Here is a 41,368-nt window from a genome sequence, read left to right on the forward strand (position 1 = left end):
CGCGGGGGCGGGCTTGACAGGAGTGGACGGGGCGGCGGGGGCCTGGGCCGCGGGCGCCCCGGCGGCCGCGGTCGGTGACTCGGCTGGCGTGGTGTCGATGACCGCGCGAGCGCTCTCCGGGTCCGTGTTGTCGGTCGCGGTGGGTGCGCTCGGGTGATAGTCGGAGAGGAACTCACGCCATTCGGGTGACACGCTGTCCGGATCCGCGAGGTACTGCTGGTAGATCTCGAACACCAGCCACTCGTTGGTTCCGAAGTCAGGTCCTGACGCGGGTACCGTCGGTGCTGTCACGGGGCCAATCGCCTCTATCCAGGTGGAGACTTCACTTCTGTCGAAAGGGGCCTTCGAAAGGCCCTTCCGCTACCGCCTGTCTAGGCTACTCGCCGGGCCGAAGGCCCCTGGCGCTGCCCTTTGCGGCATATCAGCATGACGCCGCTCGCGGCGGCGTCACCGCGCCCGCCGGGGTGGTCGATGGTGGCGAGGCGTGGTCGCGGGGCTGCCCTGAGGCATCCGTCGGGGCATCGACGGCGCGGCATTCTGGTTGTCTCCCCCATCGGTGGCGTACGGCATCGCCTGTCGTGGTTGAGTGGCTACCCGCTGGCTCGCGGGCGCCGCCGATGTGAGTTTCCCAGCATCACGACCCGCCCGCCGGCCCGTCGCCCGGCTCGACGGAAGTGTCGGACCTCCCCGCGTCCGGTGCCGGTGGCGGCGTGCGACGCTGCCCGGCGTGGTGGCGCAGCGACGGGACGGTACGGGAGCCGCCGCGGCGGCTGGGCTGCTGGGCGAGCCGGGCGCGGCGGAGCCGCCGGGCTTCCGGGTGGGGATCGACGTCGGCGGCACCTTCACCGACCTCGCCGCCGTCGCGCCGGACGGGCGGACGCTGTTCGCGAAGGTGCCCTCCGTGCCGGCCGACCCGTCGGTAGCCGTCCTGGCCGCGCTCGCCGCGGCGGCGCTCGGCGGCCAGCCGGACCCGTCGGGCGCCGGGGAGCGGGCCGGGTGGGTCGAGCGGTTCGCCCACGGCACGACGGTCGCGACCAACGCGCTGCTGGAACGGGCGGGTGCCCGGACGGCGCTGGTCACCACCCACGGCTTCCGGGACGTCATAGAGATCGGCCGCCAGAACCGGCCGTCGCTCTACGACCTGACCAGGGACCGGCCCGCCTCGCTGGTCCCGCGCGAGCTGCGGTTCACGGTGCGCGAGCGCTGCGGACCGGACGGGGTGCTGGAGGCCCTCACCGCCGGCGAGACCGCCCGGGTGGTCGAGCGGGTCGCGGCGGTCGACGGGCTCGAGGCGGTCGCCGTCTGCCTGCTGTTCTCGTTCGCCTGGCCGGAGCACGAGCGGCGGCTGGCCGAGAGCCTGCGGGCCCGGCTACCCGGGGTGACGGTCGTCGCCTCCAGCGAGGTGCTGCCCGCCTTCCGTGAGTACGAGCGGTTCGCCACCGCCACCGCGGACGCCTATCTGACGCCGAAGCTCTCCGCCTACCTCACCCGGCTGCGCGGCCGGCTGGCGGCGGTGGGAATCGGCGAGCCACTCGTGATGCAGTCCTCGGGCGGGGTGGCGCGGCTCGCCGAGGCCGCCGCGCACGCGGCCACGTGCGTGCTGTCCGGCCCGGCGGGCGGGGTGGTGGGCGCGGCCTACGTCGCCGGTCTGTCCGGGGTGCGTGACCTGCTGACGTTCGACATGGGGGGCACCTCGACCGACGTCGCGCCGGTGCTCGGTGGCCGGGCGCTGACCACCTCCGAGTCGGTGCTGGCCGGAGTTCCGATCATGCTGCCGGCGGTGGACGTGCACTCCGTCAGCGCGGGCGGCGGCTCGATCGCCTGGGTCGACTCGGGCGGCGCGCTGCGGGTCGGGCCCGCCTCCGCCGGCGCCGATCCCGGGCCGGCGTGCTACCAGCGAGGCGGGCGCGAGGCGACGGTGACCGACGCCGACCTCGTCCTCGGCTACCTCGGCGACGGGGCCAGCCTCGGCGGCACGGTCACCCTGTCCGCGCCGGCCGCGGCGGCGGCGCTGGAGCGCCTCGGCGCGCGCCTCGGCCTCTCGGCGCTCGCCGCCGCCGCCGGGGTGGTCGCCGTCGCGGACGCCGAGATGACCAGGGCGTTGCGGGTGGTCTCCATCGAGCGTGGCCTCGACCCACGCACGTTGGCGCTGGTCGCGTTCGGCGGCGCGGGCGGGACACACGCCTGCGCGCTCGCGGAGGCGCTCGGGATGACGACGGTGCTGGTGCCCAGGGCCGCGGGCGTGCTGTCCGCGCTGGGGCTCGCGCTGGGGGACGTGCGCCGTGACCACACGGCGCCGCTGCGCGGGCGGCTCGGCGACGTGGACCTCGCCGGCGCCTTCGGCCGGCTCGCCGGCCAGGCGGCGGCCACGGCCCAGGGCTCCGGCGGTGGGGACGAGAGGGACGGCGACGAGAGGGACGGCGACGAGGCGGGCGAGGACGAGGGGGGCGGTGAGGACGGCCTGCTGTTGGAACGGCAGGTGGACTGCCGCTACGCGGGGCAGGCGCACGAGCTGACCGTCTCCGCCGGGTCACCCACGCCCGGCGACGCTGACGATCCGGCCGGCGCGAACGTGGCCCTGGCGACCGCCGTGCGTGCCGCCTTCGAGGAGACCCACGTCCGCCGCTACGGCCATGCGGCGCCCGACCGGGACGTCGAGGTCGTCGCCGTCCGGCTGGTGGCCACCGTCCCCGGTCTGCGCCCCGCCCTCGCCGCCGAGCCGGCGGACCCGGCCGCCGCGCGGACCCGTCGCGGCGTCTGGCTGGGCGGCCACGAGGCTGGTCCCGGCCGGCTGGCGGGGGAGCCCGGCCGCGAGACCGCCGCCGCGGGCTGGCGCGAGGTCGACGTGGTCGCGCGGGCCGCGCTCGGCCCCGGCGACACGGTGGTCGGCCCGGCCGTCGTCGAGTTCGCCGAGGCCACCTGCCTGGTCCGCCCCGGCTGGACCGCGCGCGTCGACTCCGTCGGCACGCTCTGCCTCACCCGTCCCGCCGACTGACGGTGTCCCGACGCCGGGCCGTCTCCACGCTGTGCGTTCTCGATGCCGGGCGGCGTGGCGGAGTGACGCTGTGCGACAGACATTGCGCACAGTAGGGACTTTCGCCCCGTCGTCCGGCGCCGGGAACAGTCTCGTGGCCTGCGTCGTTAGCATGACCGTGCCGGTCCGCATCATGGCCCCCGGACCTAAAACACGTCGCTACGAGCGACATTGCCCCGTGAGGCGACCTGGCGGGCCGGTGCTTTTCGTCAAGATCGCGCCCCTTCGGGGGCGCGATCTTGTTTTTTTGGGACACTGGTCTTCTAGGGACGTCGGTAGTGGTCCCAGCCCTGCGCCCCCCGGTAGGGGCTGCCGTCGACCAGGACTCCGGAGCCCTCGGACACCTCGCCGATCAGGGTGACGCCGGCCGGCAGCGGAACGGTCGGCGGGAGACACGCGACGAAGGCGTTGTCGTCGCCACCGGTCAGGATCCAGCGCAGCGGGTCGGCGGCCAGGCGGGTGGCGGCCGTGCGCAGCGGCTCGGCGACGTCGAAGGCGCCCGAACGCAGCTCGACGCGGACGCCCGACGCGGTGGCGATGTGGCCGACGTCGGCCAGCAGGCCGTCGCTGACGTCGCACATCGCGCTCGCGCCCGCGGCCGCCAGCGCCAGGCCGGCGGCGTAGGGCGGCGCGGGACGGCGGTGGGCGTCCAGGAGCTCGACGGGGTCGCCCGCGCTCGTGTCCAGCAGCTCCAGGCCGGCCTGAGCCCAGCCCAGGCGGCCGGCGAGCACGACCCGGTCACCCGGGCGCGCCCCGGAGCGCTGGACGGGCTCGGCGCCGCCCAGGTCGCCCAGCGCGGTGATGGCGAGGATCACCCGGTCGGCCGAGCTCACGTCCCCGCCGGCGACGACGGCTCCGAGCTCGGCGCACTCGTCGCGCAGCCCGTCGGCGAGCCGCAGCACCCAGGCGACCGGGAGGTCGCCCGGCGCGGCCAGGCCGACCAGCAGACCGGTCGGCCGGGCTCCCATCGCCACGACATCGCTGAGGTTCTGCGCCGCGGCCTTGCGGCCCACGTCGTACCCGGACGAGTAGTCGCGGCGGAAGTGCCGGCCCTCCAACAGCAGGTCGGTGGTGGCCACGACGCGGCCGTCCGGGGCGGCGAGCAGCGCCGCGTCGTCACCCGGGCCGATCAGCAACCCGTCGCCGCCGGGAAAGCGGGCCGTGATCGCCCTGATCAGGCCGAACTCGCCGAGATCGGCCACGACGCCCGTCATCGGAAGTGGGCGGGTGGGGAGGGGAGCACGCCCGGCACTCTAGCCGCGCGGTCCGTCGCCGGTCCTGCGCCAATCGCGTACATCACTCGCGCCGAATGCGGCGTTCTTCGTGAATCCGCGCGCGGAGGTACGCGGATGTACGCGGACCAGCCCGCTCGCGGCCAAGCCGGCTGGCTGGTCCGGCGCCGGACGCGGGCGTCGTCTATCGGGACGACGAATAGCGCCGGTTTCCGCGGTATCGGGCCGCCGTTTTTCTTTGTGTGCGACGTCCGGCCGGAATCCTTTGACGTGTGTGCGCCGAATCCGGGCGGGAAACGGTGGCGTCGCGCCGGAGCGGCCGTCCGTGGTCGGCCACACGGTCGACCACGGACGGCTCGCGGGTCCGGCGTCGCGGCGCGGTCGCCACGGCCGGTAGCGCGATTCAGCCGCCGCCGGGTCGTCGCCGGGCCGTCGCCGGGCCGCCACCACGCCGTCGGCGGGCGGGGCGTGTGCGGCGTCACGATCGGCGAGGCGGCTGGCCGAGGAAGGCGCGGCCGGCGGCCGGATGGCCGGGCAAGCGGTCCCGCTGGCGCGGGATCGGCACTGCTCCGGCGGGTACCGAGCGGCGTCCGTGGGCTGGGCGCCGACGGCTCCCGATGTTCCGTCCCGGCGGCACCTTGGACGTTCGACGGGCAGGGCCATGATGGGATGCCGTCGATGGCAACATCGCTGACATCTGACCGTCATATCCCGCTGGGACTCTGACGGCCGTGCCGCTCGTCATCCCCTGCCGCCCGTATCGCCCGGCGGTGCCGGCCGCGTACGCCTCGACGCCGAGGCCGCGGACGCACCCCGGGCAGGTACCCGGCGCCTCGCCGGACACCGGCGGGCAGGCCGGGACCAGGCGACGGTAGGGCGCCGGTGGCACTGCAGCCAGGGAAGGGAAAGGTCGAGGGCAAGCACTACCTGCCGTCCACCCCGGAGACGGTCCGCTGGGGGGAGCTGCCGACGGCGCGTACCAGGCCGGTGCTGACCGTGGACACGGGCTCGACCGTCACCATCGACACGGTCAGCCAGGAGGGCATCCTGGAGGACCAGGGCCGCGACCCCGACGCGTTCTTCGGCCGCCACGGCGTCACTTCGGCCGAGGTCCTCGAGGACGCCAGGGCGATCGCGGCGTCCGGGATACCCCACCGCTTCGGCATCGACGGCCCGCACATCGTCACCGGCCCCGTGCACGTCCGCGGCGCCGAGCCCGGTGACGTGCTGCGGATCGAGGTGGTGTCGCTGCTGCCCAGAGCCCGGTACGGCGTCATCTCCAACCGCCACGGGCAGGGCCTGCTCGCCGGCGAGTTTCCCGAGGGACCGCCGCCGGACGAGGACGCCGACTCCCGGCACTGGCACGGCTTCCGGACCGTCAGCAGCTTCTGCGCGGTCGAGCGCCGGCGCGGCAAGCTGTTCGGCGCGCTCGACGCGGCGACGGTCGGCGGCGCGCGGGTACGGTTCCCGCTCACGCCGTTCATGGGAATCATGGCGGTGGCCGTGGACACCGGCGCGGAGTCCGGCGCCGAGGGTGACGGCGAGGCGGCGGTCACGGTCCCGTCGACGTCGGTCGGGCTGCACGGCGGGGCGCTGGACTGCCGGGAGCTGGGAATCGGCGCCCGGCTCTACCTGCCGGTCCAGGTGCCCGGGGCGCTGTTCGCGGTCGGGGACCCGCACTACGCGGCCGGAGACGGCAAGGTCGGGCTGACCGCGCTGGAGGGACCGCTGCGGGCGACCTTCCGGCTCACCACCCTGCGGGAGCCGGCCGCGCGGGCGGCGCTCGGCGCGCTGCGGGAGCCGTTCGTCGAGACGGAGACGTCCTGGCTCACGCTGGGGCTGGACGTCGACGTCACCGAGGCGGTCAGGCGGGCCGCCCGTTCGGCGGTGCTGTTCATCTCCAGCCGGCTGGGGCTGGAGCGCGCCGCCGCGCTCGCCTACCTGACGGCGGCGGCCGACTTCGGGATCAGCCAGGTCGTCAACGGCGTGCACACCGCCTACTGCCGGCTGCGGCGGGCCGACTTCAGCGAGACGCCGCCCCGGCCGCGGCTGCCCCGTGCCGCGCTCGGCCGGCTGGTCGGCAGCGGTGACGAGGAGGACGACGGGCTCGACCTGGACACCGCGATCGACGCCGAGATCCCGGACAACGGGTCCCGCGACACCATCACCCGTCATGGCGGCGGCCGCGGCCGGCCGTCCACGGGCGCCGGGACCGCCAAGGCACCCGCCACCGGAGCCAACCCCGCGGACGCGGATGGAGACGGGCAGGAGGTGGCGGCCTCCGAGGGCTCGGCCGACGGGCCCGTCGTGGACGGACCCGCCGCCGGCGGTGCCGCCATCGACGGGTCCGCTGCCGACGGCGCGGCTGTCGACGGGTCCGCTCCCGACGGGTCCGCTGACGACGGCCGCATTGCCGACGAGTCAGCTGTCGACGGGCACGTCGTCCCCGCACCTGGTGGCGACAGGCTCGACCCGGAGCCCGCCGGCGTGACCCCGGATGCCCTGAGCGGGGACGGGGACGAGGACGGCGACGTGCCGGCGATCCCGGTCCAGCAGGAGGCCACCACCGGCTCGTCCCGCCCGTCCCCGCGTGCCGGCCAACGGTCGCGCGATCATGACGAAGCCCGCGCGGCCGGCGGCCAGCCCGCGGGTGTCATCGGCCAGCGGTCGCGCGATCATGGCGAGGCCCGTGCCGCCGGAGTCCGGCAGCCAGGTCGCGAGCCCGCGCCGCGCGGCGCGGGCAAGGCGACCGGTCGCCCGGCCCCCGACAGCCCGTCCACCGCCGGCCGCTGACCGCCCGGGCCCGCCGCCGGGCGAGGAGTGTCCGGTGGGCGCGCTCAGGCCGGGTCGTCGTCCAGGCCGTCGAGCTCGGACAGCGTGATCGGGGACCACCGCCGAGCGAGCTCGCTCGGCGCGGCGCCGGCCGGGCCGGCCAGCTGGTCGGCGAAGGCCGCTTCGGGTGTTCCCGTCCGTCCGCCGGCGGGGCCGATGCCGGCGGCGGACAGACGCGGCCACAGGCTGGCCAGCGCCGCCGCCTGGTCGCTTTCGAAGTCGGACTGGCGGACGCGCCAGAACGGCCAGCCGGCCCGGCGCAACTGCCGCTCCCTGGCGAAGTCGTGGGCGACCTGCGTCGGCGTGCCGGCCTCGTCGCCGTCGCACTCGACCGCGAGCCTCGCCCGGCCGCCCGCGACGACCAGGTCGATGCGCCGGCCGTTCACCTCGACCTGCGGCAGGACGCGGTAGCCGGCGGCGGTGAGCTCGCGGAAGACACGCTGCTCGAACAGCGAGTCGAAGCGGGGATGCGGGATGTCCGGCGGCACCTGGTCGAGCCGTGGTGGCTCGTCGACGTCCGCCCACTGGGCACGGCCGCGGTCCAGCACGTAGCCGAGCTGGCTGTGCCGAAGGTCGTCGGGCCGCAGGTCCTCGAGGCCGACCGAGTGGAACAGCCACATCTGGTCGCGGGCGCGTGAGGCGGCCACGTTGAACCGCCGCTGGTACTCCTGCCGCCTCAGCGCCGGGGTGGCGGTGTCCGGTGTGACCACCATCGAGAGGAACACCACGTCGCGCTCGTCGCCCTGGAAGTCCGGGGGCGTGCCGACCCGCAGCCGGCGGCGCTGCTGCTCGGCGGCCGACATCCGCGCGGCGAGCAGCGAGCGCAGGAGCTCCGCCTGCCCGGTGCCCTGCAGGACGACGACGCCGAACGAGGCCCCGTCGTAGCGTGGGTCGGCCGCGCAGCTCAGCACCTCCGAGACCAGCGCCTCCGCCTCCGCCGGGTTGCGCAGCGCGGCGCCGGCACCGGTGGTGTAGGCGTGCGGCACGTGGCGGGCGCGCAGCGGCGGCAGCCGGTCGGCGCCGAACTGCCGCAGCGGCACCAGCGGTGCGTCCCGGTAGAACATCGCCGACGACCACTCGATGATCTCCGGCATGCAGCGGAAATGCTCGCGCAGGCGGATGACCTCACCGAACCGGGTCCGCAGCAGGCTGAACAGGCTCGACCGGGGAGTGAAGGAGACGCGCAGCCAGCCGGGCAGGTCGGGCAGCAACGCGTCGAGGCGGCGGAACATCGGGTCCAGGTCATCGTCGTCGATGACCGGGCCCTCCGCGCCGGCGCCGGCGCGCGCCGCGCTCACCGGCGCGGGCGCCGGGGCGCACTGCCGGTCGTCCCCGACGATGATCACTCGGGGGGCCAGCCACAGGAGGAACAGGCTGTCCAGACCGGCCTGGCTGCCCTCGTCCACGATCACCACGTCGAAGCTGTCGCGGACGGCCGGGATCGTGGCGAGCACGTCGGCGATCGGCATGACCCAGGCGGGCACGGCTGTCTGGGCGATCGCCATCGCCTCCCTGGCGGCCTGCCGGTAGCGGTCGGCGTGCCGGCCGGTGAACCGGCCGCCGCCGGCGACGGCGTCCGCGTAGGCCCGCAGCGCGGCCGACTCCCGGGTGCCCATCCGCTCCAGGCAGTGCTTCCAGGCCTTGGCGCCGGCGAGCTCGGCCGTGGTGGCGGCGACGGCGTCCTCGGCGGCGTCGAGCTGGGCGTCGAGGTCAGGCGCGCCGGCGGTGGTCGCCCGGCCGGTCCGGGAGGCCGTGAGCCAGCCGGCGGCCAGCCCCCAGGACCAGGCGGCCTCGAACCGCGCCAGGCGATGGCGCCACTCGTCGTCATCCACGGGCTCGGAGGCGCCACGCCGGTCGGCCGTGCCGACGGCGGCCGCGGCGGAGAGCAGCTGTTCCGCCAGCGCCGGGTGGGCGCTGGTCAGTCGCTCGAGCAGGACGGTGCGGCGGGCGGCCTCCCGCCGGGCACCGACCGCGGCCAGCAGCCCGGCGCGCGCCAGCTGGTACTCGGCGAGATCACGGGCCGCCAGCGCGCCCGCGAGCCGGTGCAGCTGCGCGGGGAATCCGCTCCTGGTCGCGGCCGCCTCGACCTCGGCCCGCGGCCGCTCGATCTCCGCCCGGGCCTCGGCCGCGGCCAGGCGCAGCCGGGCGAGCGCCAGAGCCCCGGTCAGGGCTCGCAACGCGTCGGTCGATCCAAGGTCGACCAGGCCGCTGCCGAGACCGGGGCCGGCCAGGTGCACACCGGTCTCCGCGCCCAGCGACGCCAGCAGGGAGTGGACCTGGTCACGGGCGGTGAGGACGGCGACGACGACGGCCAGCGCGTCCTGCGCCTCGGTGAGCCGGGCGAGCCGGATCTCGGGGGCCACGATCTCGCCCCCTGGCTCGCCGGGCGCGCCCTGCCCCGCGGGCTGGCCGGGACGGCCCCCGGCGCCGGTCGGAGCGGGTGAGCCAGCCGTCTCGCCCGGCCCGCGGGCGTCGCCGGACCCGAAGCCGACGGCGACCCCCGCCAGTGCCCAGGCCCTGGCGGCGGCGTCGATCGCGACCTCGGCGCGCAACCGGGCGAGTACCAGGTCCAACAGCTCGGGCGTGCTGGGCGCGCGACCGTCGACCGTGGCCTCGGCGAGCAGGTCGGCCGCGTCCTTCTGGACCCGGGAACGGAACATCCGGCGCAGGCTGCCGCCCTGGTCCAGGTGCCCGCGCAACGCCTCGGCGGCGGCGAGCATGCGCGCGGCCGGTGTCCCCGTCGGGTCGGTCGTGCCCGCCGGGGCCTGGGACGCGGCGGCCGGCAGGGTGACGGCATGCAGGCCGAGCGTGGCGAGCGCCTCGGTCGCCTCGGCGAGCGCCGGCGCCGCCGAGGTGACCTTCCCCCACACGGCGCCGTCGCGGCCGGCGAGCGCGTCGTCGAGCGCGCGCGGAATCCAGGGTGCGCGCCGGGTGGTCCGGCGGGCCTCCTCCAGCGCCCGGGTGACGGCCTGTACGGCGGCGGTGAGCCGGTCCAGGCCCGCGGTGTCGAGCACACCGAGCGCGGCGGCCACCTCGCCAGCCGCGGACCCGGCGGCGGCCCTGGTGGCGGCGTCCGCCTCCGCGGCCGCGGCCCGCTCCCGCTCCAGCAGCCGGCCGAGGGCCTCGGGACTCGGCAGGGAGACCGGGCCCAGGCCGATGTCGTCGTCCTCCAGCGCGTCGTCCTTCAGCGCGTCGTCGGCCAGCGCGCCGCCGCCCGGCGTGGCGGACTTCCCTGGGGTACCTGTGCCGGGCGCGCTCGGGCGCCGGCGGTCGACCGCCGTCTCGTCACCGGGTGCCGCCGCGGCGGGGGCGCTCAGCAGCGCCCAGAGCTCCGTGGCCTCCTCGGCGGCCAGCGGCGCGGGCGGCGGCTCGCCGGCGGGGCCGCGGGGGACCGGGAGTGGGAGCCAGCCGTGCTCGGCGCGCTCGCCGCGAAGCCGGGCGGCGATGGCCCCGCGCGTCCCCGACCAGCCGGGAGCGACCTCGCCCTCCGGGTGCCCCACCGCCTCGGCGGCGCGTACCTCCTGGATGGCCGCCACGAGCTCGTCGCGGCGGGCGATCGCGGCGTCGCGGCGAGCGCGGGCCTCGTCGATCCGGCGTGCCTGGCCGTCCGGATGGTAGGCGGCCTTCTCAGCGGCGAGCGCGCTCACGCTCGCCGCCAGGTCGGCGGCGCCCGGGTCCTCCGCCTCGGCGAGCGAGACGCACAGCCGCCGCAGCGACTCCGGGAGCTTGTCGCGCAGCACCCGCAGCGCCTGCGCCTTCTGGCTGGTCACCAGCACCCGCTGCCCCTCGGCCAGCAGCGCCGCGACCAGGTTGGCGATGGTGTGCGTCTTGCCGGTGCCCGGTGGGCCTTCGACGATCACGCCGCTGTCGTGCCGCAGCCGCTCCATGACGTGCGCCTGCTCGGGGTTGGCCGGCAGCGGGAACAGTGGGTCTTCGGAGAGACGGCCGGGGGGAGTCGCGCCCTCGGCGGCGAGCCAGGCCAGCCGCTCGTCGGCCTCCAGCGTCTCCACCAGCTGGACGAGCCCGAGCGGCGGGCGGCCCTCGCCGCGCAGCGCGTCCAGCATCTGCTCGTAGTAGGTGAGCAGCGTCGCGCTGCCGCGGGCGCGCAGCACCAGCGCGGGGGCGAGGTCGACGCGTGGCCGGTCGGTCGGCGGGCCGGGCGGCGGCCAGGCGGCCGAGTACCCGTCATGGCCGACATCGAGGGCGAGCGTCAGCCAGTCGCGCAGCAGCCGCTCGTCCTCGCCGCCGAACGGCGCGGCCGGGCGGGCGCGCAGCCGCTCGTGCAACGCGTTCGTGCGCTCGCCGTGGAAGACGGGCAGCCCGTTCAGCAGGCCGTCCTCGAGCCTGGTGGCGACGCCGTCCGGCACGCGCAGCCGGATCGCCGAGGTGACCGGGTCGACCTCGGCCGCGAGCCTCGTGGTCAGCAGATGGCGGCGCAGCGTCCGGCCGTCGGGCGCGCGCCAGGAGAGCAGGCCGGTGGCGAGCACCAGCTCCAGCCCGTCGCCTTCCTGCGCGAGCCGGCCGGCCACGCTGTGCAGCACGCCGTGCAGGGCGCGGCGGTCCGCGTCGGCCCGCGCCCGGGCGGCCCAGATCTGCCAGGTGGGCAGCCAGTCCTGGTAGGCCTGCGGCACCTCGGGACGGTCGACGAGCCGGACCGGCTCACCGAAGCCCTCGACCACCGGCTGGCCGCCCGGCCGCAGCGGGATCCCGTCCGGCCAGCCGGCCCGGGAGCGCAGGCTGGTCTCGCGCAGCGGCGGCGAGTCCGATGGCACGTCGCCCGGCTCGGGCAGCACCACCCAGCCGGCCAGCGCGTCCGGCAGCGGCGGCGGCGAGGGCAGCACGGCCGCGGCCGGCGCCTCCAGCGCGACCTCGCCCGCGGTCGCGTGCTCGAACAGCGACAGGCCGCCCGGCAGCTGCGCGAGCCACACCACCAGAGGGTTGTCCTCGACCGCTGTCACCTGGTCGGACTGGGACAGCGCCACCTCGTGCAGGAACCGCACCAGCCGGTGGCACCGGTTGGTGAGCATGGCGAACCGCTCCTGATCCCCCGACGGTCCCGTCGTCATCACCCCTCCGCGCCCGAACGCTCCGAATAATCCCCTACGCTTCCGCGCGGGCTACCGCGCGGCTCACCCATCGCCCCCGGGCGACGTGATCGCGGCGACCGCGCGGCGGGCTGCCGGTGGGGGGACGGTGGGCAAGACGGCCGGACCGGCTCGGCGAACGCGTCGCGCCCCGTCGTCCCCGGGTGGCTCAGGCCGAGGGGGCACCGCCGCCGTCACGGCGGCGCGGGAGAATGTCCGCCGCCTGGCTGGTCTGGGGTGGCCCGGGACCGGAGTCCCGCCGGATCGGCGATCTGGGAGGTCGGCGAGCCGAGACCGGCGGTCGGGGAGGTAGGCGGGCGGGGAGGTCTGGAGCGACGTGGCGGGAGCAGGGGTGACGGACGCGGCGGGTGACACGGGTGACATGGGTGACATGGACGGGCCGCCCGATGGTGACACGGGCGGGCCGCCGGACATGGACGGGCCGGGCGCGGGACCCCGCGGTGGGCAGACGCGGCTCCCGTTCTACGCGGATCTGCATGTGCACTCCCGGTACTCACGGGCGTGCAGCCGGGACTGCGACCTGGAGCATCTCGCCTGGTGGGCGGCCCGCAAGGGCATCGGCGTCGTCGGCACGGGGGACTTCACGCACCCGGCCTGGGCGCGGGAGCTCGAGGAGAAGCTGGTGCCGGCCGAGCCAGGGCTGTTTCGCCTCACGCCCGATCTGGAGCGGGACGTGCTGCGGCGGCTGCCGGCGTCGTGCCGAACCGCGACCCGGTTCATGCTCTCCACCGAGATCTCCACGATCTACAAGAAGGGCGACAAGACCCGCAAGGTCCACCACCTGCTCTACGCCCCGGACCGGGAGTCGGCCGGGCGGATCACCGGCGCGCTCGCCAAGATCGGGAATCTCGCCGCGGACGGGCGCCCGATCCTCGGCCTCGACTCCCGGCACCTGCTGGAGATCACTCTGCAGTCCCACCCCGCCAGCTACCTGGTGCCGGCGCACGTGTGGACGCCGTGGTTCGCGGTCCTCGGCTCCAAGTCCGGTTTCGACGCCGTCGACGACTGCTACGGCGACCTAGCGCACGAGGTCTTCGCGCTGGAGACCGGCCTGTCCGCCGACCCGGAGATGTTCTGGCGGATCTCCGGCCTCGACCGCTACCGCCTCGTCAGCAACTCCGACGCGCACTCGCCGCCCATGCTCGGCCGCGAGGCGACGGCGCTGTCCTGCGAGCTCGACTACTTCGCCGTCCGGGACGCGCTGCGCACCGGCGACGGCTACGCCGGCACCGTCGAGTTCTTCCCCGAGGAGGGCAAGTACCACCACGATGGTCACCGTGCCTGCGGGGTGCGGTTCACCCCCGAGGAGACGAAGGCCACCGGAGGCGCCTGCCCCGCCTGTGGCAAGCCGCTGACCGTCGGCGTGCTGCACCGTGTCGACGCGCTCGCGGACCGCGAGCGCAGCACGGCTCCCACCACGGCGGGGCGGTTCCGCTCGTTCGTCGCGCTGCCGGAGATCGTCGGCGAGATCCTTGGTGTCGGGCCGAAGAGCAAGGCGGTCGCCGCCCAGGTCGGCGCGCTCGTCGAGCGGCTCGGCCCGGAGCTGGGCATCCTCGGCGACGTCGAGCTGGCCGCGATCGGCGAGGTCGGCTCCGCCGAGCTGGTCGAGGCCGTCGGCCGCCTTCGCCGCGGCGAGGTGGTGCGCGAGGCCGGGTTCGACGGCGAGTACGGCGTCATCCGGATGTTCGGCCCGGGTGAGCTGGCGGGCGACGCGGCGACGCTGTTCGACCTGGACTCGCCGGCGGCCGCCGCGAAGCCGAAGCGCCAGCGGCGGTCCGCCGTGGCGCCGCCCGGCCAGGAACGGTCGCCGGAGGCGGATACCCGGACCGACCTCGTGGGGCCCGAGACGTCACCCACCGAGCGAGGCTCGTCGGTGCTCGACGGGCTGGACCCCGACCAGCGGGCGGCGGCGGCCGTCCCGGACGGCCCGCTGGTCATCCTGGCGGGCCCGGGCACCGGCAAGACGCGGACGCTGGTGCACGCCGTCGCGTACCGGGTGCTGGAGCGAGGCGTCCCGGCGGGCGAGTGCCTGGCCGTGACGTTCACCCGGCGGGCGGCCGGGGAGCTGGCCGAGCGGCTCGCGGGCATGCTCGGCCCCGACGCCGAGCGCGTCACCGCCACCACGTTCCACGGGCTGGGGCTGCTCGTCATCCGTGAGCAGCACGCCCGGCTCGCGCGCGGCCCCGGCGTGCAGGTGGCCGACGAGGCGGTCCGTGCCGAGCTGCTCGCGGAGGCCCTGGGGGACGCGACGGTGGCGGTCCGCGCGGCCGCCGCGCGCCGGATCGGTGATCTCAAGCGCCGCCGCGCGCTCGGCGAGCCGGTGCGCGGGGATGAGCTGGCCGGCGCCCTGGCGCGCTACGACGCCGCCCTGCGTGAGCACGGCCTCGTCGACCTCGACGATCTGCTGGCGCTGCCGCTCGCCTTGCTGACGGCCGAGCCTGAGCTGGCGGCGCACTACCAGCAGCGGTTCCGCCACGTCTGGGTCGACGAGTACCAGGACGTGGACGAGACGCAGTACCGGCTGCTGCGGATCCTCTGCCCGCCAGACGGCAACCTGTGCGTCATCGGCGACCCGGACCAGGCCATCTACTCGTTCCGCGGCGCCGACGTCGGCTTCTTCCTGCGCTTCGAGCGGGACTTCCCCACGGCACGGCGGGCGTCGCTGACCCGCAACTACCGCTCGACCGCCACCATCGTCGCCGCCGCGCGCTCGGCGATCGCGCCGGCGACGTTCGTGCCCGACCGGTCGCTGGTCGCGGTCCACCCCGACGGGCCGGACGCGGCGTCGGCGCGGGCGAAGAACGCGGGCAGCCGGCCGGAACCGCGCCGGCGGGCCGGCCCCGGCGGCGAGCCCGTACTCGTGCGGGCGTGCGCGACGGAGGCCGAGGAGGCGCTCGCCGTCGTCGACACCATCGAGGAAGCGCTCGGCGGAACGTCGTTCCACGCTCTCGACTCCGGGCTCGACGGCTCGGCGGGCAGCCTGCTGTCGTTCGCCGACATCGCTGTGCTCTACCGGACGTCGCGCCAGGCCGAGCCGGTGATGGCGGCCCTGGCGAAGCGTGGCTTCCCGTTCCAGCGTCGTTCTCATGGCCCGCTTGCCGACGCCCCCGGCGTCGCCGCGCTGCTGGCCGAGCTGCGTGGGCACGGCGATGGCCCGGCCCGCTCCGTCTCGGCCGCCCTTCGCGACGCCGCCGCCCGGGCGGCCGAGCGGGCCGCGGGCCGCGGCACGGCGCTCACCGCGGTGCTCGCGGCCGAAGCCGCCGAAGCCGCCGAAGAGACCGCGCTGGCCGAAGCAACCGCGGCAGTCGAAGGAACCGCGCTGGCCGAAGGGACCATGCTGGCCGTGGGAACCGCGGCGGTCCGGCCGGCCGCGGCCGCGTCCGAGGCGGAGGTCCGGCTCGGCGTCGAGCTGCTGGCGCCGGCGGCCGCGGCTGCCGGCGACGATTTGGCCGGGTTCCTGACCACGGTCTCGCTCGCGACCGAGGCCGATACCCTGGACCCGCGTGCCGACCGGATCTCGCTGCTGACGCTGCACGCGGCCAAGGGCCTCGAGTTCGGGCTCGTCTTCATCGTCGGTTGCGAGGACGGCCTGCTCCCGCTCACCTGGGGCGGTCCGGGCCGCGCCACGGCCGGGAGCAAGGGAACAGGAGTCAAGGGCGCGGCGGACGGCACGACCAGCGACCCGGCGTACGGGCCGCTGGCTGAGGAGCGGCGGCTGTTCTTCGTCGGTGTCACCAGGGCGCGCGGCCGGCTGGTGCTCAGCCATGTCACCGGCGCAGGCTCCGGCGCCCGCCGGACGGCCGCCCGCGCGCCGTCGCCGTTCCTGGCCGACCTGGACGCGGTTTTGCTGGACCGCCGCTCCGGCCGCCCCGGGCAGCGCGAGCCCCGGCCCCGTCCCGCCGGCCAGCAGCTTCGCCTGCTGTGACGAGGTTTCCGTGCCTGTCGACGCCGGCTTGGGCGTGGATGGCGGACGATACCGGCGGACCGGGCGAGCCTGCCGGCGTCCGGGGCCGCGGCGACGTCGACGGCCGGCGGCGGCCGCCGATGCCGCGCGAGGTATGAAGAAAAGAAGGGCATGACTGGCGCATGTCCCCCCAATGTGACGGAGCGCGCGATCCCGAACCGACCGACTGAGCTGTTGTCGCTCGATCAGCTTGAGATCCCCGAGCCGGACGTGGCCGAGGGACCGGCGCCCGACGCTGCCGTGAGCGCGCCTGGGAAGCGGGAACGGACGCCCCGGCTGACGCTGCTGTTCGTCACGGCTGGCTTCGTCGTGCTGAGCCTTTTGCAGGAGCCCGGGCGGATCGTGGCCGACACCAAGATGGATGTCGCGCTCGATCCGTTGCGGTTCATGGAGCGTGCGACCCATCTGTGGAACTCGTCCGCCGACTTCGGGTTCCTGCCGAACCAGTACGTCGGCTACCTGTTCCCCATGGGGCCGTTCTTCCTGCTCGGGAAGGTCCTGCACCTCCCCCCGTGGATGACCCAGCGGCTGTGGCTCGCCCTGATCCTGACGGTGGCGGCCTGGGGAGCGGTGCGGCTCGCCGACGCGCTCCGGATCGGCCGGCCGACGACCAGGGTGATCGCCGGAGTCGGGTACGCGCTGTCACCGATGTTCATCGGGAAGATCGGCGCCGCGTCGGTCGCGCTGACCGGGGCGGCGATGCTGCCCTGGATCACGTTGCCGCTCGTGCTGGCGCTGCGACCGGACGGGGCCGGCGGCGCCGACACCGGGTCGGCCGGGCCGCCGCCCGGCGCGGCCTCCGGGGGTGCGCCCGCCGCCGACGGCGTCGATGCGCGCGATCGCCGGCTGTCGCCGCGCCGCGCCGCGGCGCTGTCCGGCCTGGCCGTCTTCTGCACCGGCGGCATCAACGCCAGCGTCACACTGTGCGTCCTGCTCTTCCCCGGCGTCCTGCTCGTCTTCGCCGGCGGGACCCGGCGGGCCTGGGCGCTGCGGGCGTGGTGGACCCTCTCGGTCGTTCTCGCGACCCTCTGGTGGCTGCTCACGCTGGTGATCCAGAGCCGGTACGGGCTGAACTTCCTGCCGTTCACCGAGACCGCGGCGACCACCACGTCGACCTCCTCGGTCGCCGAGGCGTTGCGCGGGACCACGGACTGGCTCGCCTACCTGCGGATCCCGCGCCCCTGGCTGCCGGCGGCCTCGGCGACCGTCACCGACCCGGTGCCGGTCATCGGGTCGGCGGTCGCGGCCGGCATCGGGCTGTGGGGGCTCGCCCGGCGGGACCTGCCCGCGCGGCGGTTCCTGCTGGTCAGCCTCGCGGTCGGCGTCGTCGCCGTGTCCGCGGCCTACCCGGGGCAGCCGGGCAGCCCGCTCTCGGGCGGGCTGCGTGTGCTGCTCGCCGACCAGCTGGCCTTCCTGCGCAACATCTACAAGTTCCAGCCGGTCGTGCACCTGCCGCTGGCCCTGGGGATGGCCCATGCCCTGGACGTCGCGGTCACCGGCCGCCGCCGGGAACGCGGGGCCGACGAACCGGCGCCGGATCGCCGACGCCGACGGCTGCGTCCGCTGTCGGTGGGTGCCGTCGTGGTCACTGTCGCCGCCCTGGTGACGGGAATGACGCCGGCCTACACAGGCCAGATGTTCCAGGCCGGCACCTTCAAGGAGGTTCCCGGCTACTGGCGGCAGGCGGCGGACTGGCTCGCGGACAACCCCACCGGGGGACGCACCCTGGTGCTCCCGGCCGCGCCGTTCGGCGAGTACGGCTGGGGGCGGCCCCTCGACGAGCCGATGTCGTGGCTGGCCAGCACGCCCTGGGCGTCCCGTGCCCTCGTCCCGCTGGGCAACACCGGGATGACCAGGTGGATGGACGGCATCGAGCGGCAGCTGGAGCTGGGCGACGCGCCGGGGCTCGCGGTCGCCCTCGCGCGCGCCGGGGTCGGCCAGGTGCTGATCCGCAACGACCTCGACGACCAGAACTGGGACATCCCGCCGTCCACCGAGCAGGTGTACCGGGCCCTGGACAGCTCGGGACTGCGCAAGGCGGCCTCGTTCGGCCCACAGGTCCGGGCGAGGGCAAGCGCCAAGGACCGGCTGGTCCCGGCCCTGGCCAAGCCGACCGAGCGGGTGCCGGCGCTGGACGTCTGGGTCGTGCCCGGCGGCGCGTCCGAGGTCGCCGCGTATCCCGCGGACACCGCCATGGTGGTGTCGGGCGGCGCCGAGTCCACCGTCCAGCTGGCCGCGCACGGAGTCCTGGGCACCGACCGGGCCGTCGTGCTCGCGAGCGATCTCACCGGGCTGCCCGGCGAGGCGGCCAGTAACGGCGGCGGGGGCACGGCGGCGCCGTCGGCCGCCCAGGCGCTGGCGCCGTCCGTGGACGAGATCGTCGGGCCCACCACGGCGCTGGTGGTGACCGACACCTTCCAACGCCGCGACACCGACTACGGCGTCATCCACGGCGGGACGTCCTACCTGCTCGGGCCGGACGAGGACGCCGCGGGCCGGACCACCACGCCCAAACAGTGGATCGACGTACCGGGTGCCGACCACCAGACGGTCGCCGGCTACGCGGACGGGATACAGGTCCGGGCGTCCTCCTACGGGTCGAGCCTGGTGGCCCTGCCGGACACCGCGCCGGCCGCGGCCTTCGACGGCGTCCCCTTCACCTCCTGGATCTCGGACCCCAAGAAGGGGTCCGTGGGCGCCTGGCTCGAGGTGACCCTTCCGCGGGCGACCACCCTGCCCTACCTCGAGGTGCAACTGCTGGAGGAAGGCACCTGGCGTCCCGCGGTGGGGGCGATCCGGGTGACCACCCAGGCGGGCTCGGTGGTCACGAAGGTCGATCCCGTCGAAACGGCGCAGCGGCTCGCCGTCCCCGCCGGCCCGAGCACCTGGTTCCGGGTCACGTTCGACCAGGTGACCAGGCCGGGGACCGGGGCCTACGGGGCGGGCATCCGCGAGCTGACCCTGCCAGGGGTGCGGGTCCAGCACTATGCCCAGACCCCCTCGGACGCCGCCGGGCTGTTCACCGCGGCCGAGGGCCAGGTCGCATACACCTTCGACCGGATGGGTGTGGACGTCACCCAGCTGTTCGGTGGCTCCGAGGAGGTCGCCCTTTCCCGGCGGTTCGACGTGCCGCGGCCGATGAGCTTCACGGTGCTGGGGCAGGTGACGGCGGTGACGTCGTCGGCCGCCGCGGTGCCGGACTCCGACACGCCGTTCGCGCTGCCCTGCGGAAACGGCCCGGGAGTGATCGTCGACGGGACCCGCTATGAGACCCGGGTCGACGGCAGGTTCTCCGACGTGGCCAAGGGCCGGCCCATGCGTATGAGCGTGTGCACCGCGGACGGGACGATCCCGTTCCAGGCCGGCCAGCACCTGGTCTCGATCGACAGCGCGGGGATGCCGTTGCTGGTGGGGGCGCTGACGCTCGTCGGAACCGGAGCGAAGACCAGCGCGGACAAGGCTCGTTCGACGACGGTCGCCGACTGGACGCCCGAGCGCCGCAGCGTCGAGATCGGTGCCGGGACGCGGGCGCTGCTGGCCGTGCGCGAGAACGCGAACTCCTCGTGGACCGCGACGCTGAACGGTCAGACCCTGGTCCCCGTGCGTCTCGACGGCTGGCAGCAGGGCTGGATCGTGCCGGCGGGCGCCGGCGGCACGGTCCTGATCGAGAACAACCCCGGGCAGACCTACCGCAAGAGCCTCGTCGCCGGCGGCGGCCTGCTGCTGGTCCTGCTCGCGCTGGTGCTGGTCCCCGCCCGATGGCGGCTTCGGCGGTCCGTGGACCCCGACGGTTACCCGCTCGGCCTCGACCCGGCGAAGGTTCCGCTGGTGTCGCGTCTCGGGCGCCTCCCCGGCGTGGTCGCCGGCGGCGCGCTCGCCACCGTCGCCGTGTTCCTCGTCGCCGGGCCGGTGGCCCTCCTCGTCCCGGTCCTGGTCCTGATCGGCCGTCGCCTCCCGGCCGTGCTGGGCTGGGCCGCCCTGGTATTCATGATCGCTGCCGGGGTGGGCGTCTCCGCCTGGCCGAACGCCGTGCCGGGCTCCGGCCAGGGCGCGTTCAGCTGGTACGTGCAGGCCGCCGGCGTGGTGGCGTTCGCCGCGACCGTGGCCGCGCTGGCGTCGCGTGCCCAGGCTCCGGCCGGGCCGGGACCGGCGGCGGACGGCGGAGCCGGCGACCTGCCAGCCGGCGACGCGGGGGCGTCCGGTCCACCGGACGACCTGGACCAGGACGGTGAGCCCCGCTCGGAGACGGGACCATCGCCGGTGGCCGATAGCTCGTTCAGCTGGTTCCCGGAGCGGGCGCGGTCAAGGGCGGTGGGCGCGGAGCACGAGCCGCCCGCCGAGACCGACGGCGCGGAGTTCGACCGCCGCGGCCGGGACCCGCGGTGAGCCGGGTCTCGGGCCGGTCGTCCCGGCCCGTCTCGGCGGTGGCGCCGGCGGTGGCCCGGCCGTCGGTCGGCGCCCGCCCGCTCACCTTCGCCGAGAAGATGATCATTGCGTCCGATCGGCGATCGGCCCCGCTGCTGATCGGGGTCGTGGCCGAGACGGACGGGGCGCTGGACGCCGAGTCGCTGCGGGCGGCGGCGGCCGTCGTGTACGCCCGGCACCCGGAGCTCGGTGCGCCCCTCGCGGACCCCGTCGGGGCGCACGGCTGGTCGCGCCCGGACGGCCCGCATCCCGTCCTGCTCGACGAGGAGACGCCGGCGGGCGGCGAGATCTGGCCGAGGGTCGAATGGCTGTTCTCGCTGCCCTTCGACCTGCTCGCGCCGTCGACGATGCGGTTCCTCCTGCTGCACCGGCAGGAGGGTGATGTGGTCGCGATGGTTGCCCATCACCTGGTGCTGGACGGACGCAGCGCGCTGGCGCTGTTCACCGAGATCCTCGGCGCCGTGTCGCCGTCCACCCCGCCGCCCTCGGACCCGCCGCCGGTGCCACGGAGCACCAGCGGAACCACAGCCATCGCGAGGACCACAGCCACCGGGCCGAGGAGTCCCACCAAACGGCGCGGCGCGGCGCGGCGGTCGCGTGGGCTGGCCCGCGCCGCCCGGCGGTGGGTGAGTGACCGGCTGGGCCTCCGGGCGCGGCACCTGGTGCCGACGGGCGCGGCCGGCGCGGTTGGATACGGCCAGTATCCGTTGATCATGCCCGTGCCGGTGGTGTCCGTGCCAGCCGGTCCGCGGCCGACCGTAAACGACCTGCTGCTCGCGGCGTCGCATCTCGCGGTCGAGCGCTGGAATACCCGGCACGGCCGGCGTACCGGGGCGCTCCGGGCGCGGATGCCGGCCTCGGTGCCACCGCCCGGCCCCGGCGCCGTCGAGGCGCTCGGGAACCACACCGGCCAGGCGATCATCGCCTCGTCCCCGGGTGACCGGGCCGATCCGGCGTCGCTCGCGTACCGGGTTCTCGAGCAGAGCGCGCGGGTGAAGGCCGAGGGCGCGAAGACCGCGGCGGGTCGGTCCGGAGCGATCGCCGCGGCGATGGCCGCCGTCGTTCCCGCCCGCGTCCTGACGACGGTGCTGCGGGCCGCGGTCGGCGCGGTGCGGGTCGTGCTCGCGCCGGCCGTGACGGTCAGCAACCTGGGTTGGGTGCCGGCGGGCCTCGCCGTCGGTCCGGACGGCCCGCGGATCGTCACGGTGTACTTTCTCGGGACCGCGGGACCGCCGCAGGGGCTGATGATCTGTGTGACCCGCGGGGAGAAGTCGCTGCACATCACCTTCGCGTACCACCTGGCCGTGTTCGACCATGCCGGAATCGTGGCGTTTGCGCAGGTTTTCCGGGACGCTGTGGACGATGTCCTATCCGGCCTGTTGTCGGGCCGCGGCCCCACTTCATGATGGAAGTCGCGACGGGCCACCCGTCACTGGCGGACAACGATCGGCTCTGGGCGCGCGCGGCGGCGTTCTCGGCCAGCGGCTGTCTCATCGCTTGAAACGGAGCTGTCCATGGAACTGAAAAGTGCCCTTGCCGAGCGCATCCCGGACCGGGTCTTCGCGACCACTGTCGCCTACGCGCACCGACGGTTCGAACCCGTTCTCGGCCTGGTCAAGATGTTCGTTGGACCGAACCAGACCGCGCTCGACGTCGGCGCCTGGTACGGGCCGTGGACGCACTGGCTGGCCCGCGCCGCGAAGTCGGTGGTGACGGTCGAGGCCAACCCGGAGCTCGCCGACTTCGTGCGGCGGACGGCGCCCCCCAACGTGACCGTGGTTGGTGCCGCGGCCTCCGACGAGGCGGGGACGGCCACCCTCTGGCTGCCACCGGGCGGCAAGGGCACCGAGGGCCGGGCTTCGCTGCACCAGCAGGGAGACTTCGGCCGGTCGACCGAGGTGGAGACGATCCGGCTGGACAGTCTCGACGTGTCCGACGTCGGTCTCGTCAAGATCGACGTGGAGGGGCATGAGCTGGCGGCGCTGCGCGGCGCGGAGGGCATCGTCCGGCGCTGGAAGCCGAATCTCATCGTCGAGGTCGAGGAGCGGCACTCGCCGGCCGCCGACACCCTGAGCCTGATCGACAGCTGGGGCTATGAGGGCATTTATCTGAAGGACGGCCTCTGGCAGCCGCTGGCGGACTTCGACCTCGTCGGGCACCAACGCGCGATGGCGGACGTCGCTGGGCAGAGCTACCTGCGCGCAATCATCAGCAAGACCGGTGACCGTTATGTGAACACGCTGGTCTTCCGTCCCCGCACCGGCAAGAACTGAGCCGGTCGAGCCGGTCGAGAAGAGCAGGGCGTGAATCCGGTTCGGCGATCAGACGGCGTTCAACCGCGCCCGGCCGCGCGGCAGGCGACGACGTCCGCCGCGCCGGGATCCAGCGGTGGGCGGCCGCCCCGGCGCGGCCCCAGCCGCCGGCTGCTCGTCGGTGCCGCCGGTCTCGGAGCCGCGATCGCCGGCGCCGGCACGGCGGCGGTGCGCGTGCTGGGCCCCGAGAGGCAGACGGCGGCCGGGTCGGGGCCGCTGACCGTCTACGGGGCGCCGGGGACGTTCGGCCAGCTGGCCGATCACGCACCGGCGGTCACGATCGACGTGCCCGGATTCGGGTTCGGCCCCGGCCAGGCCGCCTACATGACCACGGTGGCCGCCGATGGCACGGTCTTCATGAGCACCACCCCGTTCACGGACGACCAGACCCGGCCGACCGGGTCGACCATGGAGCTGGCGGTCTTCGACCAGGCCGGGCTCCGGTTCAGTCGGCTGGTGATCCCCTCGACCGCGGGGCGTACCGCGATCTCCAGCCCGGACCCGGCGAAGCGGGGCATCGGCGGCGCCGACGTCAGCGACGTGCTCGTCGTTCCGGATCCCGAGGGCGGCGAGCGGTTGGTCTTCGTCTCGGCCGTGCCGTTCCACGGCTGGAACGTCCTGACCGAGGGGGAGTACCCGACCTTCGGACAGCTGCGCCCGGGACCCAGCAGGACCTGGCGGTACGACCGGTCGCTGTCCCTGACGGCCGGCGAGCTGGCGACGCGGACCGGGAGCCCCACGGCCGCCCAGGCCTTTCCCATGGCGGGTGCCCTCGCGCCGCGGTCCGCGCGCGGGCCGGCTTCCGTCGCCCGGCTGCCGCGCTCGGGTCACCTCGTGGTCGCGCAGTACTTCGGAGACCCGCTGACCGGCACCCAGTCCGGCGCCCTCGCCGTCCTCGACCTGACGGGGCGGCTGCGCGCGTGGTGGCAGTATCCGCCGACGTCGCCGGTGGGCATCCGGGTCGTGGTCAACCCGCGCGAGGTCGTCGCCGACCCGTCCAGCGAGCCCGACGACGAGCGGTTCGTGCTCATCAGCGACTGCCGGGATGAGGGCGGGACGTTCCAGCCCTTCCCCATCCAGGAGTTCTCCTACTCGGCCACCGCCGGGCGGATCGTCCCGAAGAGCACCGCGGTGCGCGCCGTGCAGGACTGGTCCCGGATGGAGTCAGCCTGTTTCGACTCGGCCGGGAACCTCTACGTGGCACGCACGAAGGCGGACGGGCTGCGCGCGGACCCCATGGCCGTGTACCCGAAGCTGGGCCGGGAGCGAAGCCTGGTGCTACGGGCGCCCGCCACCGGTGACTGGACCCAGTCCTTCGGCATCGAGTGCCGGCCCGAGTATCTGGTGGCGGGAACCGGCCGCGGCGGCCTGGTACGCAGCCTGACGACCGATCCGGCGACCGACACCATCCTGCTGGTCGGGCTGGACGGGCTGCTTCAGGCGGTTCGGCCCGAGGGCGCCGGCAAACAGATGACGTTCTCGATCAAGGCCACGGTCGACACGGGCTTGACGAAGCTGCGGGGGCCGACGACCAGGTACGTCGGGGTGCGGCGCGGCGGCGTCGACGCGAAACGCCGCATCCTGTGGCTGCCCGTGAACCAGATGGTGCTGGACGGCCTCACGTGGCCCTATCCGCCGTTCAAGCTGGACCAGTGGCTGATGCGGGTGGACCTACGGGTGCTGCTGGGATCCTGACCCGGTGCTTCGGTTCCGGTTCCGGTTCCGGCCCGCCGCCCGCCGTAGCGGCGGGCCACCGCCTCGTCCGGGCGGGCCACCGCCTGGTCCGGGGGGTCAGCCCGTCCGGTGTCAGATCTTGCGGAGCACCAGGAGCAGGTTCCAGGTGACGAGCTCGCGCAGGCCGGGCACCTTCAGGATCGGCTTGGACCAGTCGGGCAGATACCGCGGCAGGGCGTCGATGACGACGACGTCCTGCCGGGAGCGAGCCCACGCGAGGGTGTCACCGACGTACGCGGCGAACATGGTCTCGCCGAAGATGTTCTTGGGTGGCTCGCCGTTGACCCGCTCGTAGCGGGCGAGCGCGCGGTTGCCGCCGAGGTAGTGCCACGGCGAGGTCTCGTGGCCGCCCCACGGGGACAGCCAGGTGCAGTAGCTGAGGTAGATGAGCCCGCCGGGGCGGGTCACCCGGACCAGCTCCGAGCACATCTGCGCGGCGTCCGGGACGTGCTCCAGCACGTTCGACGTGTAGCAGATGTCCAACGAGTCGGTCCGGACCGGCAACGCGAGCGCGCTGCCCCGGATCCGGCCCGGGACGTCGGTGACCGCGAGCTCCGAGACGTCCGGCTCGACCCAGCAGTAGCGGGCGCCGGCCTCGAGGAACGCGTCCCGGAAGTAGCCAGGGCCGCCACCGACGTCGAGGACGTCCTGGCCGGCGACCGAGGTGTACCGGGACAGCTGGCGCACCGAGTCCGCGGCGATGAGCCGGTAGAAGCTGGGCGGCGGGTCCACGGGCTTCTTGCGGTGCTCGGAGAAGAGCGTCCAGGAACGACGCAGACCCCAGCCGTTGTACGGCACGGAGGGCAGCGCCGCCGCCCGCGGCCGGGCCGCTCCCGGCGCCGCCGACTCGGCTGTCTGCGCCGTCGGGGCCGGTAGCGGATCTGGGGCCAAGTCAACCATAGGCGGACCCTAACACCCGTCCGGCGCGCCGAATGCGGTGGGCAGGGTCACCGCGGAGGCGGTCCGCCGGAGGTTCTCGCCGCCGCCCTGACAGCCTCAGCCCGGACTGTCGCGGCGTGAGATCGAACTCAGCGTAGGCCCTCCTTCGCCGAACCGTTCGAATGTCTTTCCCGGCGGTCGGCCGTCGGCGGCCGGCCGCCCACCTTGGCCCACCTCGGCGTTCGCGCGGTCGCGGCATCGTCGACATCGGACGGACTGTCGTTGATCAGACTGCGGACGGATATCTATAGACGTAATTGGTACCCTTCGCTATCGTTGAAATACGTAAAGCCTGATTTGCCACAAGATTCGTATCGCCCGTATTGCCCGGACCCGCGAGACGATCTATGCCCGCGCCGGGGCCATGCCGGTGGTCACGCAGGGGGTGATCGTGTTCGTGTCCGCGCGCACAGTCGAGGGCCCGGCATCGGTGGCGGTCCCGACCATGAGGAGATCGCTCGCACCGGCCTTCGGCCGGGTGCTGGCCCAGCCGCCGGGCGGCCTCGCCGAGATGCACCGGCTGCGTGGCCGCGTCCCGTTCTGGGACCCGGTCGTGGACGAGATCGACGGCCGCCGCATCCGGGTGGGCGACCACTGGCTGATCGACTTCGCCTCCTGCAACTACCTCGGCTTCGACCTCGAACCCGAGATCAGCGCGGTCGTCCCCGAATACATCGCCCGGTGGGGAACCCATCCCAGCTGGTGCCGGCTGGTCGGTAACCCGCGGCTGTTCGGGGAGATCGAGACGGAGCTCGCCGAGCTCCTCGGCGCCGAGGACACCCTGCTGCTGCCGACCATCAGCCACATCCACATCTCCGTGCTGCCAGCGCTCGCCGGGACCGGCGCGGTGTTCCTGGAGCTCCGGGCTCACCAGACGATCCACGAGGGCGCCCGGATGGCCGCGGCCCGCGGGGCCCGGGTCATACGCTTCCGGGAGGAGAACCTGGCTGGCCTCGCCCGCAAGCTCGCGGCGAGCGACCGCTACCCCCGCGTCATCTGCGTCGACGGGGTGAACAGCATGACCGGCAACGGTCCGCCGCTCGCGGAGCTGGTCGAGCTCGCCCGCCGGTACGACGCGGTGCTCTACATCGACGACGCCCACGGCTTCGGCGTGCTGGGGGAGCGGTCGGCCGACGAGCTCTCGCCCTACGGATCGCGGGGCAACGGCATCGTCCGACACCTCGGCGGCGACTACGACGGGGTGGTGCTCGTCGGCGGTTTCTCCAAGGCCTACTCGTCGCTGTTGGCCTTCGTCGCCTGTCCACCCGAGATCAGGCATTTCCTGCGGATCACCGCGGGGCCATATACATATTCAGGCCCGCCGCCGGTGGCCTCGCTCGCGACCGCGCAGGCGGGTCTGCGCTTCAATGCCGCCCACGGCGACGAACGGCGAGCCGAGCTGTACCGGCGGACGGCGCGGGTGCTCGACGGCATCCGCGCGCTCGGCCTGAACACGCTGAACACGACCGGGTTTCCGATCGTCGAGGTGCCGCTGGCCGATCCCGACCTCATCGAGCCTCTCGGGCGCTTCCTTTTCGAGCAGGGCATTCTCGCCACTCTCGTGCCGTACCCGATCGTGCCGCGTGGCGAGACCGGCTTCCGGCTCTCGGTGACGGCGGTCAACACGGACGAGGAGATCGAGGAGCTGCTGCGCGTCATCGCCGCGGCGGCGGACCGGTTCCCGCTGCGCCGGGTCGCGGACGACGAGAACCCGGCGGACGGCTCCGACGACGATCCGGCGGTCTGATACGTACCGGCGGCGGGCCGGGACAGGGCGCCGAGGGCGGGCCACGAGCCCGGGGCCGAGCCCGGGCTAGACAGCCGGTGGGGGCGAGGCGACCGGTGGGACCGGATCCGCGGGCGGCGGGTGAAGCAGCCGGGCGACGGGCAGCCGGTCGGTGACGAGGCGGACGTCGTCGTCACGGACCGCCCGCAGCGTCGCCAGGTAGTCGTCCCGTGGGATCTCGACGGCGCCGAGCCGGCCCAGGTGGTCGCTGGCGATCTGTACGTCGAGCAGCCGGCCGCCCGCGGCGGCGAACCGGGCGTCCAGGTCCACCAGCGCGACCTTGGAGGCGTCGGTCTCGCTGTGGAACATCGACTCGCCGACGAAGACCCCGCCGACCAGGATGCCGAACGCGCCGCCGGCGAGCTGGTCGCCCGCCCACACCTCGAGGCTGTGCGCCCAGCCGAGCGCGTGTAGCCGGGTGTAGCCGGCCCGCAGCTCGTCGGTGATCCAGATTTCGGGCGCGGCCCGCCGGCAGCGGCTGACGACCTCGTCGAAGGCCTGGTCCATCGTGGTCGTCCATCCGCAGGACCGGATCCGACCGCGCAGCGACCGGGTGGTGCGCACCGCGCCGACCGGGATCACCGCCCGCGGGTCGGGGCACCACCAGGGCAGGTAGCCCGGCCGGGGCCGACGCCCGAGCCCGCGGCCCACCGCGCGCAGCGCGAGCGCGAGCTGGCGCAGCTGCCCGGCTGTCCGGTCGTCGGGCTGGTCGTCATCGGTCTCGTCCTCGGTCGGCCAGGGGAACACGCCGGCCCGGTAGGCGCCGATGAGCGCGTCCGGGGTGGCGCCACCACCGAGCGCCACCGGCGCGTCGGGCGGCCCCTCGGTCAGCGGCAGCGTGTCCCACCAGCTCGGGCCGGGTCGGGCTGGCCTAGCGGTGAGGCTCACGGCCCCGCGACGGTGCCGGGAGGCCCGGCGGGCGTCGCGGCCGCGGTGAGCCTCGCGGTGATGAGCTCGGCTGGTCCGGGCTCGCCGACGTAGAACCCCTGGGCCAGGTCGCAGCCGAACTCGCGCAGCAGCGCGAGCCCCCGCTCCGTCTCGACCCCCTCGGCGACCACCCGCAGGCCGAGGTCGTGCGCGAGGTCGACGGTCGACCGGACGATCTTGCGGGCCACGTCGTTGCACTCCAGCCGGCTGACGAAGAACCTGTCCAGCTTGAGCACGTCCACCGGGAAGTCGCCGGACAGGTAGGCCAGCGTCGAGTAGCCGGTGCCGTAGTCGTCCACCGCGATGCGCACGCCCAGATCGTGCAGCTCGGTGAGCACCGCGGTGGCACGGGCGCGGTCGAGCATCAGCGTGGTCTCGGTGAGCTCGAGCTCGAGCGCGTCGGCGCCAAGGCCGTGCGCGGCGAGCAGGCCGAGCACATGGTCGGGGAAGGCCCGGTCGAGCAGGTCGGTCGCGGAGATGTTCACCGCGGCCGTGACGTCGAGGCCGGCGGAGCGCCAGCTCGCCAGCTGGGCGCACGACTGGTCGAGCACGGCGGTGGTCAACGGGCGCATCAGCCCGGCGTGCTCGGCGAGCCGCACGAACGAGTCGGGGGCGAGCAGGCCGCGGTCCGGGTGGTTCCAGCGGGCCAGCGCCTCCACCGAGCGGATCCGGCCGGTGGCGATCTCGACCTTCGGCTGGAAGTGCGCCTCGATCTGGTCGCCGCTGATGCCGACCCGCAGGGCCTCGGTCAGGGTGAGCTCGATCAGCGACGCGTCGGCGGCCCTCGGGTCGTAGTGCTCCACGCCGGTGTGCCGCTTCTTGGCGGCGTACATGGCGATGTCGGCGCGCCTCAGCAGCTCGTCCGCGTCCGCGGCCTGGTCGGGGTAGACCGCGGCGCCGATGCTCGCCGCCACCGGGATCGTGAGCGTGCCGACGTGGAAGTCGCCCTCGAGTGCCGCGCGCACCCGGTCGGCGACCAGGTGCGCGCCGACGCCGTCGGTCCGTTCCAGCAGCACGGCGAACTCGTCGCCGCCGAGCCGCGCGAGCACGTCCCCGGGGCGCAGCGCCGTGGCGATGCGCCCGCCGACCTCGATGAGCACCTCGTCTCCGACCGGGTGACCGAGCGACTCGTTGACGAGCTTGAACCGGTCGAGGTCAAGGAGCAGCAGGGCGAGCGAGTGCCCCGCGCTGGCCGCGCGGGTGATGGCCGCGCGCAGCCTCTCGTCCAGCCCGCGCCGGTTGGGCAGGCTGGTGAGGTCATCCGTGAGTGCCAGCGCCTTGGACTCGGCCAGCCGTTGCATCTCGACGAACGTGAGGCCCGCCCGCGCGAGCGCGGCGATCACCGTGCAGGCCGCGAGCAGGACGGCGGCCAGCGGCAGGCGCACGGTCGGCCCGGCCACCAGAATGCCGAGCGCGGTGAGGGCGAGCACCGTCGGGATGAGCATGATGCCCCAGCCCGCGGCCCTGGCCGGAGGCTGGCGTGGCTGACGCTGCCAGGCGGCGAACGCCAGCAGCAGCTGGGACAGCGCCCACAGGACGTCCGACGGGCCGCCGGGGGAGAAGCCGCCCGCGGTCGCCGTCTGGGAGGCCAGCGCGGTGTCCGCCGCGACGAAGCACAGCAGGCCGCAGCCGAGCAGCCACCACACCCGCCCGGCGCGGCGGCCGAGCAGGCCGAACACGCTGAGCACCAGCAGCGCGAGCAGCAGGTCGGCGAGCGGGTAGACCAGCGCGATGAGCAGGTCGCCGAGCCCCAGCTCGGGCTCGCGCCTCTTCATGACCACGCCGAGGCCGGTGGTGAGCGCAGCGACCCCGAGCAGGCCGATCAGCCCGTCGAGCAGCAGGCTCCTGGGTAGCCGTAGCAGGCGGTGGCGCAGCAGCAGGATGACGGCCGCGTAGCACGCCGGGTAGAACGCCAGCCAGCCGGCGTCGATGACAGACGGCGGGATGGCCTGCTGTTTGCCCTCGACGACGTACCCGGTGAGGGACGAGCAGAGCGTGGCCGCGCCGTAGAGGAGCAACCCACCGCCGAGGATCGCCCAGGGCGCCCGGTCGCCGCGGATGAGGACGGCGCGCAGGACGCACAGCAGGCCCACCGCGAGGCTGAACGTGTTGCGCAGGGGCCAGGCCATCACGTCGAGCCAGGGCGCCGCGGTGAAGCCGGCGGCCGCCAGCGTCACGGCCGCGACCAGCAGCAGGAGCTGGCCGACGCGGATCATCCGGTACCGGCGCGACGGGGGCCCGGTGGTGATCACCTCGCGCGCTCGCCGTCGCCCGCGCCGACGTCGCGTGGTCGTCCGGTGGGCGGCGCGATCCGTGCGGACACCCGTGCCTCGGCCGCGGCGACCCAGGAACACCGCCCGTCGTTGAATCGCCGGACCTGGTGACGGGCGGGCCTCGACATGCGGCAATTGTCGCCGATTCCGGCGAGAACCAGAGGGTCGGTGTTTCCCCGGCGATAATGGCCTGTTCGCGCGTTGGGCGAAGTTAGCGTGCTGAATGCGTTCTGGACGACCTCTGTCACTGGTCGGCTTCTCGTTGTTTGCTTCACGGTCATCGACGGCGGGTGTCGCTGGTACGGGGCGTGGCGGGTGGCTGGCGTGGACAACCCGCCGGGGGGATAGGCGTCCGCCCGTTGGGCCCCGGGCCGCGGCTCGGATCTCGGCACCTGGCCTGCAGCACGACTGACGGGCCGCGCCTGGTCCGAGGGGCTTGGCGCGGCGAAGCGGGTGCGGCGAAGGTATCGGCGCGGCGACGTCATAGTCATGGCGGGCATAGGGTCGTGGGCAGTCGTGCATCTCGGTCGGTGTGCCCCGGCCGGGATACCCCGCCCGCCGTCGAGCATGCGCGGGCCGTCAGGGCCTGGCCCGGGCAGAGAGCACCACCCGCCGGGCACAGGCCGTGGGCGGCCGCGCGGCGGTGCACAGACCCCTGACCACGCAGGTCGGGCGCTCGGCGTCCGACCGGCGAGCGCTCCGGCGCCCGCCCACCCGGAGAAGGGCCACGCCTGATGCGGATTGGACTTCAGATCCCCGACTTCACCTGGCCCGGCGGGCCGGCGCGGCTCGGCGCGGATCTGGCCGAGATCGCGAGGACCGCCGACGCGGCCGGCTTCGACAAACTGGCCGTGATGGACCACTTCTTCCAGATCGCGTTCGTCGGCCCGCCCGAGCACGACATGCTGGAGGCCTACACGACGCTGGGCTACCTGGCCGCGATCACCGAGCGCGTCAAGCTGCTGACGCTGGTCACGGGCACCGTCTACCGGCAGCCCGGCGTCCTCGCGAAGACGATCAGCACGCTCGACGTGCTGTCGGGCGGGCGGGCGTGGCTGGGCATCGGCGCCGCCTGGAACGAGGAGGAGGCGGCCGGCCTCGGGATCCCGTTCCCGCCCGTCGCGGAGCGGTTCGAGCGGCTGGAGGAGACGCTCCAGATCTGCCTGGCGATGTGGTCGGACGACGAGAGCCCCTACGCCGGCAAGCACTACCAGCTGGCTCGGCCGCTGGACGTGCCGCGGAGCCTGAGCCGTCCGCACCCGCCGATCATGATCGGCGGCGGCGGCGAGAAGAAGACGCTGCGGCTGGTGGCCCGCTACGGCCAGGCCTGCAACCTCTTCTCCGGCCCGGACCTCGAGCACAAGCTCGCGGTGCTGCGCGGGCACTGCGAGGCGGTGGGGCGCGACTACGACGAGATCATCAAGACGGCCTACTACGCGTTCGACCCGGGCGAGGGCGGCAAGAACGTCGGCGCGATCCTCGCCGACCTGGAGCGGCTGGCCGCCCTGGGCATCCAGGAGGTCATCGGCGGGGTCACCGACGTGGTCAGGATCCGCCCGCTGGAGATCCTCGGCTCCGAGGTGATCGGCCAGGTGGCCGACCTGTAGCAGGGAGACGGCTGACGTCGTGGGGGCACCGGGTGGCCGGTATGTCCGGCATGCTGGATTGGTGACCTCCGCGCCCGAGCAGGCCCCTCGACCAGCGTCCTCGAAGCCGGAGGGTCCCAGGACGCCGCGGACGCGGCGATCTCAGGCCCTCCGGCTTCATCGCGCCTGGGTGGTGGCCGCGGTGGCGTTCGTCGCGCTCGTCGGGGCCGCCGGGTTCCGCGCGGTGCCCAGCGTGTTCATCCTGCCGCTGCAGGAGGAGTTCGGCTGGTCCCGGGCGGCCGTCTCCTCGGCGGTCTCCGTGAACCTCGTCCTCTACGGGCTCACGGCGCCGTTCGCCGCGGCTCTGATGGAACGGTTCGGGATCCGGCGGGTGGTGGCCGTGGCGCTGCTGCTGGTCGCGGCCGGCAGCGGGTTGACCGTGTTCATGACCGCCACCTGGCAGCTGATCGTCTGTTGGGGCGTGCTGGTGGGCCTCGGCACCGGCTCGATGGCGCTGGTGTTCGCCGCGACGATCGCCGGCCGGTGGTTCGAGCGGCATCGCGGCCTGGTGGTGGGTGTGCTCACCGCGGGCGGAGCGACCGGGCAGCTGGTCTTCCTGCCGGTGCTCGCGGTGCTGGTCGACCGGTACGGATGGCGCGCCGCCGCGCTGACGGTCACGGTCGCCGCGGCGGCCGTGATCCCGCTCGTCATCGCGGGGATCCGTGACCATCCGAGCGACGTCGGCCTGCGTCCCTACGGGGCGGCGCCCGAGCCGGAGCCCTCGGACCCGGCCGCGCTCGACGCGTCGGGCAGCCCCAAGCCGGCGGTGGGCGCGGCCCGGGCCGCTGGCGCGGCGCTGACCGGGCTCGCCACCGCGGTCAGGAGCCGGGCGTTCTGGGCGCTCGCCGGCGGGTTCTTCATCTGCGGCATGAGCACCAACGGTCTGATCGGCACGCATTTCATACCCGCGGCGCACGACCACGGGATGCCCGAGGTCACCGCCGCCGGGCTGCTGGCCGTCGTCGGGATCTTCGACATCGTGGGGACTGTGGCGTCCGGCTGGCTGACCGACCGCTTCGACAGCCGCTACCTGCTCGTCGCGTACTACGCGCTGCGTGGGCTCGGGCTCGCGGGGCTGCCGCTGCTGCTCTCGTCCGAGCCGCATCCCAGCATGATCGCCTTCATCGTCGTGTACGGGCTGGACTGGGTGGCGACGGTGCCACCGACGATCGCGCTGTGCCGGTCGGTGTTCGGGCCCGAACGTGCCCCGGTGATCTTCGGCTGGGTGTTCGCCTCCCATCAGCTCGGCGCCGCCGTGGCGGCCGTCGCCGCGGGCTGGGTGCGCGAGGCCACCGGCACCTACACGGCCGCCTGGTATGGCGCGGCGTTCCTCTGCCTGGTGGCCGCGTTCCTGTCCGCGACGGTCCACGCCGGGCCGGCGGACGCCTCGCCGCGCGGGCGACCAGCGCGCCGCCGGGTCGCGGTACCTGTCCCGGCCGACGACACGTTGCCGGCTCCCGCCGGCTGAGCCGACATCCCCAGCGCCGGCTGGCGGAAACCCGTCCGGGCCGCTGGTCGGCGCATCCTGTCGCCTTTCCTAATCGTGGATCCCCATTGGCGGTCGGGAATGCGGAACAAGATGTCGCCAACCACCGCGGCCGGGAAAATGGCTCGGACGGCCCGGTTCGGCTGAGCGGCTTTATCCCAGTGGTGACCGCGGTTCGCCGGCAGGCGGCCGGCCATCCACCCGGACGTGGTCTTGAGCTACGTGCGATCCGAATTAACGTGACGCGGGAGCACGGCTGGCGGGAGTGCTAGCTTGTCGAGGCAGGACGGGCGGCGCGACGATGGGCCGGCCGCGGCGGTGATGCCAGGAGGGCGGGCCGCGCGTGGGCGCGCGGCGTCGCCGGACGGGAGTGCCCCATGCGGTTGTTGATCGTGGAGGACGATGACCGCGTAGCTGCGGCGCTGTCCAGCGTGCTCGGCCGGCACGGCTTCGACATCGTCAGGGCCCGCACCGGGGCGCGTGCCCTGGACCTCATGCACACCCGGCCCGATCTGGTGCTGCTCGACCTCGGACTGCCCGACCGCGACGGCTTCGAGGTCTGCGGCCGGATCCGCAAGGTGTCCAACACCCCGGTGATCATGGTGACGGCGCGGACCGAGCTGTCCGCCCGCATCCACGGGCTCTACCTCGGCGCGGACGACTACATCGTCAAGCCCTATGACCTGCGGGAGCTGATCGCCCGGATCCACGCCGTGGTGCGCCGCTCCCGGCCCGACCCGCTCGCCCCCGCCGAGGCCGACACCGCCGCCTACCCGGGCGGGGCGGCCACCCGGCCGGACGGTTCTGCGCCCGCCGGATCGGCCTCGGCGATCCGGCAGGGGCCCAGAGCCGGCGGCGCGAGTCCGCAGGGTTCGGCCGCCGGCGCCGGTGTGGTGGAGGTCGGTCGGGTCGTCGAGACCCGCGGCCTGCGCATCCAGCTCGACAGCCGCGAGGTGACGGCCGACGACGGGCGGGCCGTCGTCCTGACCCGCAAGGAGTTCGACCTGCTCGCCGAGCTGGCCAGGGCCCCGGGCGTGGTGTTCCGGCGCGAGCAGCTGATCAGCGAGGTCTGGGGCTCGTCGGTGCAGTCGGCGTCCCGCACGCTCGAGGTCCATGTGGCCTCGCTGCGCGCCAAGCTGGGTGACCCGTGCGTCGTCCAGACGGTCCGGGGCGTCGGCTACCGGCTGGCGGCGGCGGGCGCGCCGGCGCCACCGCCTGCCAAGGTCGCCCAGCCGGGCGCGACCGCCGCCGTGGCAGCGGTCGAGCAGGATGTGGACGTCCCAGAGCTGGCCGCCTCGGCGGCCGCGGCCGCCGTGAAACGCCGCCGGCGGGCCTGACCGTCCCGTGCGCGCCAGGCTGTTGGTGATCCTGCTGTCACTGATGACCGCGGCGCTCGTCGTGCTCGGCGTCCCGCTGGCGCGCAGCATCGCGGAGGGTCGCCAGCAGGCGATGTTCTTCGACCGGCTCGGCGACACCACCCGGTTCGCCGGCATGGCCGGGCAGAGCCCCGGGCCAGACGGCACCCGCGCGCTGGCCGGCGAGCTCGTCCGCTACGACCAGGTGTACGGCGTCGAGGCGATCGTCTACGGCCGCGACGTCATCGTGCGCGCGGCCTCCCGACCGGTGCCCTCCATCCCCGACCCCCGGGTGCGCGCGCAGCTGAACGCGGCGCTGCGCGGGCGGGCGGGGGAGAACCCGGCGCAGATCTGGCCCTGGCAGGACCGGCCGCTCGTGATCGCCGAGCCGGTGCTCTCGGGCGGTGACGTGATCGGGGCGGTGCTGACCGTCTCCCCGACCGACCGGCTGCGCGGCCAGGTGCTGCGCCGCTGGCTGCTGCTCGGCCTCGGCGAGATCGCGGCGCTGCTGCTGTGCCTCGCGGTCGCGCTGCGGCTGACCAGGTGGCTGCTCGCGCCGATCGACAGCCTGGACGCGGTCACGCACGCCATCGCCACCGGCCAGCTGTCCACCCGGGTCTCGGAGCGGGTCGGGCCGCCGGAGCTGCGCCGGCTCGCGAGCGCGTTCAACGAGATGGCCGACCACGTGCAGGAGGTGATCTCCCAGCAGCGGGCGTTCGTCGCGGACGCGTCCCACCAGCTGCGCAACCCGCTGTCGGCGTTGCTGCTGCGGATCGAGAACATCGGGCTGGGCCTGCCCCCGGAGTGGCTCGACGAGCTGGAGGAGACCAGGACGGAGGGCCGCCGGCTCACCGAGGTGCTCGACGAGCTGCTCGCGCTCGCCCAGGCCGAGCACGCGGCCACTCGCCCGGCACTGTTCGACGTCGCCGCGGCCGCCCGCGAGCGGCTCTCCGCCTGGCGGCCGGTGGCGACGTCGCGGCAGGTCGTCCTCGTCCAGTCCGGGTTGTCCGAGGCCATGGGGTACGCCGACCGCACGGCGATCGGCAGCGCCCTCGACGCGGTGGTCGACAACGCGATCAAGTTCTCGCCGGCGGGCTCCGCCGTGGAGGTGGCCGTGGTCCGGGACGCCGACTCGGTGCGGGTGGTCGTGCGCGACCAGGGCCCCGGCGTCGCGCCCGACGAGCTGCCCGCCGTCGGCCGGCGATTCTGGCGCAGCCCGCGCAACGTCAACGTCGGCGGCTCCGGGCTGGGGCTGAGCATCGCCATCGCGCTGCTGGGCGCCTCCGGCGGAACCCTGTCGGTCGCGCTGGCCGAGCCGACCGGGTTGGCCGTGACGCTGCGCGTCCCGCGCCGTCCCGTCGCCGCTCTCGCGGCCGCCGCACCCCTGGTGAAGGTACCGGCCTCCTGACGTCCCGGTTCCGCGTTTGGCTGGCGGCCGGGTGACAGCGGGCTCGACACGGAGCCCGGCCTGGGCCGCCGCCCGCCGGGCTCGTCGCCCAGGGAGTCCCGGCAGGTCGAAACAACACGTTTTTACCGGTTAACCATCGCTCCACCCCGGGGACCGGCGCTGGCCATCGGCGAGATGGAGGCTCGCCGACGGCGTGCCGTCGGGCACGCGACGGACAGTGGGGGAACTGGATGAACCGCATACGTCTCACCTCGGCCGCGGCGGGGGCGGTGGCCGTCGCGCTGCTGGGCGCCGGCGTCGCCCAGGCCGGTGGCGACGAGCCGCTGGCGAAGGACGACAGCTATCAGGTCCAGGCCGGCGGCACGCTGACCGCCAGTGGCCACGGGGACAGCATCCTGCGTAACGACAAGGGCAAGAATCTAGCGCTGGTAACGAATACCAAGCCGGCCAATGGCACGCTCGCACTCGACCCGGACGGCACGTTCACCTATAAGCCGAACCCCGGCTTCACCGGCACGGATTCCTTCTCCTACACGGTGAGTGACGCCGTCACGCGGTACGACACGCAGCTGCCGCCACTGGCGACGATCGGCGGCGTGAAGATCGGCGGTGGGGCGTATGGCTCCGCGCTCTACCCGGCCCCGCGCGGCGGCAACGACGAGTTCTACGGCATCACGGACCGCGGCCCGAACGTCGACGGCCCGAACGGCGTGAAGGTCGAGCCGCTGCCCGACTTCACCCCCGCGATCGGCAAGTTCCGGCTCAAGAACGGCGTCGCGACGCTCGAGGGGTCGATCCCGCTGCGCGCGGCGGACGGTTCCCCGTACAACGGCCGGGTCAGCACTGAGGCGACCACCGGCGAGACGATCCTGGACCTGAACGGCAACACGCTCGCGGCGAGCCCCTACGGCTATGACCCCGAAGGCATCGTGGCGCTGCGGGACGGCACCTTCTGGATCTCCGACGAGTACGGCCCGTACATCACGCACTTCGACGCGAACGGCCGGCAGATCGGGCGGCTCTCGCCGTTCGACGGCTCGCTGCCCGCGGAGCTGAGCAACCGTATGCCCAACCGCGGCATGGAGGGCCTGACCATCACGCCCGACGGCGACACGCTGGTCGGGATCGTGCAGTCGGCGCTGCAGCAGCCTGACCTGTCCGGGAAGCCGGTGAACGTCCCGCCGCTGCGGATCGTGACCTACGACCTGCGGACGAAGGCCACGCACGAGTACCTCTACCTGCTGGACGACCCGAAGGTGAACGCCGGCGCCGTGTCGGAGATCACCGCGCTGTCCAACAGCACGTTCCTCGTCGACGAGCGCGACGGGAAGTTCGAGCCCGGGGTGTTCAAGCGGTTCTTCAAGATTGACCTGGCCGGCGCGACCGACGTCGGCCCGAAGGCCAACATCCCGGGCGCCACCTACGCCGCCAGCAAGGGTGGCCTGCTTCTCGGCTCGGCCCAGAAGACCATCGAGGGCACTGTCGGCGAGTCCACCACCGCCGCCGCGCTCACGACGCTGACCGCCGCCGGCATCACCCCGGTGAAGAAGTCGCTGTACGTCGACTTCGCCGGCCTGGTCAGCACGCTCGACCCGACGGGTGGCTTCTTCGGCCACGACAAGGTCGAGGGAGTCGCGACGACGGACGGCGGCAGGACGCTGGTCGTCGCCAACGACAGCGACTTCGGCATCTCCGGCCTGACGAACAGCGCCGCGCCGTTCCAGCTCAAGGCGAAGGTCCTGCCGAACGGCAAGCAGGACGACGGCTCGTTCCTGGTGGTGGACGTGTCCAAGCTGGACGGCAGCTACTCCAGCACCGCCACGGTGACCATCACCGTCACCACTGGCAAGAGGTAACCCCGGCAGACAGGCGTCCCCGTGGCCTGGCTGGCAGGCGCCAGCCAGGCCACGGCCTGCCGTCCCCAAGCACCCGCCGGTATCGTCGTCCAGACATGCAGCGGTTACGGCTGGGGCGTCCGACACGCGGGTGGCTGACGCGTCGGCGCGTGCTCACCGTCGTGGCCGCCGCCACCGCGGTGCTCACCGGCATGGCCATCACCGTCGCGGCGGTCGCCAGGGACGAGCAGGACAACCAATACCGGCACGGCACGATCATGATCCTCACCGGCGGAACCAAGGGCATCTACTACACCTACGGGGTGGAGCTCGCCGCGGCCGTCAACCGCCGCCTCGGCGGGGTGCAGGCGCAGGCGATGGCCACCACGGCGTCGGTCGACAACGTGCGCCAGGTCGCCCGGTCGGCGAACGTCTTCGCGTTCACCGCTGCCGACGCCGCCTCCGCGGCCGTGGCCGGGCGGGCGCCGTTCACCCACCAGGTGCCGATCCGCGCACTGGCCCGGATCTACGACGACTACGTGCACCTGGTGGTCCGCGCGGACGCCCCGATCCATACCATCGCCGACCTCGCAGGCAAGCGGGTGTCGGTCGGCTCGGACGGGTCGGGCACCGAACTGATCGCCGAACGGATGCTCGCCGTCGCGGGGATCGACCCGGCGACGCTGAGCACCAGCCGGCTCGGCATCAACGAGTCGGTGGTCGCGCTGCAGGACAGTGACCTCGACGCGTTCTTCTGGTCAGGCGGCCTGCCGACCACCGGTATCACAGAGCTTGCCCAGCAGACCCCGATCCGCCTGGTCCCGCTCGGCCAGCTCGCCGCCGGTCTGCACGCCGAGTGGGACCCGGTCTACCGCTCCGGCGCGATCCTCGCCGATACCTACCCGCTGGCTGGCGACGCCGTCGACACGCCGACGGTCGCCGTGCCCGACCTGCTCATCACTCGTGCGGACACCGATCCGGGGCTGGTCGAGGAGGTGACCAGAATCCTGTTCGACGCCCGCGCCGAGATCGCCGACCGGGTGCCGGTCGCCTACGCGCTGGACCGGCGCAGCGCCATAGCCACGTCACCCATCCCCCTGCACGACGGCGCCCTGCGCTACTACCGGGCCACCAAGAGCTGAGAACGCCGTCGGCCGACGACCGCGCGGACGTCAGCCGGTTCGCGCCGTCAGCCGACGGCGGCGCGGCGCAGGGAACGGTAAAGGAGCTGGGCGTCGCCGAGGCGGCGGCGCAGCGCCCGCTCGAGCCCCGCGATGGGGTAAAGGTTCTGGGGAGCGCGGCCGTCCTTGAACTCCTGGGAGGCGAACCGCGGCAGCACCGCCTGGCTCAGGTCCGCGAGCGCGACCGCCTCGTCCAGGGCCAGGTCGGCTCGGCACTCGACGCGGGCGACGCCGGCCCAGGGAGCGCCGGGCCGGCTGGGAAGACGCAGATACCAGCTGAACCGGTCCCAGCTGGCGTCCCGGCGGTTGTTCAGCAGGAAGATCGGCGTGCGTTCCGCCCGGTCGAGCGCCCCGACGACTGCGTGCTGCGCCGCCGGCAGGTACTGGGTGTGATGGGTCTTGACGAAGCCCAGCGTGCGGGGCAGGCGGGTCCGGCCGCGCAGCGGGCCGTCGACGACGAGCAGGTCGTCCGCCCGCCCGCCGGCCTGGTCGGCGGTGCGCTGGTCTGTGGGGTGCTGGTCGGTGGCGCCCTGGTCGGGCCACGGCTGACCGTCGGCGTCCACGCCGAACTCACCCGCGAGGGCGTCCGCGAACAGGGCGTCATCGTCGTCGATGGTCTGGATCAGCTGGTGGGCACGGCGCGCCTTGCCGGCGGTCCGGACCTCCAGCTCGAGCAGCTCCTGCTGCAGGGCCAGGGTCGGGCCGTCGGGGCCGTCCTTGGCCATCCTGACGCGGTACCGGCCGCCGCCGGTGCGCAGGTCGGTCGCGTGGCTGGCGGCGGTGAACAGGCCGCGGCGGACATGGGCACCGAGCAGGTGGGCGCCCTCGCCGCAGCAGCAGACGACGCCGCCGGCGTAGGAGGCGCAGATGGCCGGCGCGGCGGAGGCCGCCGCGGCACCGTCCGGCGCGAGGTCATGGATCCAGGCCCTCGCCTCGACCCGGCGCACGCCGTCCACGAACAGCACGGCGGAGGGCACGGCGACGGACCGAGCCCTGGCCGACGGCACGGCCATGGGACGCCACGCCGCGGCCCTGACCTCCAGGTTCACCTCGACGCGGGCGCTGGAGTCCGCGAGGTCGTCCCCGGCCACGCTGGTGCCGTAGCTCGGATCCCAGGCGTCGACGCTGAACCGCATGCCCCCGGCGGCCGACGGCGCCGCGGCCGGCGGGGTGAGGCCCGTGGTGGTCGTCAAGCGTTCTCCCTGGTGACGGTGGAGGTGCGCTGGTCGCGGCTCACCGCGAAACGGACCGGAACCCGTTCGGCCAGCGCACGGACGTGCGTGACGATGCCGACCATCCGCCCGGCGCTTCCCCCGCCGCCGCCGGCCAGGTTCTCCAGCGTGGTCGCGACGATGTCGAGCGTCGCGTCGTCGAGGGTGCCGAAACCCTCGTCGAGGAAGATCGAGTCGAGTCGGGTCGCGCCGGCCGCCGCCATCATCGTGAGCTGCGCCGACAGCGCCAGCGCCAGCGCCAGGCTGGCCTGGAAGGTCTCCCCCCCGGACAGGGTGCGTACCGGGCGCTCGGAGTCGGCGTCGGCGTGGTCGACGACGATGAACTCGCCGTCCGCGTGGGTCAGCTCGAACTGCCCACCCGACAGCTCCGCCAGCGTCAGCGACGCGTCGGCGACGAGGGTGTCGAGCGCCGCGGCGACCAGCCAGCGCTGGAATCCGTTGGAACGCAGCAACGTCCCGAGCTGGTGGGAGACCTGCTCCGCCTCTCGCGCCCGGGTCAGCCCGTCACGTAGCCCGGCGGCCTCGGCGCGCCGTTCGGCGATCCGGTCCCGGTCCGCCCTGGCCCGTTCGAGGGCCGCGGACACCGCGCGCGCCGCGGCGTCGGCGGCCGTGGCCGCGGCCGGCTGGATGCCGTGGGCCGCGAGCAGCTCGGCCAGCGCCCG

General features: G+C 74.4%; 22 protein-coding genes. 14 read left to right on the plus strand and 8 right to left on the minus strand.

The features are described from left to right. Window positions 1-234, minus strand: a 234-nt coding sequence (locus tag FRCN3DRAFT_RS0210780) for a 2-oxoglutarate dehydrogenase E1 subunit family protein (protein ID WP_007517066.1), incomplete at its 3' end; no start/stop codon positions are given. A gap of 493 nt (window positions 235-727) precedes the next feature. Between FRCN3DRAFT_RS0210780 and FRCN3DRAFT_RS0210785 the strand changes: the two genes are divergently transcribed. Further along, the gene (locus FRCN3DRAFT_RS0210785; RefSeq protein WP_007517065.1) at window positions 728-2,995 is read left to right on the plus strand and encodes a hydantoinase/oxoprolinase family protein; all 2,268 of its coding nucleotides are present in this window, start codon (window positions 728-730) and stop codon (window positions 2,993-2,995) included. Window positions 2,996-3,297: 302 nt separating this feature from the next. On the opposite strand, the gene FRCN3DRAFT_RS0210790 is transcribed toward FRCN3DRAFT_RS0210785, so the two are convergent. After that, window positions 3,298-4,248, minus strand: a complete 951-nt coding sequence (locus FRCN3DRAFT_RS0210790) for a thiamine-phosphate kinase (protein ID WP_007517063.1) — start codon at window positions 4,246-4,248, stop codon at window positions 3,298-3,300. A 900-nt stretch (window positions 4,249-5,148) separates the two neighbouring features. On the opposite strand from FRCN3DRAFT_RS0210790, the gene FRCN3DRAFT_RS56060 reads away from it, so the two are divergent. Next, window positions 5,149-7,059: an acetamidase/formamidase family protein gene (locus FRCN3DRAFT_RS56060; RefSeq protein WP_007517061.1), complete on the plus strand. Its 1,911-nt coding sequence runs from the start codon at window positions 5,149-5,151 to the stop codon at window positions 7,057-7,059. Between the two features lie 44 nt (window positions 7,060-7,103). Here FRCN3DRAFT_RS56060 and FRCN3DRAFT_RS0210800 read toward each other — a convergent pair whose 3' ends face one another. Further along, window positions 7,104-12,164, minus strand: coding sequence for an AAA domain-containing protein (locus FRCN3DRAFT_RS0210800; RefSeq protein WP_007517059.1), 5,061 nt, complete (start codon window positions 12,162-12,164; stop codon window positions 7,104-7,106). Between the two features lie 451 nt (window positions 12,165-12,615). Here FRCN3DRAFT_RS0210800 and FRCN3DRAFT_RS0210805 point away from each other — a divergent pair, with 451 nt between their 5' ends. From FRCN3DRAFT_RS0210805 to FRCN3DRAFT_RS0210825, 5 genes are all read left to right on the plus strand, one after another. Next, window positions 12,616-16,128: a UvrD-helicase domain-containing protein gene (locus FRCN3DRAFT_RS0210805; protein WP_051466808.1), complete on the plus strand. Its 3,513-nt coding sequence runs from the start codon at window positions 12,616-12,618 to the stop codon at window positions 16,126-16,128. A gap of 213 nt (window positions 16,129-16,341) precedes the next feature. After that, window positions 16,342-20,553 carry an alpha-(1->3)-arabinofuranosyltransferase domain-containing protein gene (locus FRCN3DRAFT_RS0210810; RefSeq protein WP_232794003.1) on the plus strand — a complete coding sequence of 1,404 codons (4,212 nt, stop codon included), beginning with the start codon at window positions 16,342-16,344 and terminating at the stop codon, window positions 20,551-20,553. Beyond that, a complete protein-coding gene (locus FRCN3DRAFT_RS43865) occupies window positions 20,550-21,998 on the plus strand; it encodes a condensation domain-containing protein (protein ID WP_007517055.1) in 1,449 nt (482 codons plus the stop codon). The genes FRCN3DRAFT_RS0210810 and FRCN3DRAFT_RS43865 overlap by 4 nt, the downstream gene beginning before the upstream one ends. A 108-nt stretch (window positions 21,999-22,106) precedes the next feature. Further along, on the plus strand, window positions 22,107-22,865 hold the full coding sequence (locus FRCN3DRAFT_RS0210820; protein ID WP_007517051.1) for an FkbM family methyltransferase: 759 nt from the start codon (window positions 22,107-22,109) through the stop codon (window positions 22,863-22,865). A gap of 30 nt (window positions 22,866-22,895) precedes the next feature. Then, the gene (locus tag FRCN3DRAFT_RS0210825; protein ID WP_232794004.1) at window positions 22,896-24,599 is read left to right on the plus strand and encodes a hypothetical protein; all 1,704 of its coding nucleotides are present in this window, start codon (window positions 22,896-22,898) and stop codon (window positions 24,597-24,599) included. A gap of 111 nt (window positions 24,600-24,710) precedes the next feature. On the opposite strand, the gene FRCN3DRAFT_RS0210830 is transcribed toward FRCN3DRAFT_RS0210825, so the two are convergent. Then, the gene (locus FRCN3DRAFT_RS0210830) at window positions 24,711-25,538 is read right to left on the minus strand and encodes a class I SAM-dependent methyltransferase (protein ID WP_007517047.1); all 828 of its coding nucleotides are present in this window, start codon (window positions 25,536-25,538) and stop codon (window positions 24,711-24,713) included. A gap of 484 nt (window positions 25,539-26,022) precedes the next feature. Here FRCN3DRAFT_RS0210830 and FRCN3DRAFT_RS0210835 point away from each other — a divergent pair, with 484 nt between their 5' ends. After that, on the plus strand, window positions 26,023-27,324 hold the full coding sequence (locus FRCN3DRAFT_RS0210835; RefSeq protein ID WP_051466810.1) for an aminotransferase class I/II-fold pyridoxal phosphate-dependent enzyme: 1,302 nt from the start codon (window positions 26,023-26,025) through the stop codon (window positions 27,322-27,324). Between the two features lie 66 nt (window positions 27,325-27,390). Here FRCN3DRAFT_RS0210835 and aat read toward each other — a convergent pair whose 3' ends face one another. Both aat and FRCN3DRAFT_RS0210845 read right to left on the minus strand, forming a co-directional pair. Next, the gene (aat, locus tag FRCN3DRAFT_RS0210840; RefSeq protein ID WP_007517044.1) at window positions 27,391-28,251 is read right to left on the minus strand and encodes a leucyl/phenylalanyl-tRNA--protein transferase; all 861 of its coding nucleotides are present in this window, start codon (window positions 28,249-28,251) and stop codon (window positions 27,391-27,393) included. Next, on the minus strand, window positions 28,248-30,542 hold the full coding sequence (locus FRCN3DRAFT_RS0210845; RefSeq protein WP_007517042.1) for a putative bifunctional diguanylate cyclase/phosphodiesterase: 2,295 nt from the start codon (window positions 30,540-30,542) through the stop codon (window positions 28,248-28,250). The genes aat and FRCN3DRAFT_RS0210845 overlap by 4 nt, the downstream gene beginning before the upstream one ends. A 755-nt stretch (window positions 30,543-31,297) precedes the next feature. Between FRCN3DRAFT_RS0210845 and FRCN3DRAFT_RS0210850 the strand changes: the two genes are divergently transcribed. The 6 genes from FRCN3DRAFT_RS0210850 (at window position 31,298) to FRCN3DRAFT_RS0210875 (ending at window position 39,435) form a co-directional block, all read left to right on the plus strand. Next, a complete protein-coding gene (locus tag FRCN3DRAFT_RS0210850) occupies window positions 31,298-32,170 on the plus strand; it encodes an LLM class F420-dependent oxidoreductase (protein WP_007517039.1) in 873 nt (290 codons plus the stop codon). A 169-nt stretch (window positions 32,171-32,339) separates the two neighbouring features. After that, window positions 32,340-33,677, plus strand: coding sequence for an MFS transporter (locus tag FRCN3DRAFT_RS43870; protein WP_232794005.1), 1,338 nt, complete (start codon window positions 32,340-32,342; stop codon window positions 33,675-33,677). 395 nt (window positions 33,678-34,072) lie between these two features. Further along, window positions 34,073-35,032, plus strand: coding sequence for a response regulator transcription factor (locus FRCN3DRAFT_RS0210860; RefSeq protein ID WP_007517036.1), 960 nt, complete (start codon window positions 34,073-34,075; stop codon window positions 35,030-35,032). Between the two features lie 7 nt (window positions 35,033-35,039). Continuing rightward, entirely contained in the window at window positions 35,040-36,458 is a 1,419-nt protein-coding gene (locus tag FRCN3DRAFT_RS0210865) for a sensor histidine kinase (protein WP_027140463.1), read from the plus strand. Between the two features lie 230 nt (window positions 36,459-36,688). After that, window positions 36,689-38,314, plus strand: a complete 1,626-nt coding sequence (locus tag FRCN3DRAFT_RS0210870) for an esterase-like activity of phytase family protein (RefSeq protein ID WP_007517032.1) — start codon at window positions 36,689-36,691, stop codon at window positions 38,312-38,314. 149 nt (window positions 38,315-38,463) lie between these two features. Further along, complete coding sequence (locus FRCN3DRAFT_RS0210875) at window positions 38,464-39,435, plus strand: TAXI family TRAP transporter solute-binding subunit (RefSeq protein ID WP_232794006.1); 972 nt, start codon at window positions 38,464-38,466, stop codon at window positions 39,433-39,435. Between the two features lie 47 nt (window positions 39,436-39,482). Here the strand turns inward: FRCN3DRAFT_RS0210875 and FRCN3DRAFT_RS0210880 are convergent, their stop codons facing one another. Together FRCN3DRAFT_RS0210880 and FRCN3DRAFT_RS0210885 are read right to left on the minus strand one after the other, a co-directional pair. Then, complete coding sequence (locus tag FRCN3DRAFT_RS0210880; RefSeq protein ID WP_007517029.1) at window positions 39,483-40,667, minus strand: hypothetical protein; 1,185 nt, start codon at window positions 40,665-40,667, stop codon at window positions 39,483-39,485. After that, window positions 40,664-41,368, minus strand: a 705-nt coding sequence (locus tag FRCN3DRAFT_RS0210885; RefSeq protein WP_007517028.1) for an SbcC/MukB-like Walker B domain-containing protein, incomplete at its 5' end; no start/stop codon positions are given. The genes FRCN3DRAFT_RS0210880 and FRCN3DRAFT_RS0210885, both read right to left, overlap by 4 nt.

This window comes from Pseudofrankia saprophytica, assembly GCF_000235425.2.
GTDB classification, from domain to species: domain Bacteria; phylum Actinomycetota; class Actinomycetes; order Frankiales; family Frankiaceae; genus Pseudofrankia; species Pseudofrankia saprophytica.

Coding starts and splice junctions, on each gene's coding strand:
- FRCN3DRAFT_RS0210790 (WP_007517063.1), bottom strand. CDS start 4,248: ATGACGGGCGTCGTGGCCGATCTCGGCGAGTTCGGCCTGATCAGGGCG.
- FRCN3DRAFT_RS0210800 (WP_007517059.1), bottom strand. CDS start 12,164: ATGACGACGGGACCGTCGGGGGATCAGGAGCGGTTCGCCATGCTCACC.
- FRCN3DRAFT_RS0210805 (WP_051466808.1), top strand. CDS start 12,616: ATGGACGGGCCGGGCGCGGGACCCCGCGGTGGGCAGACGCGGCTCCCG.
- FRCN3DRAFT_RS0210820 (WP_007517051.1), top strand. CDS start 22,107: ATGGAACTGAAAAGTGCCCTTGCCGAGCGCATCCCGGACCGGGTCTTC.
- FRCN3DRAFT_RS0210830 (WP_007517047.1), bottom strand. CDS start 25,538: ATGGTTGACTTGGCCCCAGATCCGCTACCGGCCCCGACGGCGCAGACA.
- FRCN3DRAFT_RS0210835 (WP_051466810.1), top strand. CDS start 26,023: ATGAGGAGATCGCTCGCACCGGCCTTCGGCCGGGTGCTGGCCCAGCCG.
- FRCN3DRAFT_RS0210850 (WP_007517039.1), top strand. CDS start 31,298: ATGCGGATTGGACTTCAGATCCCCGACTTCACCTGGCCCGGCGGGCCG.
- FRCN3DRAFT_RS0210860 (WP_007517036.1), top strand. CDS start 34,073: ATGCGGTTGTTGATCGTGGAGGACGATGACCGCGTAGCTGCGGCGCTG.
- FRCN3DRAFT_RS0210870 (WP_007517032.1), top strand. CDS start 36,689: ATGAACCGCATACGTCTCACCTCGGCCGCGGCGGGGGCGGTGGCCGTC.